Origin of the sequence: uncultured Candidatus Thioglobus sp. (assembly GCF_963981275.1) — a bacterium.
In the GTDB taxonomy this organism is placed as follows: domain Bacteria; phylum Pseudomonadota; class Gammaproteobacteria; order PS1; family Pseudothioglobaceae; genus Thioglobus_A.
On record NZ_CAXCCZ010000008.1, the window covers coordinates 1 to 42,598 of the forward strand.

At 40.3% G+C, this 42,598-nt stretch carries 40 protein-coding genes, 3 tRNA genes and 1 pseudogene; 35 read left to right on the forward strand and 9 right to left on the reverse strand.

The window, feature by feature from the left end; genetic code table 11:
* Position 1: 1 nt before the first annotated feature.
* The 5 genes from ABNR88_RS02265 to dnaQ form a co-directional block, all read right to left on the reverse strand.
* Positions 2-77, reverse strand: a tRNA-His gene (locus ABNR88_RS02265).
* A gap of 8 nt (positions 78-85) precedes the next feature.
* Positions 86-162 (reverse strand) — tRNA-Arg (locus ABNR88_RS02270).
* A 74-nt stretch (positions 163-236) separates the two neighbouring features.
* A tRNA-Pro gene (locus ABNR88_RS02275) sits at positions 237-313 on the reverse strand.
* A 62-nt stretch (positions 314-375) separates the two neighbouring features.
* Positions 376-1,842 (reverse strand): 4-hydroxy-3-polyprenylbenzoate decarboxylase, encoded by a 1,467-nt coding sequence (ubiD, locus tag ABNR88_RS02280; RefSeq protein ID WP_348669917.1) that lies wholly within the window; start codon positions 1,840-1,842, stop codon positions 376-378.
* A gap of 11 nt (positions 1,843-1,853) precedes the next feature.
* Positions 1,854-2,525 (reverse strand): DNA polymerase III subunit epsilon, encoded by a 672-nt coding sequence (gene dnaQ / locus ABNR88_RS02285; RefSeq protein WP_291927489.1) that lies wholly within the window; start codon positions 2,523-2,525, stop codon positions 1,854-1,856.
* 70 nt (positions 2,526-2,595) lie between these two features.
* Here dnaQ and rpoZ point away from each other — a divergent pair, with 70 nt between their 5' ends.
* From rpoZ to acs, 20 genes are all read left to right on the forward strand, one after another.
* Positions 2,596-2,928, forward strand: coding sequence for a DNA-directed RNA polymerase subunit omega (rpoZ, locus tag ABNR88_RS02290; protein ID WP_291927486.1), 333 nt, complete (start codon positions 2,596-2,598; stop codon positions 2,926-2,928).
* Between the two features lie 164 nt (positions 2,929-3,092).
* Positions 3,093-3,782 (forward strand): GntR family transcriptional regulator, encoded by a 690-nt coding sequence (locus ABNR88_RS02295; RefSeq protein WP_291927483.1) that lies wholly within the window; start codon positions 3,093-3,095, stop codon positions 3,780-3,782.
* A gap of 2 nt (positions 3,783-3,784) precedes the next feature.
* A complete protein-coding gene (gene prpB, locus ABNR88_RS02300; RefSeq protein ID WP_291927480.1) occupies positions 3,785-4,660 on the forward strand; it encodes a methylisocitrate lyase in 876 nt (291 codons plus the stop codon).
* 2 nt (positions 4,661-4,662) lie between these two features.
* The gene (prpC, locus tag ABNR88_RS02305; protein ID WP_291927477.1) at positions 4,663-5,823 is read left to right on the forward strand and encodes a 2-methylcitrate synthase; all 1,161 of its coding nucleotides are present in this window, start codon (positions 4,663-4,665) and stop codon (positions 5,821-5,823) included.
* An 87-nt stretch (positions 5,824-5,910) separates the two neighbouring features.
* Complete coding sequence (gene acnD / locus ABNR88_RS02310; protein WP_348669920.1) at positions 5,911-8,526, forward strand: Fe/S-dependent 2-methylisocitrate dehydratase AcnD; 2,616 nt, start codon at positions 5,911-5,913, stop codon at positions 8,524-8,526.
* Positions 8,526-9,713: a 2-methylaconitate cis-trans isomerase PrpF gene (prpF, locus tag ABNR88_RS02315; RefSeq protein ID WP_291927470.1), complete on the forward strand. Its 1,188-nt coding sequence runs from the start codon at positions 8,526-8,528 to the stop codon at positions 9,711-9,713. The genes acnD and prpF overlap by 1 nt, the downstream gene beginning before the upstream one ends.
* Before the next feature lie 112 nt (positions 9,714-9,825).
* Positions 9,826-11,697 (forward strand): propionyl-CoA synthetase, encoded by a 1,872-nt coding sequence (locus ABNR88_RS02320; RefSeq protein ID WP_291927467.1) that lies wholly within the window; start codon positions 9,826-9,828, stop codon positions 11,695-11,697.
* 127 nt (positions 11,698-11,824) lie between these two features.
* Positions 11,825-12,304, forward strand: a complete 480-nt coding sequence (locus ABNR88_RS02325) for a MarR family transcriptional regulator (protein ID WP_291927464.1) — start codon at positions 11,825-11,827, stop codon at positions 12,302-12,304.
* A gap of 138 nt (positions 12,305-12,442) precedes the next feature.
* Entirely contained in the window at positions 12,443-13,786 is a 1,344-nt protein-coding gene (locus tag ABNR88_RS02330; RefSeq protein WP_291927460.1) for an ABC transporter substrate-binding protein, read from the forward strand.
* A 150-nt stretch (positions 13,787-13,936) separates the two neighbouring features.
* Positions 13,937-14,953 carry a branched-chain amino acid ABC transporter permease gene (locus ABNR88_RS02335; protein WP_291927457.1) on the forward strand — a complete coding sequence of 339 codons (1,017 nt, stop codon included), beginning with the start codon at positions 13,937-13,939 and terminating at the stop codon, positions 14,951-14,953.
* Between the two features lie 3 nt (positions 14,954-14,956).
* Positions 14,957-16,093, forward strand: a complete 1,137-nt coding sequence (locus ABNR88_RS02340; RefSeq protein ID WP_291927454.1) for a branched-chain amino acid ABC transporter permease — start codon at positions 14,957-14,959, stop codon at positions 16,091-16,093.
* A gap of 1 nt (position 16,094) precedes the next feature.
* Positions 16,095-16,853, forward strand: coding sequence for an ABC transporter ATP-binding protein (locus tag ABNR88_RS02345; RefSeq protein ID WP_291927451.1), 759 nt, complete (start codon positions 16,095-16,097; stop codon positions 16,851-16,853).
* Entirely contained in the window at positions 16,853-17,608 is a 756-nt protein-coding gene (locus ABNR88_RS02350; protein WP_291927449.1) for an ABC transporter ATP-binding protein, read from the forward strand. The genes ABNR88_RS02345 and ABNR88_RS02350 overlap by 1 nt, the downstream gene beginning before the upstream one ends.
* Positions 17,609-17,668: 60 nt before the next feature.
* Positions 17,669-18,148 carry a MarR family transcriptional regulator gene (locus ABNR88_RS02355; RefSeq protein ID WP_291927446.1) on the forward strand — a complete coding sequence of 160 codons (480 nt, stop codon included), beginning with the start codon at positions 17,669-17,671 and terminating at the stop codon, positions 18,146-18,148.
* A 138-nt stretch (positions 18,149-18,286) separates the two neighbouring features.
* Positions 18,287-18,541 carry a DUF4212 domain-containing protein gene (locus tag ABNR88_RS02360; protein ID WP_291927441.1) on the forward strand — a complete coding sequence of 85 codons (255 nt, stop codon included), beginning with the start codon at positions 18,287-18,289 and terminating at the stop codon, positions 18,539-18,541.
* A gap of 16 nt (positions 18,542-18,557) precedes the next feature.
* Positions 18,558-20,270 carry a sodium:solute symporter family protein gene (locus ABNR88_RS02365; RefSeq protein WP_291927438.1) on the forward strand — a complete coding sequence of 571 codons (1,713 nt, stop codon included), beginning with the start codon at positions 18,558-18,560 and terminating at the stop codon, positions 20,268-20,270.
* Positions 20,271-20,341: 71 nt separating this feature from the next.
* Positions 20,342-20,818, forward strand: a complete 477-nt coding sequence (locus ABNR88_RS02370) for a hypothetical protein (protein WP_348669925.1) — start codon at positions 20,342-20,344, stop codon at positions 20,816-20,818.
* Positions 20,819-20,821: 3 nt separating this feature from the next.
* A complete protein-coding gene (locus tag ABNR88_RS02375) occupies positions 20,822-22,654 on the forward strand; it encodes a putative nucleotidyltransferase substrate binding domain-containing protein (protein ID WP_291927433.1) in 1,833 nt (610 codons plus the stop codon).
* Positions 22,651-23,346: an exonuclease domain-containing protein gene (locus tag ABNR88_RS02380; RefSeq protein ID WP_291927430.1), complete on the forward strand. Its 696-nt coding sequence runs from the start codon at positions 22,651-22,653 to the stop codon at positions 23,344-23,346. Before ABNR88_RS02375 ends, ABNR88_RS02380 begins: the two co-directional genes overlap by 4 nt.
* Positions 23,347-23,415: 69 nt before the next feature.
* The gene (acs, locus tag ABNR88_RS02385) at positions 23,416-25,329 is read left to right on the forward strand and encodes an acetate--CoA ligase (protein ID WP_291927427.1); all 1,914 of its coding nucleotides are present in this window, start codon (positions 23,416-23,418) and stop codon (positions 25,327-25,329) included.
* Positions 25,330-25,337: 8 nt separating this feature from the next.
* Here acs and ABNR88_RS02390 read toward each other — a convergent pair whose 3' ends face one another.
* On the reverse strand, positions 25,338-26,054 hold the full coding sequence (locus ABNR88_RS02390; RefSeq protein WP_291927425.1) for a hypothetical protein: 717 nt from the start codon (positions 26,052-26,054) through the stop codon (positions 25,338-25,340).
* A gap of 90 nt (positions 26,055-26,144) precedes the next feature.
* Complete coding sequence (hemB, locus tag ABNR88_RS02395; protein WP_291927424.1) at positions 26,145-27,134, reverse strand: porphobilinogen synthase; 990 nt, start codon at positions 27,132-27,134, stop codon at positions 26,145-26,147.
* Between the two features lie 39 nt (positions 27,135-27,173).
* Here hemB and thiC point away from each other — a divergent pair, with 39 nt between their 5' ends.
* On the forward strand, positions 27,174-29,042 hold the full coding sequence (gene thiC, locus ABNR88_RS02400) for a phosphomethylpyrimidine synthase ThiC (protein WP_348669928.1): 1,869 nt from the start codon (positions 27,174-27,176) through the stop codon (positions 29,040-29,042).
* A 295-nt stretch (positions 29,043-29,337) separates the two neighbouring features.
* Entirely contained in the window at positions 29,338-29,763 is a 426-nt protein-coding gene (locus ABNR88_RS02405; RefSeq protein WP_291927418.1) for a potassium channel family protein, read from the forward strand.
* On the opposite strand, the gene waaA is transcribed toward ABNR88_RS02405, so the two are convergent.
* Positions 29,756-31,006: a lipid IV(A) 3-deoxy-D-manno-octulosonic acid transferase gene (gene waaA / locus ABNR88_RS02410; protein ID WP_291927415.1), complete on the reverse strand. Its 1,251-nt coding sequence runs from the start codon at positions 31,004-31,006 to the stop codon at positions 29,756-29,758. The genes ABNR88_RS02405 and waaA overlap by 8 nt on opposite strands.
* 43 nt (positions 31,007-31,049) lie before the next feature.
* Here waaA and cgtA point away from each other — a divergent pair, with 43 nt between their 5' ends.
* From cgtA to thiL, 8 genes and pseudogenes are all read left to right on the forward strand, one after another.
* Positions 31,050-32,063 carry an Obg family GTPase CgtA gene (cgtA, locus tag ABNR88_RS02415; protein ID WP_291927411.1) on the forward strand — a complete coding sequence of 338 codons (1,014 nt, stop codon included), beginning with the start codon at positions 31,050-31,052 and terminating at the stop codon, positions 32,061-32,063.
* A pseudogene (gene proB, locus ABNR88_RS02420) lies at positions 32,056-32,814 on the forward strand (glutamate 5-kinase); the annotation flags it as partial. The gene cgtA and the pseudogene proB, both read left to right, overlap by 8 nt.
* Before the next feature lie 5 nt (positions 32,815-32,819).
* Positions 32,820-33,293, forward strand: coding sequence for a 2-amino-4-hydroxy-6-hydroxymethyldihydropteridine diphosphokinase (gene folK / locus ABNR88_RS02425; protein WP_291927409.1), 474 nt, complete (start codon positions 32,820-32,822; stop codon positions 33,291-33,293).
* Positions 33,290-34,072 carry a 3-methyl-2-oxobutanoate hydroxymethyltransferase gene (gene panB, locus ABNR88_RS02430; protein WP_348669931.1) on the forward strand — a complete coding sequence of 261 codons (783 nt, stop codon included), beginning with the start codon at positions 33,290-33,292 and terminating at the stop codon, positions 34,070-34,072. Before folK ends, panB begins: the two co-directional genes overlap by 4 nt.
* Positions 34,072-34,911, forward strand: a complete 840-nt coding sequence (panC, locus tag ABNR88_RS02435) for a pantoate--beta-alanine ligase (RefSeq protein ID WP_348669933.1) — start codon at positions 34,072-34,074, stop codon at positions 34,909-34,911. Before panB ends, panC begins: the two co-directional genes overlap by 1 nt.
* Before the next feature lie 2 nt (positions 34,912-34,913).
* A complete protein-coding gene (locus ABNR88_RS02440) occupies positions 34,914-35,492 on the forward strand; it encodes an NfuA family Fe-S biogenesis protein (protein WP_291927400.1) in 579 nt (192 codons plus the stop codon).
* Positions 35,493-35,542: 50 nt separating this feature from the next.
* On the forward strand, positions 35,543-36,049 hold the full coding sequence (locus ABNR88_RS02445; protein WP_291927397.1) for a hypothetical protein: 507 nt from the start codon (positions 35,543-35,545) through the stop codon (positions 36,047-36,049).
* A complete protein-coding gene (gene thiL / locus ABNR88_RS02450; RefSeq protein ID WP_291927394.1) occupies positions 36,046-36,975 on the forward strand; it encodes a thiamine-phosphate kinase in 930 nt (309 codons plus the stop codon). Before ABNR88_RS02445 ends, thiL begins: the two co-directional genes overlap by 4 nt.
* 220 nt (positions 36,976-37,195) lie before the next feature.
* Here the strand turns inward: thiL and dksA are convergent, their stop codons facing one another.
* The gene (gene dksA, locus ABNR88_RS02455) at positions 37,196-37,606 is read right to left on the reverse strand and encodes an RNA polymerase-binding protein DksA (protein ID WP_291927390.1); all 411 of its coding nucleotides are present in this window, start codon (positions 37,604-37,606) and stop codon (positions 37,196-37,198) included.
* Positions 37,607-37,697: 91 nt separating this feature from the next.
* On the opposite strand from dksA, the gene ABNR88_RS02460 reads away from it, so the two are divergent.
* The 5 genes from ABNR88_RS02460 (at position 37,698) to ABNR88_RS02480 (ending at position 42,266) form a co-directional block, all read left to right on the forward strand.
* The gene (locus ABNR88_RS02460; RefSeq protein WP_291927387.1) at positions 37,698-38,459 is read left to right on the forward strand and encodes an HAD family hydrolase; all 762 of its coding nucleotides are present in this window, start codon (positions 37,698-37,700) and stop codon (positions 38,457-38,459) included.
* Complete coding sequence (ilvA, locus tag ABNR88_RS02465; protein ID WP_291927498.1) at positions 38,443-39,936, forward strand: threonine ammonia-lyase, biosynthetic; 1,494 nt, start codon at positions 38,443-38,445, stop codon at positions 39,934-39,936. The genes ABNR88_RS02460 and ilvA overlap by 17 nt, the downstream gene beginning before the upstream one ends.
* Positions 39,937-39,964: 28 nt before the next feature.
* A complete protein-coding gene (rimI, locus tag ABNR88_RS02470) occupies positions 39,965-40,357 on the forward strand; it encodes a ribosomal protein S18-alanine N-acetyltransferase (protein WP_291927494.1) in 393 nt (130 codons plus the stop codon).
* Positions 40,358-40,377: 20 nt separating this feature from the next.
* Positions 40,378-41,628 (forward strand): NADP-dependent isocitrate dehydrogenase, encoded by a 1,251-nt coding sequence (icd, locus tag ABNR88_RS02475; RefSeq protein WP_291927384.1) that lies wholly within the window; start codon positions 40,378-40,380, stop codon positions 41,626-41,628.
* 119 nt (positions 41,629-41,747) lie between these two features.
* Complete coding sequence (locus ABNR88_RS02480) at positions 41,748-42,266, forward strand: hypothetical protein (protein ID WP_291927381.1); 519 nt, start codon at positions 41,748-41,750, stop codon at positions 42,264-42,266.
* Positions 42,267-42,598: the final 332 nt, after the last annotated feature.

The window sequence follows — 42,598 nt, forward strand, 5'->3', positions numbered from 1 at the left end:
ATGGGGCGAGAAACGGGGTTTGAACCCGCGACAACCGGAATCACAATCCGGGGCTCTACCAACTGAGCTATTCCCGCCATAAACTTGGTGCGCCCTTCAGGATTCGAACCTGAGGCCTACGGCTTAGAAGGCCGTTGCTCTATCCAGCTGAGCTAAGGGCGCATAAACCTAAAAAAGGTGCCTCTCTGTTGAAATCCGTTAAGATTGATAGAGGTTTATGAGCAAAACTTATAATATGGTCGGAGTAGAGGGATTTGAACCCCCGACCACCTGGTCCCAAACCAGATACGCTACCAAACTGCGCTATACTCCGAAAAAAAAGAATTATACTTTGTTACGATGAATTGTAAATAGTTAATTCAGGATTTTTTATAATTAATCAATCTTTAATTCTGACCAGATATCATCAACTCTTTGAATGACATCTTTATCCATGACAATTGGTGTACCCCATTCACGATCAGTTTCTCCAGGGAGTTTGTTGGTGGCATCTATTCCCATTTTTGAGCCTAAGCCAGAAACAGGAGAGGCAAAATCAAGATAGTCAATTGGTGTATTGTCGATGAGCGTGGTGTCGCGAGTTGGATCAACACGTGTAGTCATTGCCCAAATAACCTCTTTCCAGTCTTTTACATCAATATCATCATCAACAATAATGACAAACTTGGTGTACATGAATTGACGCAAAAATGACCAAACCCCCATCATCACCCGTTTGGCATGACCTGGGTATTGCTTTTTAATGCTAACCACGGCCATTCGATATGAGCATGCTTCAGGCGGTAGGTAAAAATCAATAATTTCTGGATACTGTTGCTGAAGCAAAGGAACAAAGACTTCATTGAGTGCCACGCCTAAAACAGCAGGCTCGTCAATAGGCTTGCCGGTATAAGTGGAATGATAAATAGGATTGTTGCGATGAGTGATGCGTTCAACCGTAAATACAGGAAAACGCTCAACTTCATTGTAGTAGCCCGTGTGATCGCCATACGGACCTTCGTCAGCCATCTCGTCAGGATGAATAACACCTTCAAGAATAATTTCAGCATTTTCAGGTACTTGCAGGTCACTGCCAATACAAGTGCATACTTTGGTTTTTTTGCCGCGTAGAAGGCCAGCAAAAGCGTATTCACTTAAACTATCAGGAATTGGAGTAACAGCTGCTAGTGTGGTGGCAGGGTCGGCACCAATAGCCACGGCTACTGGATACGGCTTGCCTGGATTTTTCTCACACCAGTCTTTAAAGTCTAGTGCACCGCCACGATGAGATAGCCAGCGCATAATAAGCTTATTTTTGCCAATTACTTGCTGACGATAAATACCCAAGTTTTGGCGCTTTTTTAAAGGCCCTTTGGTAATGGTCAAGCCCCAAGTAATTAGTGGAGCGACATCTCCTGGCCAACAAGTTTGAATGGGAAGAGTTGACAAATCTACCGCATCACCCTCAACAACAACCTCTTGACACTGACCTTTTTTAACAGTTTTAACCGGCATGTTAAGAACTTTTTTAAGGGTTGGTAGCTTTTCAAAGGCATCTTTTAGACCCTTAGGAGGCTCTGGTTGTTTAAGTTCAGCTAGTAGTTTTCCAAGCTTTCTAAGTGCCACCAAATCTTCTTGCCCCATGGCTGCTGCAACGCGCCCTGTGGTGCCAAACAAGTTAGCCAAGACAGGAATACTTGAATCTTTAACATTTTCAAACAATAAGGCAGGCCCTTGCTGATCGAGTGTACGTCGACAGATTTCAGTTATTTCTAAGTTTGCATTAACTTCAGTGGTGATGCGTTTAAGCTCGCCGCGTTTTTCAAGCTCGGCAATAAATTCTCGTAAATCTTGATAGTTCATAATTAATTTAATTAAACGTTTTCAAAGTAAGTGCGGTGCGCTTCAAGCTCTTTTTCGCTCGCTTGGACGATTTTAATTTTGCCAAGATCACGATTTACTCGAATAATTTTTTGATTTTTTTTATCTTCTGCACCAGAGGATTGCTCATTACTAAATAAGGTTGATTGACCACCAGTCATGGCTAAATAAACCTGTGCCAGAATTTGTGCGTCAAGTAGGGCGCCATGTACAGTTCGAGCACTGGCATCAATTTCAAAGCGGCGACATAAAGAGTCAAGGTTGTGTAGCGTACCTGGACGCTGTTGTTTAGACAACTCTAATGAGTCAATAATCGTACAATGGTCTTCAATGCGCTCATCAGATCCAAATAGTTTTAACTCATGATTCAGAAAGCCTAAGTCGAAAGGAGCGTTGTGAATAACTAAAGTTGCCCCTTTAATATAATCCATAAATTCGCTAACAATTTCTTCAAATTTAGGTTTTCCAGTTAAAAACTTATCGGTAATGCCGTGAATTCGAACTGAGTCGCCTACATTGCGCTCAGGCTGAACGTATTGATGGTATTCGTTATTTTCGGTAATCTCTCGATCAACGATTTCAGTACAACCAATTTCAATAATACGATGACCCTCAGAGGGCTCGATTCCAGTGGTTTCAGTATCTAGAACAATTAGTCTTTCCATAAAATATTGCGCCTGTTAATTTTCGTGTAAAATTGATTGATTTTATCATAACTAAAAGTTAGAGAGTATTATGGCAAGAGTAACTGTTGAAGAGTGTTTGGATTTTGTAGATAATCGTTTTGAGCTAGTATTGGTTGCTGCGAAACGTGCCCACCAATTAAGCTCTGGTGGCTATAGATCAACTTTAGATGTGGGTAAAGATAAGCCGACTGTTGTTGCTCTTAGAGAGATTGAGGCGGGTCTTATCAATGCATCCATTCTAACTGAAGAGTATGCCATGGAAGAGGAGCTAACTGCACAACAGAAGGTTCATGACGCTGAAACGACGCAGGAAATCCAAGCAGAATTATCAGTAGCCTCTGTTGACGAAGGTGTTGACGAAGTTCAAGAGGTTCAAGAATAGCATCTAGTTAAAAACTGTTTTAATTAAAAATGACGCTACGGCGTCATTTTTTTTCGCCCATTTTTTCAAATTATGATTTTTTATTTTATGATTGTTGACAATGATTGGTAGGTTTAGTAGAATTTAGCTTAATTTAGTTTTTTATTTTAAATATTGTTGACAATATGAATGTAAATGTATTACAGCCTATCAAGCAAGACACGCTATCTGAGCATGTGTTTCAGCAGATTAAAGAGGATATTATTACCGGTGTTATTCCGCAAGGACAAAAGATAGGTGAGACGGATTTAGCCAAATCATATGACATTAGCCGCGGACCATTGCGTGAAGCCTTGCACAAGCTGGAGTCTATTCAATTGGTGGATCGTCGTCCTCACTCTGGCACCAGGGTTATTACTCTAGACTGTGCCATGATGAGAGATGTGTATCAAATGCGTGAAGCAATGGAAGGATTTGCTGTGCGATTAGCTTGTGTTGCTATGCCTCAGTCTGATATTGACAATTTATATCGTTTATTAGAAAAACATGAAGCGACCATCAAGCAATCAGATGGCAAGCAGTATTTTCAAAAAGAAGGGGATTTGGACTTTCATTATTATATTTTTTCCAAATGTCAAAATCAGTGGCTTATTAATTATTTGAATGATAAGTTATACCAAGTATTAAGAATGTGTCGTCATCGCACCAGTCAAATACCATTTCGAGTGGAGCCAGCATTGCATGATCATTATGCAATTGTTAATGCAATTAATGATAGAGATCCCGAATTGGCAGAAATATTAATGCGCAGACATATTAGTGGCGCATGGAAAATTTTAGAAAACTTATTAAATCAAGAAGAAATCAAGGAATAAATATGAGTGCAGGTAAAGCGTTTCGTCAAGCAGTAGAAGATAACAACCCATTGCAAGTCGTTGGTGCAGTTAATGCTTATTCGGCCATTATGGCAGAAAAAGTTGGCCACCAGGCTATATACCTTTCAGGCGGTGGCGTGGCTGCTTGTTCAATGGGTATTCCTGATCTGGGTATTACCACCATGAAGGATGTATTGGAAGATACTTATCGCATCACTGATGCGACCGCATTGCCATTATTAGTTGATATTGATACAGGCTGGGGTGGCGCTTTTAATATCGCCAGATGCGTTCGTGAGTTTACGCGTGCTGGTGCTGGTGCCGTTCATATTGAAGATCAGGTTATGCAAAAGCGCTGTGGTCATCGCCCTAATAAGGCAATTATCAGTCAACAAGAAATGGTTGACCGTGTGAAATCTGCTGTAGATGCGAAGACAGACTCGGATTTTGTGATTATGGCACGCACAGATGCATTGGCAGTCGAAGGTATGCAGTCTGCGATTGACAGAGCTATTGCTTGCGTAGAGGCTGGTGCAGATATGATTTTCCCAGAAGCTATTAATACACTTGAGCAGTATGAAGAGTTTGTTAAAGCTGTTAATGTGCCAGTATTGGCAAATATTACCGAATTTGGGGCAACACCTTTATTTTCATCTGAGGAGCTTGCTTCTGTTGGTGTAAAACTTCAGTTATATCCACTAAGTGCATTTCGCGCTATGAGCAAGGCAGCGCTAAATGTTTATGAACATATTAAAGCAGATGGTCATCAAAATAATGTCGTCGATACAATGCAAACACGCATGGAATTGTACGACTTTCTTGGATACCATGAATACGAACAAAAACTAGATCAATTATTTGCAAACGAGGAAAAATAATCATGAGTGAAACAACCCAAACAACACCGGGCTTTAAGCCAAAAAAATCAGTTGCTCTTTCCGGTACGCCAGCAGGAAATACTGCCGTGTGTACAGTAGGACGCACGGGCAATGACTTACATTATCGTGGTTATGATATTCTTGAATTTGCAGAAAAGGCTGAATTTGAAGAAATTGCACATCTTATTATTCATGGTACTTTGCCCACAGCTTCCCAACTTAAGTCTTACAAAGCTAAGTTAAAAGGTATGCGCGGATTGCCAACAGCTGTTAAAAATATTCTGGAAAATATTCCACCTTCAGCACACCCAATGGACGTAATGCGTACAGGTTGTTCTGCTATGGGTACTTGTATGACAGAAAAGGATGATCATCCTGAAGCAGAAGCACGCGCTGCCCTGGATCGTTTGATGGCTAGTTTTGGCTCTATGCTATTGTACTGGTATCACTTTAGCCACAATGGCAAACGCATTGAGACGGAGACAGAGGATGATTCAATTGGCGGGCATTTCTTACACATGCTGCATGGAGAGTTACCTTCTGATGAGTGGGTAAAAGCTATGCATGTTTCATTAATACTTTATGCGGAGCATGAGTTTAACGCTTCAACCTTTACAGGGCGAGTTATTGCGGGCACTGAATCTGATATTCATTCTTGTATTACGGGTGCAATTGGCGCATTACGTGGGCCAAAACATGGTGGTGCCAATGAAGTGGCCTCTGATATTCAAAAGCGTTATAACAATGCTGAAGAAGCTGAAGCGGATATTCGTGAACGCATGGCACGTAAAGAAATTATTATTGGCTTTGGTCATCCTGTTTATACCGTTTCTGATCCGCGTAATGAAGTTATTAAACGCGTTGCAAAACAGCTCTCTGAGTCAAATGGAAATACAACCATGTTCAAGGTTGCTGAACGTATTGAATCGGTGATGATGGATGAAAAGAAAATGTTTCCAAATCTAGACTGGTTCTCGGCAGTTTCTTATGAGCAAATGGGTGTTCCAACCGATATGTTTACGCCACTTTTTGTTATCTCAAGAACAACAGGCTGGGGAGCGCATGTGATTGAACAGCGCCAGGACGGAAAGATAATTCGCCCAGCGGCAAACTATACTGGCCCTGAGAATCTTACATTTGTACCTTTGGCTGATCGTGGATAAATGTATAACAATGAGTGGCTTAATTGAATAGCCTACTCAAATAAACTTAAGACAACAAGAAAGTAAATTGACGGAAAAAAGTAACCAATGAATACAAATTATCGCAAACACCTTGATGGTACAGATTTAGATTATTTCGATACGCGTCAAGCGATTGATGAGATTACTTCTGGTGCTTACGCTAAGCTTCCCTATACGTCTCGTATTCTCGCCGAGCAGCTTGTGCGTCGTTGCCAGCCAGAGATGCTCACAGACTCGCTAAAGCAACTTATTGAAAGCAAGCAAGATTTAGATTTTCCTTGGTATCCTGCCCGTGTCGTTTGTCATGATATCTTAGGGCAGACAGCATTGGTTGATTTGGCAGGTTTGCGTGATGCTATTGCAGATCAAGGCGGAGATCCTGCTAAGGTTAACCCGGTAGTGCAGACCCAGTTAATTGTTGATCATTCTCTTGCGGTTGAGGCGCCTGGTTTTGACGCAGATGCATTTGAAAAAAACCGTGCCATTGAAGATCGTCGCAATAAAGACCGTTTTGATTTTATCGAATGGTGCAAAACCTCTTTTAAAAATGTTGATGTTATTCCTGCGGGTAACGGCATTATGCATCAGATTAATTTGGAAAAAATGTCGCCTGTTATTCAAGCGCGAGAAGGTGTTGCATTTCCTGACACTTGTGTGGGTACCGATTCTCACACGCCACACGTTGATGCATTGGGAGTGATGGCAATTGGTGTGGGCGGATTAGAGGCAGAAACAGTTATGCTTGGCTTGCCATCTATGATGCGTCTACCTAATATTATTGGTGTTAAGCTAATAGGTGAGCGCCAGGAAGGTATTACAGCAACTGATGTGGTTCTTGCCATTACTGAGTTTTTACGAAACGAAAAGGTTGTTTCAGCTTATCTAGAATTTTTTGGTGATGGCACTAAAAATCTAACAATCGGAGACCGTGCAACAATCTCTAACATGACGCCTGAATATGGCGCCTCAGCAGGTTTGTTCTATATTGATGAGCAAACCATTGATTATCTAAGGTTAACAGGTCGTGATCCTGAACAAGTTGCTTTAGTTGAGCGCTACGCAAAATCAACAGGCCTTTGGGCAGATGATTTGGTAAATGCTCAATATCAGCGTGTGCTCACGTTTGACTTATCATTGGTTGGTCGTAATATGGCGGGCCCATCTAATCCTCATCGTCGCCTAGCAACTGCTGATCTTGTGTCAAGTGGTATCGCTAAGAATTTGGATAAAGCGCAGGCTGAAGAAGCCGCAGGAAAAATGCCTGATGGTGCGGTTATTATCGCTGCGATCACTTCTTGTACTAACACTTCTAATCCGCGCAATGTTGTTGCCGCTGGACTAGTTGCGCGTAAGGCTAATGAGCTTGGCCTGGTTCGTAAACCTTGGGTTAAGACTTCATTTGCACCAGGTTCAAAAGTTGCTGAACTTTACTTAAAAGAAGCGGGCTTGTTAAGTGAACTTGAAGCGCTTGGATTTGGTATCGTGGGCTTTGCCTGTACAACTTGTAATGGTATGTCTGGTGCGCTAGATCCTGTTATTCGTGATGAGATTATTGAGCGTGATTTATATGCAACAGCGGTGCTTTCTGGGAATCGTAATTTTGATGGTCGTATTCATCCTTATGCGAAACAAGCCTTTCTAGCGTCTCCACCTTTGGTGGTTGCCTATGCACTGGCAGGTACCATGCGCTTTGACATTGAACAAGATAGCTTGGGTAACGATAAAAATGGCAACCCAATTACCTTGAAAGATATTTGGCCTTCAGATACAGAAATCGATGCAATTGTAAAATCCAGTGTTAAGCCGCAAATGTTTCAACAAATTTATAACCCAATGTTTGATCTTGGCGTTATACAAGAGGCAAAGAGTCCTTTATATGATTGGGATGATAAAAGCACTTACATTAGTCGCCCTCCTTACTGGGAAGGTGCGTTAGCAGGTGAGCGAACCATGAAAGGTATGCGTCCTCTTGCTGTATTGGGTGACAACATTACCACCGATCATTTATCGCCGTCAAATGCAATTATGCTGGATAGCGCCGCAGGTGCTTATTTACATAAAATGGGTTTACCAGAAGAGGATTTCAACTCTTATGCTACTCACCGTGGTGATCATTTAACAGCGCAACGTGCCACTTTTGCTAATCCAAAATTGTTGAACGAAATGTGTCGTGATGGTGTTAATGGAAAAACAGGAGAAATCAAGCAAGGTTCACTTGCTCGTGTTGAGCCAGAAAGTGTGGAAATGCGTATGTGGGAAGCAATCGAAACCTACATGGATCGTGCCCAACCTCTAATCATTATTGCAGGTGCTGACTATGGTCAGGGTTCGTCACGTGATTGGGCTGCAAAAGGAGTTCGTTTGGCGGGTGTTGAAACAATTATTGCTGAAGGTTTTGAGCGTATTCATAGAACCAATTTGGTTGGTATGGGTGTATTGCCACTTGAATTTGTTAAAAATGAAACGCGTGCAACTTATCATATTGATGGTAGTGAAACCTTTGATGTTGAAGGTGAGATTGCACCAGGGTCTGATCTAATTGTGAAAATGACGCGTACTAATGGCGAGCGTGTAGACATTCCAGTTAAGTGTCGCCTAGATACGGCTGAAGAAGTTCAGGTTTATTCTGCTGGTGGTGTGTTACAGCGTTTTGCACAAGATTTTTTAGAGGAAAACTCATAATGACTTTTAAGCCTCAAATTAAAATTCCTGCTACGTATATGCGTGGCGGAACTAGTAAAGGGGTTTTCTTTAATCTGGACGATCTACCTGAAGTGTGCAAAGTCGCCGGTGCAGCGCGCGATGCGATGCTGCTTCGTGTTATTGGCAGCCCTGATCCGTATCATAAGCAAACTGACGGCATGGGCGGGGCAACCTCAAGCACTAGTAAAAGTGTTATCTTATCGAAAAGCTCAAAAATAGACCATGATGTTGATTATCTTTTTGGTCAAGTGTCCATTGATAAGCCTTTTGTGGATTGGAGCGGAAATTGTGGAAATTTGACTGCTGCCGTTGGCTCTTTTGCAATTGGCCAGGGTTTGGTTGATGTCGAACGCATTCCCAAAAATGGCATAGCGACTGTTCGCATTTGGCAGGAAAACATTAGCAAAACTATCATTGCCCAAGTGCCGATGATTGATGGCGAGGTTCAGGAAACAGGCGATTTCGAGTTAGATGGTGTCACCTTTCCTGCAGCAGAAGTTCAGGTTGAATTCATGAGCCCAGTGGATGCTTCTGAAGCCATGTTCCCGACTGGAAATTTAGTGGATGATTTGGAGGTTCCTGGGGTTGGCACATTTAAAGTAACAATGATTAACGCAGGCATTCCAACAATTTTCTTGAATGCTGAGGCGATTAATTACACTGGTATAGAGTTGCAAACTGATATTAATAGTGATAAAAAGGCTTTAGCCATGTTTGAGACTATTCGTGCATATGGCGCTATAAAGATGGGCCTGATAGATGACATTGAGCAGGCTGCAGATCGTCAGCACACACCTAAAGTTGCTTTTGTTGGCCAGTCTCAAGACTACACCTCTTCGAGTGCTAAAACGATTAATGCAGATGATATTGATTTGAACGTTAGAGCTTTATCGATGGGGCTATTGCACCATGCAATGATGGGAACTGCGGCAGTAGCCATTGGAACTGCAGCAGTCATTCCTGGTACGCTAGTAAATCTTGCGGCCGGTGGTAGTGAGCGAAAGTCGGTAGTTTTTGGACATCCGTCAGGTACTCTAAAGGTGGGCGCAGAAGCTGTGCAAGACAAGGGTGATTGGACGGTCAACAAGGTGGTAATGAGTCGCAGTGCTAGAATCTTAATGAAAGGCTCCGTGTACATTCCTGGCAATGTTTTTGATCATTTATAATGGGTTAAATGACTAATAAATTTTAGAGAGAGTTAAAAGATTAAATAAATAACATTTTCCTGCTTTAATGTTTTTTTAGGTTGGATTGATGTTTAACGATAGGAGATTCAAAATGAACTACCAACAAGAATTGGACGCATCAAAAAATGACCCAGAAGGATTCTGGAAAGAAAAATCTGAAGACCTTAAATGGTTCCAGCCACCACAAAAAGTTTTAACACAAGATGAAGAGGGTATTCATCACTGGTTTGCAGATGGTGAAATGAATACAGCCTACATGGCACTTGATTATCATGTTGAAAATGGCCGTGCTGATCAAGCTGCGTTAATTTACGACTCACCAGTTACCAATACAAAAAAGACCTATAGCTACCGAGAGCTTCGTGATGAAGTGGCGCAAACTGCAGGCATGCTAAAAGACTTGGGGGTTGAAAAAGGTGATCGTGTTATTGTATATATGCCTATGATTCCTCAAGCGGCAGTTGCAATGTTAGCTTGTGCTCGTATTGGTGCTATTCACTCAGTTGTTTTTGGTGGTTTTGCGGCGCCTGAGTTGGCGGTTCGAATTGATGATGCCAGTCCAAAAGTCATTTTAAGCGCCTCTTGTGGTATTGAAATAAAGCGCGTTATTGAATACAAGCCATTAATTGATAATGCCATTAAAATTGCCAAACATACACCGAAAAATGTTGTGGTTTATCAACGCCCTGAAGCAGTAGCCGATCTTTCTCAAGATGGTGATTTAGACTGGGTAGAGGTTGTCAGTAAAGCTAAAGCAGCGCCATGTACGCCAGTTAAAGGAACTGATTTACTCTACATTCTATATACGTCTGGCACCACTGGCAAGCCTAAGGGAGTGGTGCGTGAAAATGGTGGCCATGCGGTTGCAATGAAGTATAGTATGAGTGCCATTTATGACATGAAGCCAGGTGAGGTTTTTTGGTCTGCCTCTGACGTGGGCTGGGTAGTGGGCCATTCTTATATTGTGTATGCACCATTATTGCAAGGGTGTACAACAGTATTTTTTGAAGGAAAGCCAATTATGACGCCTGATGCAGGCGCCTTTTGGCGGGTAATTTCTGATTACAAAGTTAAGGCATTATTTACAGCGCCGACTGCCTTCAGAGCAATTAAAAAAGAAGATCCTAATGGTGATTTCATTAAGCAATATGATTTATCCTCTCTAAAAACTTTATTTGCTGCGGGTGAGCGACTAGATCCACCAACTTACGAATGGCTCAATGAGCAGTTTGATCTACCTATTATTGATCATTGGTGGCAAACAGAAACAGGTTGGGCAATTTCAGCCAATATGCTAGGTATTGAAAAGATGCCGATTAAGCCAGGCTCGTCAACCGTACCTGTACCAGGTTTTAATGTGAGTATTTTGGATGACAACGGTCAAGAGGTTGCTGCTAATCAGCAAGGCAATATTGCTATTAAGCTACCTTTACCTCCTAGTTGTTTAACCACAGTATGGGGTGATATGGATCGATTTAAGGCAGGCTATTTAGAAACCTTTCCGGGTTACTACGTCAGTGGTGATGGTGGCTATATTGATGATGATGGATATCTTTTTGTGATGGGGCGTACTGATGATGTAATTAACGTTTCCGGTCATCGATTGTCAACAGGTGAGATGGAAGAAATTATTGGCACGCACCCAGCTGTGGCAGAGTGTGCAGTGATTGGCAGAAACGACAATCTTAAAGGACAGATGCCATTAGGATTTGCCATTTTGAAGTCAGGCGCTGAGTTTGATCAAGCAGACATTAAACAAGCGTTGGTTCAATTAATGCGAGAGAAAATTGGTGCAGTAGCCTGTTACAAAGACACTGTTATTGTTGAGCGTTTACCTAAAACACGCTCTGGTAAAATTTTGAGAAAAACCTTGAGACAATTGGTAGATGGCGAAGATTATGTTGTACCGTCAACTATTGATGATCCTGCTATTTTGGATGAGATTCAGCAGGCCTTGCCATAATGTAAGCATCCCTCAAATCATGTGTTAATCTGATGATTGTTTATCTTGATTCTTATCAAGAATGACTTTTAGGTATTATTTTTTTTTAGGTATTATTTGTTGTTAAACAATACACATACCAAAAAAGATGATCAAGGTTGAAAATACAGAAATTCGTTTCCATGAGAACTGGCCTGATATAGATGTAAATCTAGCAATGGCCGTGCTTAATCTAGGTAGGGCATCTTCTCAATTTAACTTGCTTGTTGAAAGTGTTTGCGAGCAGTTTGACCTTTCTGTGTTTGAGCTTGAGGTATTGGTATTACTACGCTCTTTTCCTTATCCCCATAGACTAACCCCTTCTTTATTGTCCAGCTCACTCATGGTCTCTTCAGGAGGTTTAACCAAGGTCTTAATCAAGCTAGAATCTAAAAACTATATTATTAGAGATGCAAACCCTACAGATAAAAGAAGTAAGATTGTTAGACTTACCGAGCTTGGTGTTGAATTTATTGAAAAAAACTATCCATTAGTACAGTATATGTCTAAGCAGTTTTTTGAGTCTAAGTTGTCTAAACGAGAGTTGGCGTTATTAACAAATTTGTTGACAAAATTACTTAAAAATTAAAAAAGTTTTTTTATCTTTTTCCAGAAACCTTTCCAGAAACCTTTCCAGAAAGGTATATTAGAAAATAATGATAGTTAAAACAGAGTTGTTATTCTGAGTATCATTGAATTGGAAAAAACAATAATAGGGGAAATACAAATGAGTGAGAATACGAAAGACCAAAATACAATAAGTCGTAGAGACATGTTAAAAACCAGTGCGGCACTAGCAGCAGCACCAATGTTTTTTACTAAAGGCGCTTATGCAAAAGATTTTACTAACAATCCAGGAAATTCATCTACTGTCACATTAGGTTTTAATGTGCCACAGACTGGCGCATACGCTGACGAAGGTGCAGACGAGTTACGTGCCTTTAAACTAGCTGTTAAGCATTTAAATGGTGAAGGCGATGGCGGTATGATGAATACCATGAAGCCAATGAATTTAACCGGCAATGGTATTTTAGGTAAGAAGGTTACTTATGTAACAGGTGATACGCAAACTAAGTCAGACGCAGCACGTGCCTCTGCTAAGCGTATGATTGAGAAAGATAATGTTATTATGTTCTCTGGTGGTTCATCATCAGGTGTGGCAATTGCAGTACAAAGTCTAGCGCAAGAAGCGGGCGTTATTTTCATGGCTGGCCTAACTCACTCAAATGATACAACAGGTAAGGATAAGCGTCGTTACGGTTTCCGTCATTTCTTTAATGCGAAAATGACAGGTTCTGCTTTGGGTCCTGTACTTAAAGAAGAAATGGGTACCAATAGAAACGCATACCACCTGACTTCTGATTACACTTGGGGTTGGACACAAGAAGAGTCTATTAGAGAAACTACAGAAGGCTTGGGTTGGAATACAACTGCAGCTGTTAAAACACCAGTAGGTGCTGGCGACTTCTCACAGTTTATTACGCCAATTTTAAATTCAGGTGCTGACACGCTAATTCTTAACCACTATGGTAAGGATATGATTAACTCATTGACGCAGTCTGTACAGTTTGGTTTGCGCGACAAATTAGTTAATGGTAAACAGTTTGAAATTATTGTGCCTTTATACTCTCGTCTTATGGCACAGGGTGCTGGTAAAAACCTACAGGGTATTTTGGGTACAACTAACTGGGATTGGCAGTTAAAAGACGAAGGTTCTAAAGCTTTCGTTAAATCATTCGGTACAGAGTACGGCTTCCCACCTTCAATGGCGGCACATACTTGTTACGTACAAACATTGCTTTATGCAAATGCTTGTGAAAATGCGGGTACATTCTATCCACCTGAAGTTATCAGACAACTAGAAGGCTTTAAGTTTGATGGTATGGGTAACGGTGCAACTGAGTATCGTGCTGAAGATCACCAGTGTTTCAAAGATGTATTGGTGGTTCGTGGTAAGCAAAATCCAAGTACACAGTTTGACCTACTTGATATCGTTAAAGAAGTGCCACGTGCTCAGGTTGAGTACGATGCATCAATTTTTGGTGGTAATCTAGGTCCTTACAAAGTCTAAGTTTCTAAGGTTTTAATCTGGAGTGCCAATTGCAAGTTAGTTGTGGTTGGCATTTTTTATGATTTGAATTTATTGTAACTTAATCGGAGGAATTTCCTCTTATTAAGTTACAATAAATATTTGTTATAACTTAATAAGAGAGAATCTATTATGGACGCTGTTTTAATACAATTACTTAACGGTCTAGATAAAGGCGCAGCTTATGCTTTAATTGCGCTTGGACTAACATTGGTATTTGGTACACTGGGTGTGGTGAATTTTGCACATGGCGCATTGTTTATGTTGGGTGCGTTTTGCGCAGTCACATTTCAGAAAATTTTAACCATATCGGTTAAGGTGATTGACCCAAGTATTACTTTTTTTACTGCTTATAAGGAACAGGCATATCTAGAGATATGGTTTGGGGATGTGGGGCTCACCATTATAGATTATGCGGTACCGTTATCTATTCTGATGGCGATACCTGTGATGCTGTTGATTGGTCTAGCTATGGAAAGAGGGCTGATCAGGCACTTCTATAAGCGTACGCATGCAGAGCAAATTTTGGTTACTTTCGGCTTGGCGATTGTTATTCAAGAGGTGATTCGTCATTTCTTTGGCGCTAATCCGATTCCTATGCCAGCACCTGATATTGTATCTAGTAGTGCAGCAGTCGGAACTTGGTTAGGCTTGAGTGATAACTTGGTATACCCTTGGTGGCGATTAATCTATTTATCTTTTTCATTATTGGTTATCGGTTCTGTGTTTGCATTCCTGCAGCTAACTACGTTTGGAATGGTAGTTAGAGCGGGTATGTTTGACCGTCAAATGGTTGGATTTTTAGGTATTAATGTGCAACGAAAATTTACCATTGTATTTGGCCTTGCATCAGTTGTTGCAGGACTCGCAGGTGTGATGTATGCACCAATTTTGCCGCCTGATTACCATATGGGGATGGACTTCTTGGTTCTTTCTTTTGTGGTAGTTGTGGTTGGCGGCATGGGCTCTTTACCTGGTGCTGTTGCTGCAGGATTTTTATTGGGAGTTTTGCAATCATTCGCATCTATGACTATTGTAAGTCAGTATCTACCAGGCATTGATCAAGTTATTATTTATTTAGTTGCTGTGATTATTTTGTTAACACGTCCTCGTGGTTTGATGGGGCGTAAAGGTGTAATGGAGGACTAGAGCATGAAAATTGAAAAAAAACGTAGTGATCTCTTTATCATGGCAATTTTTACAATTGTTATATTAAGCATGCCGGTGTGGCTAAGTCCTCTTGGTGCTAACTACCCAGACTTATTGCAAAAATTTGCTATTTTTGGTATTTTTGCGATTGGCTATAATATTTTATTTGGTTTAACTGGGTATTTGTCATTCGGTCATGCTATCTTCATTGGTGTAGGCTCTTATACAGCCGTTTGGTCTTTTAAGCTGTTGAGCATGAACGTGCTTCCAGCAATTGTTTTTGGTACGCTGTTTGCTGGCATTATTGCCGCCTTGGTAGGGTATGTCAGCTTACGCAGATCAGGTATTTACTTTTCGATCCTAACATTAGCCTTTGCACAGATGTTTTATAATTTGGCTTATTCGGTCCTAACACCACTTACTAATGGTGAAACTGGCCTAACAATTGCTGCTGGTGACCCGAGGGTGCTTGACCGCTTGTTTAGTGATGTAGCAACAGGGGGAGGGCTGCCTTCTACTGAGTTATTTGGTATCTCTATGAGTGGATATTCAGGATTTTATTTCACTGCTGTATTACTTATACTGGCATTTTTTATCTCTTTAAAAATATTTAACTCTCCTTTTGGGTTAAAACTTAAAGCGATTAAATCTAACCAACATAGAATGAAATACACGGGCTACAATACCCGACCATACTTGGTGACTGCCTTTATTATTTCTGGCATGTTTGCAGGATTGGCTGGCTCATTGATGGCAGTTACAGATCCATTAGCTGGTGCAGAAAGAATGCAATGGACTGCTTCTGGTGAAGTGGTATTGATGACTATCTTGGGTGGCGTAGGTACATTGTATGGGCCTTTGCTAGGTGTGGCAATTATCAAGTACCTTGAGAATATCTTTTCAGCAGTTAATGAGGCTACTTTACATGGCTTCTTCTCCTTTTTACCTCAGTGGCTTAATGATACGATGGTGGTGGTGGTTTCACCATTTGTTGGTGAGGGTTGGCACCTAACCTTGGGGCTCATGTTTATGATTGTTGTTATCTTCTTACCGGGTGGTGTTACAGAGGGTTTCCAGAAGATTAAAAATAGATTTACAAAAAATAAAGAACAAGAAAAATTAAAACAAGGAGGCGAATAAAATGAGCGAATCTGTTTTAAAAATTAGCAATGTTAATAAAACTTTTGGTGGCTTGAAGGCATTAACTGACATTAATCTTAACATTGAAAAGGGCAAGGTTCATGCAATTATTGGCCCAAATGGCGCAGGTAAGTCAACCTTATTAAATGTTATTATTGGCTTACTAGAGCCAGATACTGGCGAAGTATTATTTGATAACAAGGATGTTATTGGAAAACAAGCACATGAAATCAATCAGATGGGTTTGGTGCGAGTTTTTCAAACACCGGAAATATTTACAGATCTATCTTTACTAGAAAATGTCATGATTCCAGCGTTGGCAAAACGAGACGGCTCCTTTAAGTTTAAAATTTTTAGAGATTTGGCTGACGAAAAAGATATTATGAATGAGGCAGTTGACATCTTGGCAAGTATTGGCATGGAAGATAAAATGCATAATATGTCAGGAAGCATGTCACGTGGTGATAAGCGTCGGCTTGAGTTGGCAATGTGTTTAATACAACATCCAAAGCTATTATTGTTAGACGAGCCAACTGCTGGAATGGCACGACATGACACTAATCAAACCATTGAGCTGCTTAAAAAGATTAAAGAAGGTGGTATGACAAAAATTATTATCGAACATGATATGCATGTTGTGTTTAGTGTTGCAGATACTATTTCTGTACTAGCAAGAGGAAAAATTATTGCAACAGGCACGCCTGATGAAATTAAAGGTAATCCAATCGTACAAGAAGCTTATTTAGGCGGGGGTGAATAATGAGTGATACTAAAAATAAAGCAAAACCTATTGTTTCTCAGGGCGCGGACCCTGCGTTTTTCTCTTGTTGGGATATTCACTCTTATTATGGTGAAAGTTATATTGTTCAAGGTGTTAGCTTTGATATTCGAGAAGGTGAAATTCTTGCATTACTAGGTAGAAATGGTGCGGGCAAAACCTCAACACTTAGATCAATTGCCCGTGCTTCTGATCCACAAGTGAATCACGGAGAGATGTGGTTAGATCACCAGCCTTTGCATGAAATGGAAGATTACCAAGTGGCGCAAGTAGGTGTCGCATTGGTGCCAGAGGATCGTTGTATTATTGGCGGTTTGACGGTGGAAGAAAACTTACAGTTGGCGCAAATAGAAGGGCCTATTGGCTGGACTATAGAGCGTATCTATGAGCATTTTCCAAGATTAGGAGAAAGAAAGGATCAAGATGGTGTTACTCTTTCTGGTGGTGAACAGCAAATGTTGGCAGTTGCCAGAGCGTTGGCGCGTGATGTAAAGCTGTTATTGTTGGATGAGCCTTATGAAGGTCTTGCTCCGGTTATTGTGCATGAAATTGAAGAGATATTGTTAAGCATCAAGAAGTTGGGTATTACTACGATTATTGTTGAACAAAATGCGGTAGCCGCATTGCGTTTAGCTGACAGGGCACTGATATTGGATACTGGAAAGATTGTATTTGACGGTACTGCTCAAGAAGTATTGGATGATGAGGTGTTAAGGCATCAGTACTTAGCCATCTAAAAACGCTTAGATATTGTTCTTTTTGAAGTGTTTTTTTAAACAATACACATACCAAAAAAGATGATCAAGGTTGAAAATACAGAAATTCGTTTCCATGAGAACTGGCCTGATATAGATGTAAATCTAGCAATGGCCGTGCTTAATCTAGGTAGGGCATCTTCTCAATTTAACTTGCTTGTTGAAAGTGTTTGCGAGCAGTTTGACCTTTCTGTGTTTGAGCTTGAGGTATTGGTATTACTACGCTCTTTTCCTTATCCCCATAGACTAACCCCTTCTTTATTGTCCAGCTCACTCATGGTCTCTTCAGGAGGTTTAACCAAGGTCTTAATCAAGCTAGAATCTAAAAACTATATTATTAGAGATGCAAACCCTACAGATAAAAGAAGTAAGATTGTTAGACTTACCGAGCTTGGTGTTGAATTTATTGAAAAAAACTATCCATTAGTACAGTATATGTCTAAGCAGTTTTTTGAGTCTAAGTTGTCTAGACAGGAATTAGTGCTATTAAGTGTTCTCTTAACTAAACTTCTTAAAGGGTAGTTTGACCCATTTTAAAATATTTTTACCACCTCCTTAATATACTTTTCTAGAAAGGTATATTAAGGAATACTGATAGTTGATTTCAGTTAAGCAAAGTGTGTATCATTTTCAGTGATTTAATCAAAAAGGGGAGTCTAAATGGCCGATAAAAATAATAACTACTGGAAGGCTAATATTGCACTTATTGTTAAGTGCTTATCAATCTGGTTTGTAGTTTCATATCTATTTGGCATTGTGCTAGTAGATGTTTTAAATACCGTCCGAATGGGTGGATATAAACTAGGGTTTTGGTTTGCACAACAAGGCTCAATTTACACGTTCGTAATCTTGGTCTTTTACTATGCAAAAAGCATGGGAAAAATTGACAAAGAATTTGGCGTTGACGAAAAATAGGTAAGGGGAGAAAAATATGGATTTACAAACATTAACGTTTTTATTTGTAGGCGTAACTTTTGCGATCTACATAGGTATTGCCTTCTGGGCAAGAGCCGGCTCAACTAAAGAGTTTTATGTTGCGGGTGGCGGTATTCATCCTGTGGCGAATGGTATGGCAACAGCAGCAGACTGGATGAGTGCAGCGTCATTTATCTCGATGGCAGGTTTAATTGCATTTTATGGATACGGTGGTTCGGTATTCTTAATGGGTTGGACTGGTGGTTATGTGCTACTAGCAATGTTACTTGCGCCTTACTTAAGGAAGCATGGCGCATTTACAGTGCCAGAGTTTATCTCAGATCGATACTATTCAAAAACTGCACGTGTTGTTGCGGTTATTTGTTTAATCATTGCATCGGTTACTTATGTAATTGGTCAAATGAAGGGTATCGGTGTGGCATTCTCAAGATTCCTAGAAGTGGATTATGAGACAGGCTTGGTATCAGGTATGGTTATCGTAGCTTTCTATGCAACCATGGGTGGTATGAAAGGTATTACATACACGCAAATTGCACAGTACGTGATTATGATTATTGCTTATACAATTCCAGCAATCTTTATTTCATTTATGCTTACGGGTAATCCAATTCCTCAATTAGGTTTGGGTAGTGAAATGGCTGATGGTACTTATCTATTAGATAAGCTCGATCAAGTGGTAACACAACTAGGTTTTGCTGAGTACACCACGCAAGCTAGATTAAGCACAACAAACATGTTTGTTTACACGCTATCTCTAATGATTGGTACAGCAGGTCTTCCGCACGTTATCATGAGATTCTTTACTGTATCTTCAGTGAAAGCGGCTCGTGAATCTGCAGGTTGGGCTTTGGTATTTATCGCGCTACTTTACACAACAGCTCCTGCAGTTGCAGCAATGGCAAGATTAAACCTTATGCAAACAATTGATCAGCCTAACGCTGAACAAAACTTGGCATATGCTGATCGACCTTCTTGGTTTAAAAACTGGGAGACTACAGGTCTATTAAAGTTTGAAGACAAGAATAACGATGGCTTGATTTCATACACAGGTGATAAGAAGACTAATGAAATGGTAAAAGTTGATAGAGATATCATGGTTCTTGCGAATCCTGAGATCGCTGGCTTGCCGAACTGGGTGATTGCAATTGTTGCAGCCGGTGGTTTAGCAGCAGCATTATCGACAGCAGCTGGTTTATTGTTAGCTATCGCATCTTCAATTTCACATGACTTGTTAAAAGGTGTGTGGAGACCTAATATCACTGAGAAGGAAGAGCTTAGATACTCTAGAATCTCAATGATTGGTGCCATCTTAATTGCAGGTTACTACGGCTTTAATCCTCCGGATTTTGCCGCAGGTACAGTTGCACTAGCCTTTGGTCTAGCAGCATCAAGTATCTTCCCTGCACTAATGATGGGTATCTTCTCTAAGAAGATGAACAAAGAAGGTGCGATTGCAGGTATGTTGTCAGGTATTGGTATTACATTGTTATATGTATTCCAGCACAAGGGTATCATGTTTGTGAAGTCAACGTCTTTCTTGGGTGACATGGATCCGAACTGGTTCTTAGGTATTGAGCCTAATGCGTTCGGTGCTATTGGTGCCGTGGTTAACTTCGCTGTTGCATTCTTTGTAATGACGCGTACAGCTAAAGTACCTGCAGAGGTTGAGAAGATGGTTGAGAACATTCGTGTTCCCGCATCTAACTAAAAAAACTTTTTAAGTTTTTTACTTTGACACCCGGCAATGCCGGGTGTTTTTTTATTTAAAATAAGGGAATTATGTTTTTTAAAAATAAACACGTTATCACCTCTATGATCGTTGCCCCCATATTGGCAATTATGAGCTACTTTGCAGTTGATTATTATGTCGCTGAAGTACCGCATAAGGCTAAAGATGGTCAATTGTATAAGATGCTTGCCAAGTCTAATTGTCGCTGGGAAAGTGGCCATTGTGATCTAGTCAATGGCGATTTAGAGTTATTAGTCACTTCTGACACACAGCAATATGGCAATAATCACTTTCGCTTAAAATCTGAAACCCCTTTGCAAGAGGTTAAGTTTGCCTTGGTAAGCGAACAAGGTGCGCATTCACAACCAGAGTTAATGAGCTTGGTAGAAGCGGGCAATCAGCTTTGGCAAAGCTCTTTAGTGGATGTTAGAAGATCTGATTATTTGCAGTTTGTAATCTCAGTAAGTGGTAGTATCTTTTATGCAGAAGTACCGGCTATTTTCACTTATCAGGATAAAGACTATTAAATAATGGATATTGAAGCTCTAGAGGTTATTGATTTTCTTAAATCGACACTGCCACTTGATAGTGCAACCACTGCACAGCTTGAATCTCTGGTTAAAGAGATACAAATAGGCTATCGAAAAAGAAAGCATGTTTTAACTCTTAAGCCCAATTTTCTATATTTGGTGCGCAAGGGTGCAGTACTAATCGAAGATGAAAATGAGCAGTTGTTTTCCATTCTAGGTGAGCGCCAGTGGTTTGGATACAATGCTCAGTTAGTTTTGTATTCGCACAGCTGTCAAGAAGACACGCTATATTACAAAATCCCTAAAAAACTATTTTTTGAGCTATTCTCGCAGCAGAGTAGTGTTCATCACTTTTTTGTTGATGCTGGCCTGGAGTCTAGTATCAAGGTGCAAAATATTGTTAAGCAAAATAGCTTACTGGACAACTCAGTACTATCCATGTCCAGAGCAAATGATGCTTATACAATTGACCCTAGTACCAGTATCCGTGATGTGGCCCAATTAATGAGTAGTAAAAATGTTACCTCGGTCGTGGTGACAGAAGGCACTACATTACGTGGTATTGTGACTGATCGTGCTTTTTGTACAAAAGTAGCAGCTACTGGGCTGGACGTTTCATCTCCGGTGAGTGATATTATGACAACTAACCCAATCTCAATTGCGCATTATAAAAGTGGTGTTGAGGCGATGTTGTTAATGGCTAATTCACACATTAGACACCTTCCCATCCTTAAAAATAATCAAGTAGTTGGCGTGGTTACTGCAGCAGATCTGTTGAGAAAGCAAAGCCATAATGTGGTATTTTTGATTAACGAAGTACTGGTATCAGAAACAGTTGGGGAGCTTAAAAAAATATCCCAGCAAGTGCCACTATTACTGCAGCATAGTTTTGAGTCTAATATGGATGAGCATGATATTACTTATTCAATAAGTTCGGTTGGCCGTTCCATCAATCAGCAGTTATTAAAACAGGCGGAAGCCCTCTTAGGAGAGCCGCCCATCGCTTATGCCTGGGTAGTTGCAGGCTCTCTTGCTAGATCTGAGCAAATTGCACATACTGACCAGGATAATTTGCTAATCTTGTCGGATGACTATGATGAAAAGCTACATGGAGAGTATTTTTCTAAACTTAGTGCCTATGTGAGCGATGGTCTAGATGAGTGTGGCTATGTATACTGCCCCGGGGATGTGATGGCAACCAATCCAAAATGGCGACAGCCGGTTTCTGTTTGGCGCTCTTATTATAATAGTTGGATATCAAGTCCTGATCCGAAAGCGTTAATGTATGCCAGTATATTCTTTGATTTGAAATGTATTTATGGTAGCCCTGAACTTTTAGACGACATGTTGTCAGGTGTTTTAAACAACACGCAAAAAAATACTATTTTTCAATCGCACATGGCACATAACGCCGAACACTACACACCTCCTTTAGGATTTTTTAGAAATTTCATTGTAGATCGTCATGGCGCAGATGCAAAAACACTAGATCTAAAGAGAAAAGGGGTTGTTCCAATTGTCGATTTCTCTCGGGTTTATGCGTTGTCACACGGTGTTAGGGCGATAAATACGCAAGATAGATTAAGAGAATTGATGGATATTCATGCCTTGAGTCAATCAGGTGTTAGTGATTTAATTGAAGCCTATAAGTTTATTAATCTGGTTAGGATTGAGCATCAATCTAGACAGATAAAAAATGGACAATCCATTGATAATTTTGTACCAACTAAAGAAATTTCCTCTTTGGATCAAAAACATTTAAAAGATGCATTTGGTATTGTTTCCAATATGCAATCGGCCATGAGTTCTCAGTATCAAACATCCATATTATGAAAAAATTGGCCTATTACTTATTCCCTAAGTATTACCAAAAAACGTTGTTATTAAGGTCTAACTTATCCCCCGCACTGAGAAATTATCTACTTAAGCCTTTGATTAATAAAAAAATGCTAATCAAGGATATTGAGTTTTTAGTGCTTGATTTTGAAACAACCGGGCTCAATCCTGCCAAAGAAAAAATTATTAGCATGGGTTACACTGTGATCAAAGATATGCACTTATTGGCAGCTTCTAGTCAGCATTTATTGATTAATCCTGAACAGTCACTCACAGAAGAAAATGTGAGTATTCATCAGTTAACAGATGATGATCTTAGTCAGGGAATAGGTCTGAATGATGCCATGGATAAGCTTTTTAGTGAAATGAATAATCGAGTAGTGATTGCGCATTTTGACAATATTGAAAAAAGATTTATTAATTGTGCTTGTCAAAAATTGTACAAAATTAATTGCTTACCCATGAGAATGTTAGACACTTTAAAAATTGAAAATAGAAAGATGATGAATACTAAAGGTTATATTCAACCTGAAAGTCTGCGTTTATTTTCTTTAAGAGAGAAATATAATTTACCAAGATATAAGGCTCATAATGCAATGCAAGATGCCATTTCAACCGCGGAGTTATTTTTAGCCCAAGTCAGTCATATGGGTGATGCTAATACGATAGAATTGAAAGACCTAATTTAAGAAAATAGCTTTCTAGAAAATTTGTTTTTAGGTATTATTAATTTATATTTCTTGAACTAGCTATTAATTATGTATCCAATTCTCCAGTCAAACAAAACCCCTTTATGTGATGAAAAAAAATATGAGTTGATGTACAACGACTCAATTAACAATGCAGATGAATTTTGGGCTACCCAGGCAAAAGAATTCTTAGATTGGGATAAAGACTGGAACGAGGTCTCTAATGTGGATTACACCCAAGGAAAAATTGAGTGGTTCAAGGGTGGCGAATTAAATGTTGCTTATAACTGTATCGACAGACACTTACCGCAAAGAGCTAAGCAAACTGCTATTATTTGGGAAGGCGACGATCCTGATGTGAGTCAGAAGGTTACTTATCAACAACTACACGATGAAGTGGCAAAGCTTGCTAATGGTTTAAAGAATTTAGGTGTTAAAAAAGGCGATCGAGTTTGTATTTATATGCCGATGATCCTTGAGTCTGCTTACGCTATGTTAGCATGTGCCCGTATTGGCGCTATTCACTCAGTAGTATTTGGCGGGTTTTCACCAGAGGCCCTTAAAGATCGAATTTTAGATTCTGAATGTAATGTTGTTATTACTGCTGATGAAGGTATGCGTGGTGGACGATCAACAGCACTTAAGTCAAATGTTGATCTTGCAGTCGAAGGTTGTGATTGTGTTAGTAAAGTAGTAGTGGTGCAAAATACTAAAGGCTCAGTTGAATGGGGTGATAAAGATATTTGGTACCATGATTTAGTAGCTGATGTTCCAAGCGAGTGCCCATGTGAGTCGTTCGATGCTGAAACACCATTATTTATTCTTTATACATCAGGGTCTACTGGAAAACCAAAAGGCGTATTGCACACTTCAGGCGGCTATTTACTTTATGCGGCAATGACACATAAATATGCATTTGATTATCAAGAAGGCGATATTTACTGGTGTACGGCTGACGTAGGTTGGGTAACAGGACACTCTTACATTGTTTATGGTCCTCTGGCAAATGGCGGAACTACTCTTATGTTTGAAGGTATCCCTTCTTATCCAGATGCTTCACGTTTCTGGCAAGTGATTGATAAGCATCAGGTTAATACATTCTATACGGCACCTACTGCTATTCGCGCCCTTATGGGTGCAGGTGACGAATTTGTTGAAAAAACTGACCGTTCTAGCTTAAGAATATTGGGCACAGTTGGAGAGCCGATTAACCCGGAAGCTTGGGAGTGGTATTACCATAAAATTGGTCAAGCTAAATGTCCGGTAGTTGACACTTGGTGGCAAACTGAAACAGGTGGCCATATGATTTTACCATTGCCTTATGCAACTGCATTAAAGCCTGGATCGGCAAGTAAGCCTTTCTTTGGTGTTGAGCCGCAAGTGGTTAATGAAAAGGGTGACATTTTAGAAGGTGAAGCGGAAGGTATCTTGGTACTAGCTAGATCTTGGCCAGGGCAAATGCGCACACTTTACAATAATCATGAGCGCTTCATGGAGGCTTACTTCTCAACTTTCCCGGGTAAATATTTTGCTGGTGACGGTGTTAAGCGCGATAGTGATGGCTATTATTGGATTACTGGACGCGTTGATGATGTTTTAAATATCTCAGGTCACCGTCTAGGTACAGCTGAGATTGAATCAGCACTGGTCTTACATGAGAGTGTTTCAGAGGCTGCTGTGGTGGGTTATCCACACGACATCAAAGGGCAGGGTGTTTACGCTTATGTTTCTATTATGAGTGGTGTTGAGCCAACAGATGCATTAAAAACAGAGCTGGTTAAACTGGTGCGTAGTGAAATTGGCCCAATTGCATTGGTAGACAAAATTCAGTTTGCACCAGGATTGCCAAAAACACGTAGTGGCAAGATTATGCGTCGAATCTTAAGAAAGATTGCCGAGAATGATTTTGATAATCTGGGTGACACCTCCACCCTGGCGGAGCCAGAGGTGGTTGAAGATTTGATTAATAATCGAACCGTTTAATAATCAAATTAACGGGCTTGGAGTTTCTTCAAGCCTTTTTTAATTTTGTCCTTTAAGCTAACTTCACATTGGTTGTGGTAGTTGTTTTGCATGCTTTCATCTAAAGAAATCACTTTACCAAATACCTGATTTTCAAGCTCAATAGTGTTTTTAATGTTGGCACAATAGTTGCCAATTTCTTCCGTTGTGTAAGAGATTAAGGTTGCAACTCCAATGGCAGGTACAATTAATCCGGTTACTGCGATGCCGCTAGAAGTTTCTTTAAGTTCTTTGATTCTGGCAATGTTTTGCTCAACAGTGGCTTTATTCTGAGTTTCAAAAACTTGCTCAAGGTAGCTAATTTTTTCTGCAGAAATGTCGAGTTTTTTCTCAACTGATTGCAGAGATCCTTTTAGTGATTTGACTTGATTTCTTGCATCATCCATTTGTGACATTTCATCACCTAAAACGCTGGTTTTACTCGTTGCTAAAGAGAGTTTGTCTTGTGAAATCTTAAGTGCTGATTGCGCTTTGATAAGTTGATCATTCAATGCTTCAAGTGCTGAATTGTTAGAGGTGTCATTTGAACTTTCGATTGGCTGAAGAGCGCTTATTTTTTGGTTGTACTCTTGAGTGATACCCTCAACTTCCTGCTCTAAAGTATCTAGTTTTTCACTGTAAAAAAAATAGCCTGCAATTAATGCAAAAGCTAGAACAATAGCGCTAAATAGGGATTTGTTTTCCATGGTCAGTTCTCATTCGTTAAATGGTGTAATTAGGTAGGCATTATACACTATTTTGAGAACTATATAAGAATATTATTATATTTTAATATATTATTCTTTTAGCCATTTGGCAGCCTGTTTGGCATAGTAAGTCAGAATGGCATCACTGCCCGCACGTTTAAAAGAAAGCAAAGTTTCAAGTGTGACTTTTTTCTCATCAATCCAGCCATTTTGACTGGCCGCCTTAATTTGTGCATATTCACCACTCACATGATAAGCAAAAGTAGGCATGCCAAAGGTTTGCTTAATGCGATAAACAATGTCTAAATAAGGTAAGCCAGGTTTAATCATTACCATATCAGCACCTTCATCAATATCTAGTTCAACTTCACGCATGGCTTCGTCCGAATTGGCAGGATCCATCTGGTAAGTTTCTTTGCTAGAGGCGCCAAGATTGCTTGCAGAGCCAACTGCATCCCTAAACGGACCGTAGTAACTAGATGCATATTTGGCGGAGTAAGCTAAGATTTTGGTATGAATAAAGCCATTTTCTTCTAAGGCTTCACGAATTGCACCAATACGTCCATCCATCATATCTGAAGGCGCAACAATATCACTGCCTGCTTGCGCATGAGAAAGTGCCTGTTTAACTAAAACTGCAACGGTTTCATCATTTAGCACATATCCAGATTCATCAATTAGCCCATCTTGACCATGCGTGGTAAATGGGTCGAGCGCAACATCAGTAATCACTGCTAACTCAGAAAATTTATCCTTTAATGCGCGTACAGCACGCTGTGCGAGTGCATCTGGATTGTAAGCTTCTTGTGCATCTAAAGATTTTTTCTCATTAGGTACAACTGGAAATAAAGCCACGGCGCGAATGCCTAAATCAACCAATTCTTGAGCTTCTAGCAATAATTGATCAACACTTAAACGCTCGATATCAGGCATAGAATCAATGCTTTCGCGCTTGTTGTCGCCCTCAATTACAAAGAGTGGAAAGATTAAGTCATCGGTGCTTAGGGTGTTTTCACGCATTAATTCACGGGTATATGCGTGTTTTCTCATACGACGTGGTCTATGGGTTAAAATTGTCATCTTAATTTAAATTCTAATAATTTCATCGATTATACAACAATGAATCAATCAAACGAAACGTTAACCAGCATGTCAAGCGTCAAAGAGGCGTTTATCCAACCTTTTCCAAACTCTCATAAGATTTATGTTGAGGGTTCTCGCGCCGATATTCAGGTGCCAATGCGTGAAATCACACTCACAGATACCATTGGTGATCTAGCTGAGAAGAATGACCCCATTCACGTGTACGACACTTCGGGTGTTTATACCGATCCAACTGTGCAAATTGATTTGCGCAAAGGCTTGAGTAATATTCGCGAAGCCTGGATTGACGAAAGAGCGGACACTCAAACGCTGGACGGCATGAGCTCAACTTTTTCAAATGAGCGCCTGGATGACGCAGAATTAGACGCTTTGCGTTTTGAGTTTCTAAAGACGCCAAAGCGTGCCAAAGAAGGTAAAAATGTCACCCAAATGCATTATGCCAAGCAAGGTATTATCACCCCTGAAATGGAGTACATTGCCATTCGAGAAAACTGTAAATGGCAAGATTACAAAGATCAAATCGGCCAACAAAAAGGCGAAAGTTTTGGCGCCGATATCCCGGATGTTATTACTGCTGAATTTGTGCGTAGTGAGGTTGCTCGCGGGCGCGCGGTGATTCCGGCCAATATTAATCATCCTGAAACTGAGCCGATGATTATCGGACGCAACTTCATGGTGAAAATTAATGGTAATATTGGTAACTCAGCCTTAGGCTCAAGTATTGAAGAAGAAGTCGATAAAATGGTTTGGGGTATTCGCTGGGGTGCAGACACCATTATGGATCTTTCAACAGGCAAAAATATTCACGAAACTCGTGAGTGGATTATTCGTAATTCTCCAGTGCCAATTGGCACGGTGCCAATTTACCAAGCTTTAGAAAAGGTTAATGGTATTGCCGAAGATCTTAATTGGGAGGTGTTTAGAGATACGCTAATTGAGCAAGCTGAGCAGGGAGTGGATTATTTCACCATTCATGCCGGCGTACGCCTACAACACGTACCACTAACCATTGATCGTATTACTGGCATTGTTTCTCGTGGTGGCTCGATTATGGCCAAGTGGTGTTTGGCGCATCATACTGAAAGTTTTATTTATACGCATTTTGAAGAAATTTGTGAAATTATGAAAAAGTACGATATTACTTTTTCACTTGGCGATGGTTTGCGTCCAGGCTGTATTGCTGACGCTAATGACGCAGCGCAATTTGGCGAGTTGGAAACACTAGGCGAGCTAACTAAAATCGCTTGGAAGCATGATGTACAAACCTTCATCGAAGGCCCTGGACACGTGCCAATGCAGATGATTAAAGAAAATATGGATAAGCAATTAGACGAGTGTGGTGAAGCGCCGTTTTATACGCTAGGACCATTAACTACTGACATTGCTCCGGGTTATGATCATATTACTTCAGCCATTGGTGCGGCGCAAATCGGATGGTACGGTTGTGCCATGCTTTGCTATGTAACCCCTAAAGAGCACTTAGGCTTGCCAAATCAAGATGATGTTAAAGAAGGTATTGTTGCTTACAAAATTGCTGCTCATGCAGCCGATCTAGCCAAAGGTCATCCGGGTGCGCAGATTCGGGATAACGCTTTAAGTAAAGCGCGTTTTGAGTTTAGATGGGAAGATCAGTTTAACTTAGGTTTGGATCCAGATACAGCGCGTAAATATCATGACGAAACCATGCCAAAGCAAGCAGCGAAGACATCGCATTTTTGCTCTATGTGTGGCCCTAAGTTTTGCTCAATGAAAATTACCCAAGAAATCAAAACTATGGACGCGGCAGAAATCGCCAAGATTAATGCCATTCAAGTGGAGATGGATCAAAAATCAGCTGAGTTTTTAGAGAATGATTCTGAAATTTATATGAAAGAGGGTGCTTAAACATCCATTTTCATTTTTTGGGAAATTTCTAAAGCTTTAAAGGATTTTAGGCAGCATTGTTTGCTAGGGTTGAGGTTTTCGCAATTGCAGTAGTTGTGTTTGGTCTGAAACACCACGAAATCCTTTAAAAGGGCGCCTTTTCCGGCTTTAATTGCCTTTATATAGGCGTTTTCACTAATGTTAAAGCAATAACACAGGAGTTTTTCATTGGATTTTGAATTGCAACAGTCCATTTTGATTTTTTCCAATATTTCTTAAGTACAATAATCACTTTAATTATAAAGAATATTTAAGTATGTGGCTAGCAGCATTAATTAACACCATTATTGTCACCCTTAGTGTTTTGATTCATTATGAGTTTTTGTATCGTGCGACTAACTTAGTGCCAAGGGTTCAAATTAAACATCGGTTTAGAATTGTGGTGGTGGTGTTTATTGCGCTCATTGCACATGTAGTTGAAATATGGCTGTTTGCTTTGGCTTATTTTTTAATGAGTAAAGATAAGGTCTGGGGTGAGATACAAGGTAATTATGACGGCTCGTTTATGGACAGTGTTTATTTTTCATTTACAAATTTCACCACACTCGGTTTTGGCGATATTGAGCCCTTTGGCTCTATCCGATTTTTAGTAGGTATGGAGGCCTTGGTGGGCTTTGTGCTAATCACTTGGACCGCTTCTTTTTTGTATTATGAGATGCAGCGTTATTGGGATGCTAAATAATATCCATAGCGATTTTAGCAATTCTTTTAACCGCACCTTGTTGAGAGTCAAAATATTGTTTGGCATTAGCACCCAAAGACTCCAACTGCTCGGGGTTGTTTAATAATTGCATAATTTCTGTAAATAACTGCTTGGAATCCTGCACTTGGATGCCGGCTTTTTTATTTAATAAATTACTAGAAATTTCAGCAAAATTAAACACATTAGGGCCAAAAATAATCGGCTTGGATAAAGCGGCCGGCTCTAACATATTGTGCCCGCCCGTATCATTCAAGCTTCCTCCCATAAACACAATATCGCTCACTTCGAAATAGCTCATCATTTCACCCATTGAATCACCCAGTAGTACATCTGCCTGAGTGGCTGATCTAGCGCTTGATCGGCGCTCAATACTCAAACCAGCGCTAAGAGCTAATTTTTCTACTTGATTGAATCGTTCAGGATGTCTTGGTACAAAAACAACCAGTGCATTAATCTGCTCTTTAACAGCCAAATAGCTATTGATAATTTGCACCTCTTCCCCTGAATGGGTGCTGGCAAAAGTAATTACAACCCGCCCTTGGGTGATTTTTTTAATGGCTTTGGTGGTGAGTAGGTCTGATTTTGGATTTTGATCAAATTTGATATTACCCGCATTGACGACTTTGTCTTCTTGTGCGCCAAGTTGAATAAAACGATCAGCTGAGTTTTGATTTTGAGAGGCTATCAAGCTTAAATTATTAAGTGTTTGATGGATTAGTTTTGGGGCAAATTTTTGATATTTTTTTAACGATCGCTCTGAGAGTCTGGCATTAATTAAAATACTGGGAATGTTGTTTTGCTTTAAAGAATGGATTAAATTTGGCCAAATTTCAGTTTCCATAAGAATACACAAAGCAGGATTTAGGCGCTGAATATAGCGCTTAATAATTGGACTTAAGTCAAAAGGAAAATAGCAATGTAGAATTCGATCTCCATAGTGATGTGTAAGCGCACTAGAGCCGGTTGGTGTGGTGCTGGTTATTAATATTTTATGCTTTGGATGTTGCTTGATTAGAGTGTCGATCAGCGTGATAGAGGCTCTAAATTCACCCACTGAAACACAATGGATCCAAATGACAGGCAAGGAGTTTTTTTGAATAAACCCCAGTCTTTCGTGGATCCTTTTTCGATAGGCAGGTGCCTTGATAGATTTCACAAATAACCGAATAATTAAAATCGGTAATAATAAATATCCAACTAGGCTGTATAGGGTTCGATTCATTTGTCGGTGGTATAATAGCTTTATTGTATTTTAGCGGTTTTTTATGAAGTTTGTTGATTCTGCCAGTATTCGTATTGAAGCTGGAAAAGGAGGGGCGGGTTGCTTGGGCTTTCGTCGAGAAAAATATATTCCAGATGGCGGTCCAGATGGCGGTGATGGCGGTGATGGCGGGCACGTGTATTTCCGTGGCCAAGAGAGTCTTAACACCCTAAGTGAATTCCGCTTTAATCGTCTTTTTAGAGCAAAAAATGGTCAGCCTGGATCGGGCCAAAATAAGCGTGGAAAATCAGCCGATCATTTAACCGTGGAGATTCCACTCGGCACTAAAATCTACGATTTAGAAACCGACGAGCTAATTGGTGAAATGATTGAGCACGAGCAAGTTATTTTGGTGGCCAAGGGTGGTTTTCATGGGCTAGGCAATACGCGTTTTAAATCTAGTATTAATCGTGCACCGCGTAAGACCACACCCGGCTCGCTAGGCGAGGCGCGTGAAATTGGCCTAGAGATGAATGTGATGGCTGATATCGGTCTGCTTGGTATGCCCAACGCAGGTAAATCAAGTCTAATTCGTCAGATTTCCAGCGCTCGTCCTAAAGTAGCGGATTACCCATTTACTACCTTGCATCCTTCATTAGGCGTGGTGTCTTATTACGATGAGCATATTGTCATGGCTGATATTCCAGGCTTGATCGAAGATGCCAGTGAAGGTGTGGGTTTGGGTTTTGAATTTTTAAAACATCTATCTCGCTCTAAAGCTTTGTTGCACGTTTTGGATATTTTGCCAGCAGACGGATCAGATCCTGCTAAAAACTTTTTAACCATTGAAAAAGAGTTAAGAAAATATGATCCAGAATTAGCCGATAAGCCGAGAATGTTAGCTATTAATAAAATGGATTTAATGCCTGAAGATGATCGCACTGAAATTGTTAGTCGCTTGTTAAAAGAAATCAACTATCAGGGAGAATTTTATAATATTTCAGCACTTAACGGCCTAGGCTGTAAAGATTTGGTTGAAGGTTTGTTTAAGTTGGTTAAAAATAATAACAATGAGTAAACAAAGATGGGTGGTTAAAATCGGATCAGCACTACTGACCAATGATGGTCAGGGTTTGGATAAGCGTGCAATTAGCGCTTGGGTTGAGCAAATTGTGCACCTAAAAAGTCAAGGGATTGAAGTTATCTTGGTTTCGAGTGGTGCGATTGCAGAGGGTATTAAGCGTCTAGGCTGGGAGGCTCGTCCTGAGAATATTCACCAACTTCAGGCGGCTGCTGCTGTTGGGCAAATGGGCTTGGTGCAAGCTTATGAATCCTTATTTGCTAAGCATGCTATTCATACTGCGCAAATACTCCTAACCCACGACAACCTAGCCAATAAGCAGCAAAGTGATAACATCTCAGCTACATTGAATGCGCTGCTTGAGTTAAGCACGGTGCCGATCATTAACGAAAACGATACAGTGGCTACCGAAGAGATTAAATTTGGCGATAACGATACTTTGGCGGCATTGGTGGCAAATTTAGTTGGCGCTACTCAGCTGGTTATTTTGACAGATCAAGGCGGTGTTTATGATGCTGATCCTAGAAAAAATGCAAAGGCTGAGCTGATTGAGAAAATTCAAGTTGATGATGAAAAATTATCAAGAGTTGCGGGCAGAACAGGTGGCTCATTAGGTTCAGGTGGCATGTATACCAAAGTGCTCGCTGCCAAAACAGCTTCCCGCTCAAAAACCAATACTGTAATTGCCTCGGGCAGACAGGATAATGTTTTAATTAAATTAGGCGCTGGTGAGCGTGTTGGGACGTTAGTCCATTGCTAGCTTATATCGGACTTGGGTCAAACCTTGATCACCCAAAACAGCAGATTAAAACTGCGGTGATGGCACTGCACAGTGCTAAAGATGTGGAGGTGGTTAACCTTTCAAGTTTGTATCAATCGCCACCCGTAGACAATTCAGATCAGCCTGATTATATAAATGCAATCGCCCAGGTGAGTACACACTTAACCCCATTAGAATTGCTCCATGTTTGCCAAGCTATAGAAACTGATCAGCATCGTGAGCGTGCTCAAAAATGGGGTGCTAGAACCATTGATTTGGATATTATTATCTATGGCGTTCAAGTGGTTGCCTCCAAGCAATTAGTCATTCCTCATCCTGAAATGATGAATCGAGCTTTTGTACTGATTCCTTTGGCTGAGCTTGAGCAGGATTTAAAAGTGCCGGTACTTGGCCCTATTCAAGAGCTTATTGAGAAGTTGGGTGAGTATCAATTAACAAGATTATGAAATTATCAGCATTACAATCCTTTAAGAAAAATGGTGAAAAGATCACCTGCCTAACAGCGTATGACGCCTCATTTGCTAAGTTGTTTGATGCGTGTGGTGTGGATATGATTCTGGTGGGTGACTCCCTGGGTAACGTAATCCAAGGTGGGGAAAATACCTTGGGCGTTAGCATGGAAGATATGATTTACCATACGCAAGCCGTTGCAAAATCTATGCAAAATGCGCTATTGATTGCTGATATGCCTTACCAAAGCTATACCCATGCTCAGCAAACCTTAGAAAATGCCAAACGCTTAATGAGTGTTGGTGCGCAAATGGTTAAATTTGAAGGAGGTGCTGAGCATGAGGCTTCTTTTAAAATCTTGCAAGAGAGCGCTATTCCAGTCTGTGGCCACTTGGGTTTGCAGCCACAATCTGTTGTTGAGATGGGCGGCTATAAAGTGCAAGGCAAGGACGATGCTGGTGCCAATAAAATATTAGAAGATGCCTTGCTACTAGAATCTTGGGGTGTGAAAGTGTTAGTTCTTGAGTGCGTTCCTGAAACACTAGCCACTAAAATTTCAGCCAAATTAAGCATACCAACTATTGGCATTGGTGCCGGTGTTAATTGCGATGGACAGGTTTTGGTAAGTTACGATATGCTTGGCATTAATACCGGCCACTTGCCAAAATTTGTTAAAAACTTTTTGACTGGCCATGATTCAATACAGTCTGGTGTTAAAAGCTATATTAACGCAGTTAAAAATCAAACTTTTCCTAACGATAAACACAGTTACTAATGCAAGTTTGTGTAAATAATCAGCAACTAGCTGAAGCGGTCTCAATGTGGAGAGCGCAAGGTAAAACCATTGCCTTTGTACCAACAATGGGTGGGCTTCACGCTGGACATTTGTCTTTGACTCATCAGGCCAAAAAAAATGCCGATAAAGTCGTGGTGAGTATTTTCGTTAATCCTACACAATTTGGTGAAAATGAAGATTTTGATAACTATCCAAACACCTTGGAGCAGGATCTAATTCAGCTAAAGGCTTGCCAGGTTGATGCTGTTTTTACACCTGATAAAGGGCAAGTTTATCCAGACGGATTTGAGAGTCACTTAAAGGCCGGCAGTTTGTCTCAAGGGTTGTGTAGCGATTCTCGCCCTGGGCATTTTGATGGCGTGGTTCAAGTGGTACATCGATTGTTTGAAATTATCAAGCCTGATGTGGCTATTTTTGGCCAAAAGGATTATCAGCAGTTGTTGGTTATTAGGCAAATGGTGAGAGAAATGAGCCTGCCTATTGAGATTCTATCAGGTGATATTGTGCGAGAAGATAGTGGACTCGCCATGAGTACTAGAAACCAGTATTTATCTACAGAAGAGCAAGAGATCGCCACAAAAATATACCAAGTATTAACACAGCTAAAGCAAGTGGTTTTATCAAGTGAAGCATTAGCACCCGCTATCGCGCATTCAAAGGCAGTCTTAAGTCAGGATTTTAAAATAGAGTATCTATCTGTATTAGATGCTAATACCCTTAAATCTATTACTGACAATACTGCTCAAATTGCGATATTATGTGCGGTGTTTTTAGGGTCAACTCGTTTGATTGATAATATTGTTTTTGATAAAGGATAGCCATGTTTAGTATTACGGATGAAGCACAAGATTATGTTGCAGATTTATTTGCACAGCAAGATGATCAAGAATTAGGTCTTAAGGTTGATGTAACGCGTGCAGGTACACCAGCTGCAACTGTTTCGTTTAATTTTTGTCATCCCAAAGATTTGACCCCTAGCTATGAAAAATTTGAATACAAAGGTTTTTTTGCCTATATTGATAAAGCTAATTTTCCTTTTTTGGAAGAGTCAGAAGTTGCTCTAAAAGACGAAGGTGCCGGTAAAAAACTTACCATTACTGCACCTAATGCTAAAGGCGAAGAGCCAAAGGCGGATGCGCCATTAGAGGAAAGAATCAAATACGTTTTGGCTGCTGAAATTAGCCCGGGGCTTGCATCACATGGTGGCTTTGTTGACTTGGTTGAAATTACCGAAGATAAAGATGTTATTCTTAATTTTGGTGGCGGTTGTCAGGGCTGCTCTTCAGTTAAGGCAACTTTAGAGCAGGGCGTTGAAGCGCAGCTTAGAGGGCGTTTTCCAGAAATAAAATCAGTACGCGATGTTACTGATCACTCTCAAACAGATAACGCCTATATGTAAAAAATAGGCAAGGCGCTAGCCTTGAATTTATATGGTGTAAACTAGTCGGTATGATTATAAAAATAGATGCAACTGAACAAGAGCGAAAGGCTGCCAAGGCTGCGCACGAACTATTCACCATTAATACTATTCTTATTCACATCATTGGCACACTTGGGCTGATAAAGCTGCTTAACACCAGTATGAACATTGCCATTGGACTAACAATTGTTGTTTCTACAGGTGTTATTATTTATACCTATTTACGCACCAAAAAAGCCAAAAAAAATGATGCATATTTGGTTTATTTGCATTGGCAAATGTCGCTTAATCGTTACAAAATTTTAGTCTCTGCTTATGTGTTTTATATACTCATTACCTCATTAGGATTATTGATTGGTGACAGTGGCGCTAATAGTATGGACGGCACCAGCATTACTGGCTCAATTTTGACACTACTAGGTACCGTGCCCTTGTTCTTCTCGGTGTTAATTTCTGCGGTACTTGGATCAGGTTCTATGTTTAATGCGGGTCGCGGGGAAGTGGAGCAAAAATTTGCTCAAAAATACCCTCAATGAATGAATTCGAACTAATTGAAAAATATTTCAATTGGACTGGTTCAAACCCAGATGTCATTGGTGTTGGTGATGATTGTGCACTAATTACAATAGATAGTAACTCTCAGTTAGCCACCAGTGTCGATACCCTGATTGAAGGGGTGCATTTTCCTAAAAATACCTCGGCTGCTGATATTGCACATAAAGCGCTGGCAGTTAACCTAAGCGATTTGGCTGCCATGGGGGCAACACCCGAGTACTTTACACTGGCCCTAACCCTGCCTGAATTTGACGAAAGCTGGCTAAAGGAATTTTCCAATGCGCTTAAAACCTTGGCCAATCAATATAATATCACCTTGGTGGGTGGCGATACAACCAAAGGTCAGCTAAGTATTAGTATTAATGTAACTGGGGTTGTTAAAAAAAATAAAGCCTTATTGAGATCATCAGCTCAAGTTGGAGATGTTATTTTTGTTTCCAATACAATTGGAGATGCAGCTCTTGCTTTGTGGAAAATTCAGCAAAATATCAAACCTAGTGAACAGCTTTTAAGCCAGTTTAATAGGCCTGATCCACAGGTGCAATTGGGCTGTGCGTTAGTTGGAATTGCTAATGCTTGTATTGATATTTCTGATGGCTTAGAGCAAGATCTTACTCACATTCTTAAACGCTCAAATGTAGGTGCACGAATTAATTTATCTGATATTCCACTTGGCATTGAGATGCAAACTCATATTGAAAAAAGCCAAGACTGGTGCTTGGCATTGGCCGGTGGCGATGACTACGAGTTGTGCTTTAGTGTTGCACCAGAAAATTTAAGCAAACTAAAAAAGATCGAGGAAGATTTGGATATTAAATTGAGTGCTATCGGCTTAATCACTCAAGATGAGGGTATTGAAAGGATGGGTGGCTTTGATAAAAAGTGCTTGTCTTATCAGCACTTTTAGTGGGTGACCCGTCTGGATGACTGAGTAATTTTAAAAGCTAATGCGGAAAAAAAGATAAAAGAAGCAGAAAATTAAAACTCACTTTTTAAGCAACCAAAATTTTCAAGTATTTTTTCTTTTTCCCAGGCAGATTTTGGAATTGGTAAAAGGAGTTTAGTTAATCTAAATGACTGAGTAATTTTAAAATCTAACGCAGAAAAAAGATAAAAGAAGCAGAAAATTAGACTTCTTTCTTCTCAGCAATAGTTTTGCAATCAATACACTCATCCGCAGTAGGGCGAGCCTCTAGGCGAACAAAGGCAATTTCAGCGCCACAAGTCTTGCAATAGCCATAATCACCCATTTCAATAATGTGCAATGTTTTGTCAATTTTGCCAATTAATTTACGCTCACGGTCACGTGTTCTGAGTTCTAATGCAAACTCTTCTTCTAAAGTGGCGCGATCATTAATATCAGCCACTGGCGTTGAGTCTTCTTGAATGTGGCTGATAGTTGACTCAGCATCACTTACTAATTGATCTCTCCAAGTGTTGAGTTTGTTTTTAAAATGATCAAGTTGAGCATCGCTCATAAACTCTTCATCTTTTTTGGGTGTGTAGTGAGGAATATCTTGGTAGTCTGTCTGTGACATGATGTAAGATTAATTTAAAAAAAATATGTTTATACCTAAAGTAACTTAAAATAGCAATTTATTTTTGAACATATTTTATTATAAAACTATTATGACACTAGAAGCACTAATTTTCGATGTCGACGGAACCCTTGCAAACACTGAAAGAGATGGACATTTGGTTGCCTTTAATTTGGCTTTTAAAGAATTGGGTCTAGATTGGCAGTGGTCGAACGAACTTTACCACGAATTACTAAATGTCACCGGTGGCCAATTACGCATTAAATATTATTTAAAGAAATATAACACCGAATTCCAGCATGACGATTTGGATAATTTTGTTGCCTCAATTCACAAACTTAAAACCAGCATATACGTACGCTTGATGGACGAGGGCGCAGTGCCTTTGCGCCCAGGTGTTGAGCGCTTGTTTAATGAAGCAAGAGCAGCGGGTTTGCGCCTGGCCATTGCCACCACCACCACGCCTGCGAATGTTGACGCATTAATTGCCAACACATTGGGTAAAGAGGCTTTGGATTGGTTCGAGGTGATTGGTGCAGGCGATGTGGTGCCAAATCTTAAGCCGGCTGGAGATATCTATACTTACGTACTGGAGCAGATGAATATTGATGCAAATAAGTGCTTAGCTTTTGAGGATTCTCATAACGGTATTATTTCTGCGACTGAGGCCGGGCTAAAAACTTTGATCACTGTGAACGAATACACCAACACTCATGAGTTTGAAGGCGCATGCGCTGTTTTGAACAACTTGGGCGAAGCAGAGCAGCCTTTTGAAATGATCAAGGGTGATGCCACCACCTCAACATTTGTTGATGTTGGCTATTTACGAGCGCTACATGCACAGCATTGTTAAACTAGCAGATGCGACGCGTGTCTATGATGTGGCAACAATTACGCCATTGGCTCGTGCACATCAGCTTTCTGAGCGCCTAAATAACAACGTCTATTTAAAACGTGAAGATGAGTTAAGTATTCATGCTTTTAAGTTAAGAGGTGCCTATCAAAAAATCTCCTCTTTAACGGCCGAAGAAGCGTCCAAGGGAGTGGTAGCATCAAGTGCGGGTAATCATGCGCAAGGGGTGGCTTTATCTGCCAAGAAACTCGGCATTGACTCTATCATTGTCATGCCATTATCAACGCCTAAAATTAAAGTAAATGCAGTGGAGCAGTTGGGCGGCAAGGTAGTTTTGCATGGTGATGTGTATGACGATGCTTATCAATATGCCAAGCAACTTGAAAAACAGCAGGACTTAGTCTTTATCCATCCTTATGATGACATCGAAGTGATGGCAGGCCAGGCAACAATTGCCAAAGAGCTGCTTAATCAACTAGAAAATATCGACAAAGTGTTTATCCCTGTAGGCGGCGGCGGGTTGATTGCTGGCATGGCCACCTACCTTAAGCATTATGCACCGAGGATTCGAGTGATTGGTGTTGAGCCTCAAGATTCGCCAACGCTATATGAAGCATTAAAACAAAACAAACGAGTTATTCTGCCAGAAGTGGGTCGTTTTGCTGATGGGGTTGCGGTTAAGCAGATTGGTGAAAAAACTTTCGAAATTGCCAAACAAGTGGTTGATGAAGTCATCCTAGTGAGTAATGATGAGATCTGCGCGGCCATTAAAGATATTTATGAAGATGTCCGCTCCATATCAGAACCTGCTGGAGCGCTCGCAACAGCAGGCATCAAGAAGTATGTTGAAACTCACAACTTAACAGGTGAACGCTTAGTTTCTGTAGTCTCAGGCGCCAATGTTAATTTTGATCGTCTGCGCTATATTTCAGAGCGCGCTGATATTGGTGAACACAATGAAGCCATTATCGCTGTGACGATTGATGAAAAGCCTGGTAGTTTTTTGAAGTTTTGCCAAATGCTAGAAGATCATTCGATTACCGAGTTTAATTATCGTTATGGCTCGGATACCCAGGCGCGAATCTTTGTTGGTGTTTCGCTCAATGAAGGTCTGAGTGAAAAACAAGCACTATTAGGGCGTTTGTCTGACTCGTTTGATGTCTTAGATATGAGTGATAACTCCATTGCCAAAACTCATATTCGTTATATGGTTGGTGGACGTAGTAATTGCGAGCACGAAGTACTCTATCGATTTGAATTTCCAGAGCGCCCCGGCGCTTTGTTAAATTTCTTGAAAAAAATTGGCAGTCATTGGAACATAACCCTATTTCATTATCGTAATCATGGTGCTGATTTTGGACGTGTATTAATTGGCTTGCAAGCCCAAGATGTTACTAAGCTAGAGCAAAGCTTTGATGAATTAGGCTATTTCTACCAAAACGAAACCGACAACAAGGCCTATCAATACTTCCTTTAGAGATGCAACACCTCAAGATATAGCAGAAATATTAGCGATTGAGAGGTGTGCATTTACAACACCCTGGAGTCAGCAAAAATTCCTTGATGCGTTTGAAAATCCAGCCATAACGACGCGAGTAATTCTACATAATAATCATATAGTGGGATATTTACTGGCATTAGAGTCAATCGATTTTGTTGATATTTTGAATATCGCCATTCACCCAAATCTCCAACGACAAAACTTGGGAAAAAGCCTGCTAGACGAGTTGTTGCAACGATTAGACAAGAATAAGGTGCACGCTATTTTGTTGGAGGTTAGGGTGTCTAATGTTTCAGCTATTCACTTTTATCAGCAATACGGCTTCGAATGGATTGATACGCGCGAAAAATACTACTCGAACCTTGAGGATGCTAAAATACTACATCTACTTATTTAACAAAACACTAGAGGGTGAACATGGGTTATCAACACATTCAAGTGCCAGAAAATGGCGAAAAAATTACTTTTGACAATGGCGCTATTCAAGTTCCAAATCGTCCAATTATTACTTATATTGAAGGTGATGGTATTGGCTCTGATGTCTCTCCAGTGATGAAAAAAGTCATTGATAGTGTGGTTGAAAAAACCTACAACGGTGAAAAATCAATCCAATGGATGGATATTTATGCCGGTGAAAAGGCTAATGAAATTTACGGGGAATACTTGCCTCGAGAAACATTAGACGCTATTCAAGAATTTGGTGTATCTATTAAGGGTCCACTAACAACACCAGTTGGTGGCGGTATGCGTTCTTTGAACGTTGCCATTCGTCAAGATCTTGATTTGTTTATTTGTCAGCGTCCAGTGCAATACTTTACCGGCACGCCGACACCTGTTAAAGCGCCTGAAAAAGTTGATATGGTAATCTTTAGAGAAAACTCTGAAGATATCTATGCCGGTATTGAGTATCAATCAGGCACAAAAGAAGTAAAAAAACTAATCGACTTTTTGCAAGATGAAATGGGAGTGACTAAAATCCGTTTTCCAGAAACCTCAGGAATCGGAATTAAGCCCGTTTCTAAAGAGGGTACAGATCGCTTGGTTCGCGCAGCGATCCAATATGCAGTTGATAACGACAAAGACTCCGTCACACTTGTGCACAAGGGTAATATCATGAAATTCACCGAAGGTGGTTTTAGAGATTGGGGTTATCAGTTAGCTCGAGAAGAGTTTGGCGCTCAAGTTTTGGGCGATGGTCCATGGTGTGAATTTACCAACCCTAAAACGGGTACAGTTATTACCGTTAAAGATGTTATTGCTGACGCCTTCTTGCAACAAATCTTATTACGACCTGATGAGTACTCTGTGATTGCCACACTTAATCTAAATGGTGATTACGTATCTGATGCGCTTGCAGCTCAAGTGGGTGGTATTGGTATTGCACCAGGTGCAAACTTATCAGACACAACAGCCGTCTTTGAGGCAACTCATGGTACAGCACCTAAATATGCGGGCTTGAATAAAGTTAATCCTGGTTCTATTATCCTATCTGCAGAAATGATGTTAAGACACATGGGTTGGACTGAAGCAGCAGATAAAATTTTAGAGGCGATGTCAGTTGTCATTCAAAACAAGACAGTCACTTACGATCTTGAGCGACTTATGGATGGTGCGACTTTATTATCATGTTCAGAATTTGGCGACGCGCTGATTGATTCTATATCATAGTATTAACCTCTACTAATAGTGTTGCAAAGTAACTAGAGTGGCGTATTATGAGTTATAAGTAGACATTAATTTATTTGCTTTGTAATCAATATATTAAAATAACTCTTAGAGGAGAAATAATGAAAAATGTAACAAAAGTAGTAGCAGTCGCTACAATTATGGCAGCTGCTTCAGCTTCAGCTTTTTTTGGTAACAACGGCGGTAACAACGGTTGGGGCAACTCAAACGGCATGAGCAACTTTGGTCCTTTCGATGGTGGTTCAAACATGGGTCCTTTTAATGGTGGCAATAACTGGGGTCCGTTTACGGGTGGTCAGAACATGGGTCCTTTTAATGGTGGTTCAAACATGGGTCCGTTTAACGGCGCTCAAAACATGGGTCCATTCGCCAACAATAACAACATGAACAATGATTCTGATTGGGGTTTCCATTACAACAATAAGAACAAGACTGGCAACGTTTCTAACGCTACTACAGACGGTCAGTATGCTGGCGCTGCTTCTGCTAATGCTAAGGCACAAGCTGATGCATACGCTAAAGGTGCGGCTGATGGTTTTGCTAAAGGCCAAGCTGATGCATACTCTAAAGGTTATGCAGACGCTAAAGCAGCTTCTTCTGCAGACAGTAGAAGTCAATAGTCAAAACGCTTAGTATAAAAACCAGCTTTCGAGCTGGTTTTTTTATGTCTAAAATTTAGTCTATTATTAACAACCTATATATATGTATTAATTCTAGCCATCAAAAAACTTAGAATTAGTCAAATGCATAATTTGCCATATTTTATAAAGTAGCTGATTATTCTTGATAAATATCTACTTTTTTGAATAAAAACGCGTTTTTTATCGGTCAAAATCAAGTTATTTGCCTAGATTTAGCTGTATTTTGATCTAAATTCTCGATATTTTCATTTTTTTCAATATTTTTTATTACCAAAAAACGTTGCTACGAAAGGGTTTATTAATTAATTGAT

Excerpts from the sequence above, each read along its gene's own strand:
- ubiD (WP_348669917.1), bottom strand. The coding sequence starts at position 1,842 with ATGAACTATCAAGATTTACGAGAATTTATTGCCGAGCTTGAAAAACGC.
- dnaQ (WP_291927489.1), bottom strand. The coding sequence starts at position 2,525 with ATGGAAAGACTAATTGTTCTAGATACTGAAACCACTGGAATCGAGCCC.
- rpoZ (WP_291927486.1), top strand. The coding sequence starts at position 2,596 with ATGGCAAGAGTAACTGTTGAAGAGTGTTTGGATTTTGTAGATAATCGT.
- ABNR88_RS02295 (WP_291927483.1), top strand. The coding sequence starts at position 3,093 with ATGAATGTAAATGTATTACAGCCTATCAAGCAAGACACGCTATCTGAG.
- prpB (WP_291927480.1), top strand. The coding sequence starts at position 3,785 with ATGAGTGCAGGTAAAGCGTTTCGTCAAGCAGTAGAAGATAACAACCCA.
- prpC (WP_291927477.1), top strand. The coding sequence starts at position 4,663 with ATGAGTGAAACAACCCAAACAACACCGGGCTTTAAGCCAAAAAAATCA.
- acnD (WP_348669920.1), top strand. The coding sequence starts at position 5,911 with ATGAATACAAATTATCGCAAACACCTTGATGGTACAGATTTAGATTAT.
- prpF (WP_291927470.1), top strand. The coding sequence starts at position 8,526 with ATGACTTTTAAGCCTCAAATTAAAATTCCTGCTACGTATATGCGTGGC.
- ABNR88_RS02320 (WP_291927467.1), top strand. The coding sequence starts at position 9,826 with ATGAACTACCAACAAGAATTGGACGCATCAAAAAATGACCCAGAAGGA.
- ABNR88_RS02325 (WP_291927464.1), top strand. The coding sequence starts at position 11,825 with ATGATCAAGGTTGAAAATACAGAAATTCGTTTCCATGAGAACTGGCCT.
- ABNR88_RS02330 (WP_291927460.1), top strand. The coding sequence starts at position 12,443 with ATGAGTGAGAATACGAAAGACCAAAATACAATAAGTCGTAGAGACATG.
- ABNR88_RS02335 (WP_291927457.1), top strand. The coding sequence starts at position 13,937 with ATGGACGCTGTTTTAATACAATTACTTAACGGTCTAGATAAAGGCGCA.
- ABNR88_RS02340 (WP_291927454.1), top strand. The coding sequence starts at position 14,957 with ATGAAAATTGAAAAAAAACGTAGTGATCTCTTTATCATGGCAATTTTT.
- ABNR88_RS02345 (WP_291927451.1), top strand. The coding sequence starts at position 16,095 with ATGAGCGAATCTGTTTTAAAAATTAGCAATGTTAATAAAACTTTTGGT.
- ABNR88_RS02350 (WP_291927449.1), top strand. The coding sequence starts at position 16,853 with ATGAGTGATACTAAAAATAAAGCAAAACCTATTGTTTCTCAGGGCGCG.
- ABNR88_RS02355 (WP_291927446.1), top strand. The coding sequence starts at position 17,669 with ATGATCAAGGTTGAAAATACAGAAATTCGTTTCCATGAGAACTGGCCT.
- ABNR88_RS02360 (WP_291927441.1), top strand. The coding sequence starts at position 18,287 with ATGGCCGATAAAAATAATAACTACTGGAAGGCTAATATTGCACTTATT.
- ABNR88_RS02365 (WP_291927438.1), top strand. The coding sequence starts at position 18,558 with ATGGATTTACAAACATTAACGTTTTTATTTGTAGGCGTAACTTTTGCG.
- ABNR88_RS02370 (WP_348669925.1), top strand. The coding sequence starts at position 20,342 with ATGTTTTTTAAAAATAAACACGTTATCACCTCTATGATCGTTGCCCCC.
- ABNR88_RS02375 (WP_291927433.1), top strand. The coding sequence starts at position 20,822 with ATGGATATTGAAGCTCTAGAGGTTATTGATTTTCTTAAATCGACACTG.
- ABNR88_RS02380 (WP_291927430.1), top strand. The coding sequence starts at position 22,651 with ATGAAAAAATTGGCCTATTACTTATTCCCTAAGTATTACCAAAAAACG.
- acs (WP_291927427.1), top strand. The coding sequence starts at position 23,416 with ATGTATCCAATTCTCCAGTCAAACAAAACCCCTTTATGTGATGAAAAA.
- ABNR88_RS02390 (WP_291927425.1), bottom strand. The coding sequence starts at position 26,054 with ATGGAAAACAAATCCCTATTTAGCGCTATTGTTCTAGCTTTTGCATTA.
- hemB (WP_291927424.1), bottom strand. The coding sequence starts at position 27,134 with ATGACAATTTTAACCCATAGACCACGTCGTATGAGAAAACACGCATAT.
- thiC (WP_348669928.1), top strand. The coding sequence starts at position 27,174 with ATGAATCAATCAAACGAAACGTTAACCAGCATGTCAAGCGTCAAAGAG.
- ABNR88_RS02405 (WP_291927418.1), top strand. The coding sequence starts at position 29,338 with ATGTGGCTAGCAGCATTAATTAACACCATTATTGTCACCCTTAGTGTT.
- waaA (WP_291927415.1), bottom strand. The coding sequence starts at position 31,006 with ATGAATCGAACCCTATACAGCCTAGTTGGATATTTATTATTACCGATT.
- cgtA (WP_291927411.1), top strand. The coding sequence starts at position 31,050 with ATGAAGTTTGTTGATTCTGCCAGTATTCGTATTGAAGCTGGAAAAGGA.
- panB (WP_348669931.1), top strand. The coding sequence starts at position 33,290 with ATGAAATTATCAGCATTACAATCCTTTAAGAAAAATGGTGAAAAGATC.
- panC (WP_348669933.1), top strand. The coding sequence starts at position 34,072 with ATGCAAGTTTGTGTAAATAATCAGCAACTAGCTGAAGCGGTCTCAATG.
- ABNR88_RS02440 (WP_291927400.1), top strand. The coding sequence starts at position 34,914 with ATGTTTAGTATTACGGATGAAGCACAAGATTATGTTGCAGATTTATTT.
- ABNR88_RS02445 (WP_291927397.1), top strand. The coding sequence starts at position 35,543 with ATGATTATAAAAATAGATGCAACTGAACAAGAGCGAAAGGCTGCCAAG.
- thiL (WP_291927394.1), top strand. The coding sequence starts at position 36,046 with ATGAATGAATTCGAACTAATTGAAAAATATTTCAATTGGACTGGTTCA.
- dksA (WP_291927390.1), bottom strand. The coding sequence starts at position 37,606 with ATGTCACAGACAGACTACCAAGATATTCCTCACTACACACCCAAAAAA.
- ABNR88_RS02460 (WP_291927387.1), top strand. The coding sequence starts at position 37,698 with ATGACACTAGAAGCACTAATTTTCGATGTCGACGGAACCCTTGCAAAC.
- ilvA (WP_291927498.1), top strand. The coding sequence starts at position 38,443 with ATGCACAGCATTGTTAAACTAGCAGATGCGACGCGTGTCTATGATGTG.
- icd (WP_291927384.1), top strand. The coding sequence starts at position 40,378 with ATGGGTTATCAACACATTCAAGTGCCAGAAAATGGCGAAAAAATTACT.
- ABNR88_RS02480 (WP_291927381.1), top strand. The coding sequence starts at position 41,748 with ATGAAAAATGTAACAAAAGTAGTAGCAGTCGCTACAATTATGGCAGCT.